We start from the raw sequence: 57,671 nt of genomic DNA, 5'->3' as shown, positions 1-57,671 counted from the left end.
AGTCCAAGTTAATCCAATTATATCATCTTTGCCCCTGGGCTTGACAACAGATCGTTCGCGATCTGCGCTGTTGCTGCACACCGAGCTAAGCGACTGATACCTGATAGCTGTTGCAATTTCTTTTTTATATTTGATAATTTAAAATTTTAGCCAGACTTTTGCGTAATTGAGCTCGGCGTGACCGTAGAGTACGCGGACTTAACTGATGTTCGCGGGCGATCTGAGTCAATGGCTGTTCGCCAATAAAGTGATGCCAGATGATCAAGCGATCCATTTTACTGGCGGTTTTGACAAATTCACGCACGGTCAAAGCGGTCACGTTATCTGCTTCGGCGTCGATCCGGTAATTAGCGACAAATTGTTCTGCTAGATCATCACACTGGTGGCGCGCCCGATAGCGTAAGAGATCTGTCATTCGCCAAATGATCGCCTGATAGGCAAATTTTAAAAAAGTCGGATCCGTTTCCGGATCACCTGGAAATTCTTGATAAGCATTGGCAAACGCGAAATAAGCCTCTTGAACGAAATCATCGTGATCTTGATGGGCATAAGGAATACCTGCGTGTTTGACCGCTCCTTGGATCAAACTGGGATGTGCCAAAGCCAGCGTCAACCCGCGATTAAGTCGCCGCAAGTTCGGAGCATGGTCAACGTCGCCGTCAGCGCCCGCGGGCTCAGTTGCGGTCAAAGCTGACCAAGCGTGTACGATAGCAGCCTGACTACGAGCTTGCGCTAGCGCTGGATCTAGCACTGGATCAGTTGGCACCGTACATTTCGGACACTTTTTTACTCGCTGGTGCTCCCATTCATTTTTTTGATCTTGGGTCGATTCATTGTTTTTCATGTGGAAAACCTCGCTTTATTTTTCCACAAGCGCCTGTGGTACCTTTAAAATACCGCAAACATAAGGCGGCGACAGCTCGGAGCAAGAAATCAAGCAGACTGCGATCCTTCAGTGTTATTTCGCTTTCCTTGAACCGATCCGCCGCCAGCTATTGGGCTTCTTTGTCTTGCTCCGACCAAAAAGAATTTAAAAAAACAAGGCGCGTCAACGCCCAGAAACGGACCCAGCCAGTTTCGCCACTGCTTAATTGAAGGTGTGTTTTCTTAGTAATTGACGCCGAAAATAACGTTTGAAATCAATAAACATCATGCTAAGGAAACCTAATTCGGGATGGTGTACCACGGCGTCCAGCGAGGTCTCTTGAAAAGATAACAGAAAGCGACCAATGCTTTCACAACTAACCGTGGCACAACTAGCACGAAAACACGGATCGGCCTCGCGAAGGATATTTTCTTCTAAAAGGTTCAGATCCAGGGGGACGCCAACTTCCGCGGCCAAATAGCGGAAAGCTTCCAATTCCAGAGCGCTCATCCATTGGACATTGCGCAAACGACCATCAAAGTTGCGCTGAACGGGTAACTGAACTTGAAATCGTTTCTCAAAAGTAAATACCCGCGTCGCCATGCCACTACTGACCGTGATCGCAGTCGTGTGATGCAAGGCGACCCAGTCCGCCTTCTTTGAACTGGAGACACCAGAAAGATGCATCGCCACCCAATTGACAAAACACAAGGAAGGTTCACAGTTTGCCGGCAGATCCAAATGCGTTCGCAAAGCCCGCGTCGCCGAAATATCTAGAATACTATGGGCCATGTGATAACTTAATAATTCTTTGGTCGATTTGCAGGTAAAGTAAACACCGCTAGGAGCAATAACTAAAGTTTTGATCTGCTGCCGATTGGTGACCGAATAATTCAACAGCACATAAAAATCTTTGATCAGTCCAGGGTCGGGGATCACCGGTAAGATCCGCCGGAGATCAGGCTGCAATAAACGCTCTTTCGTCAGCACTCCCTGTTCATTCGCAACCAATTTGATAAACACCGCTAAGCTGAACTGATCCGTATTTCTCATCCAAAAACTTCCTTTCAATTCAAGTGAATTCAGTTTATCAAGATTGAGAAAAAAGTTCAATACCTTTTGCAAAAACTATGTATATTTTTTGATTACGTTAATTTAATACTCTAGGAATCAAAAGAGTTACAAAACCATTTATAGCAATCTAAACAAATAAAGATACGTGAACTTGTATATTATTAGAGCGGGCACGACGCCACAATGCCTGATTTTGTTAACTGTCCGTCAACGCATAGCGCCACTGATCTGAGCGACCACAGTGGCAGAGAACGGATCGCGCTCTACGCTAAGTCCACAGAGCCAGCAAAAATAGCGGTAGCCTCACCCACCGCCAAGGATCAAGAAATGTTAACGCGTCATACTTTCAACCCATATAATCAGACCAAAAAAAGCCAGCTGGCAACAGCTGACTTTAAACGATTCTTAAAATGAAGGAAGACTTGACTAGTAAACACCAGGAACGCTCATCGCGAAGCTCGGCGCAAACCACTGAGTCGATCCGATCGTCACGGTTTGACCTGGTTGTGGCGCATGGATATACTGGCCGTTACCTAAGGAGATCGCGACGTGATAAGTGCTACCCCGGCTACCGAAGAAGAGCAGATCACCTGCTTGAGCGGCACTGGCCGCCTTGATCGGACCGTTGTATTCTTGTGCGTAAGTGACCCGAGATAACTTGATTCCAAAATGAGCGTAAACATACTGAACTAGGCCAGAGCAATCAAAACCTGCTGGCGAAGTACCGCCCCAAACATAAGGGACCCCTAAAAAGTTCTTAGCATAACTCACGATTTGAGCGCGACTAGCGCGAGCAGTCGTCGAACTCGTATTACCGCTGTTATTATTGGTGTTGGTTGTTGACGAAGAATTATTGGTATTGTTCGTGTTAGTCGTTGCGCCACCAGTACTAACGTAAGCGCTCAGGACCCAACCACCATTGGCCAATTGATACCAAGTTCCGCCATTGGCAGTCTTGGCGCTAAGATACTTGACTTGTTGGCCCTTGGTCAAGTAACCCTTGACCCCGCCAAAACCAGCATTTTGCCAAACAGTCGTCGCGCCACCTGAATAAGTGACGGTCAATGTGCCCGCTGGTGTTGCCGCGTTATTCGAATTATTAGTTGTATTTGAAGTGTTGGGTGCACTCGGCGTACTTGGTGCCGTAGTGCTCGCACCGCCAGCAGAAACATAAGCGCCATAGACCCAACCGCCATTAGCTAATTGATACCAAGTCCCGCCATTAGCGGTCCTGCTCGCAACATAGCTGACAGTCTGCCCTTTAACAAGGTAAGTCTTCACTTGGCTAAAACTAGCGCTTTGCCAAATTGTGGTCGCGCCACCAGCGTAAGTCACTGTCAATGAACCGGCAGCGGTTGCGGTATTGGCGCCCGGATTACTGGTACTAGTTGAATTCGAGGTGCTGGCCGAACCAGCGATCTCACCGGAAAGATAGGTCTCAGGGACCCAGCCACCGTCAGTCGTTTCCAACCATTTCGTCCCACCGACTTGTTTTGCTGAAACGAATTCAACAGTTTGGTTCGGTGTTAGATAACGTTTAACGGTTTGACCAGTTGTTGGACTAGTCCAAACTGTGGTCGCCCCTTCTGTATAGGTTACTTTACGTGTTGCGGCTTGTGTTTCATCAGTCTTCTGAGCTGCTAAAGCGGCTGTGGTCAAAACCCCAACGCCCAGCAGTAGAGATGCCATTTTCTTATTTTGCGTCATTAATCCTTTACCCCTTTTCGAAAAAGCAGACATGAAGCACTCGACTAGATATAGATTATCATAACGCTTTAATGTTACATTCGTGTAACATTGGCAAAACACTTCCATGACACGACTGTCACCTTGTGCAGTGATTCTCCGAACGGTCTATCATTAGGTAGTTCCGTTTGTGAAATAAGCCGATAAAATCTTTAAAAAGTTTTAAGGATTATGCTTCTTTTTCTGGAACAGGGGCCTTAAAGATCGGAGTGACGATCCGTTCCACATATTGCGCGCTGATCGGGTGTTGATAGAGCACTTCGTCACCATTGGCAAACAAGTTCGCGGCCGCGATCGCCCGCATTTGTGGCTCGATCTGAGCCGCAGTCAATTCTAAGTCGATGTCACTAAGTGTTAAATGATGCTTCTTTTCCAAGTTACTTTGAAAATCCAACTGTAATTGTTTCATTATTCACTACCTCCGCTTATGCCAGATTCAATTCTTGTTTTGTCGTGATCTCGGCGTCGAGAACTTCCTCGTTGACGCCCAAAGCTGCGATGGCTTTGCCAAACGCTTGGAGCTGTTCAATAGTTGGTTGTTCGACCACCTTTGAATAACGACGGATCTTACCTTCTTCGGGCAGTTGCTCGCCACTGAAGCCTAATGCGATACTGGTTGATTTCCAGACTTTTTCCATGATGATACCTCCAAATAGTTTGTGGTGAAGTCAATTTACTTGCCGGCGTTAAATTGCCTTACACTATTACTAACGTTTGAGCGAAGCAAAAACGGCAAGAAAAATCACCAAAATTTTAAAAAGTTTTCTGAGAACTATTAAATTATTCCTTATAATGTCATTACTGTTACGATTTTAGACGAGCCTTCTACCCCTTTTCAGCGCTGATCTGGCGCTGATGATCGTGGAAATGGCCGGCATTTTCGCTCGAGTTGAAAAATCCGGTCAAATAAGAGAGTGTGGCGCGCAACGGTTTGACTTTGAGCATTAACCTAGTCAGGATTTTGGAAGCGGGTTTCGCTTCCGGAAGCCTGACGTAGTTAAGCAGAAAAGTCAGTTGCACGCAACACGTTTCAAATCAGAGTGCGAGCCACCCCGGGTAGCTCCCGAGCATTAGCCTAGCAATTGCTTTGGAAGCTGAACTTTGCTTCCGAAGCAATTGTGTAGCTAAGCACAGGGAGCTGGGACGGTGAGCACGTTTCAAAAAAACTGCCGCTCCCAAAAAAGAGCAGCAGTCGCTGAGATTTGATCAATGGTTTAGCTGATCAGTCGTTGGCCTTCAACGCGGCGATCATGTCGATCTCCGTGAGATGGCGATGGGTCACCAGCATCACGATCAAGGTGAAGATCAAGGTCATCGCGATCGCGACCAAGTAACCCCAAACGCTGATCGTCAGGGGGAAGACCACTTGGCTAGTCTCCGCTTGATGCAAAATGAATAGGGTCAAGAGGTTGCCGAAACCCAATCCCAACAAGATCCCCAGCCCGGTCAGGATCAAGTTTTCCCGCACGATGTACATCGTCACTTCGCGATCAAAGAAGCCTAAGACTTTGATCGTCGATAATTCGCGGATCCGTTCCGACACATTGATATTGGTCAAATTGTAAAGAACGATAAAAGTCAGCAATCCAGATAATAAGATAAAAATAACCACGATCAACTGTAACATCGCCGTTTGCTTATCGACTGCCGCCTTCTGGGTCGAAAGATAAGTCACATTGACGACTTGCTTACTGGCCAGTAGCCGCTGGGCAAATTTATCCTCTTGTTGATGTGTCATCGCTTTGGTCCGCACCAACCAAGTATTGGCCTGATAACTTTCCGAGCTAACTTGATCAAAATACGCCTTGGTCAGATAAATAAAATGCCCAGCATAATTCGTCGTGACCCCCTTGACCTTGACCGCCATTTTCTGACCATTACTGGTGCGGATCGTTAGCGTCTGTCCACTTTTCACCTTCAATAAGCGCGCTGTTTTCTCACTGAGGATCACGCCGTCATTTGTCGGCAGTGGACCGCTGAGCCGAATATAGCGCTGTAATCGTTGCGGCGCACTCGTGGCATAAAGCGTGACCGTGTCGACTTTAGCCGCATTCGTCAGCAGATCGACCTGCTCCGCGTGGACCGCGAGCTTGCTTAGGATCTGTTGATCCGCGTCTAAAACACGCTCAACCTTTTTGACGGTCGGGCTTTTAGTGTCGGTCAACGTGGCTGCGGCCTGATAGCGCAATACTTGGCTGAATTGATGGTTGCCTGAAGCGGCGATCGAATCGCGAATACCAAAGCCAGCCAAGATCAGCCCAGTGCCACCGGCGATGCCTAAGATTCCCATCCACATCCGTGATTTAAAGCGGAATAAATTCCGATAACTGACCTTCTGATTAAAGCTGAGCCGACGCCATAAAGGTTTGAACCGCTCTAACAAGATCGTTTTCCCAGCTTTAGGTGCCCGTGGCAACAAGAGTTCAGCCGGTCGTTCGCGCAATTCGCGCAAAACGGCGATCCCCACTGCTCCTAACGTCGCGAACCCTGCTAAGAGCACCGCGATCAGGATCGTCAGAGGAATATAGCGGACGCCATGATCTGGCAAACTGAATTGATTCTGCATCATTTTAAAAATGATCCGCGGTAATGTTTCCGTTCCGATCACGATCCCGGCGAAACTGCCACACAACGCCGCTAATAGCGCATAAGTCAAGTAGCCTTGACCGATCTCGCCACGAGTATAACCCAGGGCTTTCATTGTACCGATCTGGATTCGATCCTCTTCGATCATCCGCGTCATTGTGGTAAAGGTGACCAAAATCGCGATCAAAAAGAAGATCAGCGGAAAAACATTGGCGATCGCTTGGATCCGTTCGGCCAATTCGCCGTAACTACTATAACCAGGCAGATCTTGACGATCATTGAAGTAATAATGACTGGCCACCGCCGCAGTCGCTTGTGTTTTCGCCTTGGTCAACTTCTTCTGAGCGGCGATCAACGCCGCGTTTTGCGCTGTCAAAGTCGCTTGTTGACGACTCGCTTCAGCCTGCTGTGCCTGGCTCAAAGACGCGCCGGCATCCGCTGCTTGCTGGGTCAATCGACTCTGAGCCGCACTAAGTTGACGTTTTTGGTTGGTCAGTTCTGTTTGTTGCGCCGCGATCTGCGCCAAAGTCGGCGCTAGGATCTCCGCGTTACGCTGACTAGCGCGACCTTTGAAATAGCCTTTGAGCTGCTTGATTGCTTGGTCGACCTGGCGCTGATACTGGGCTTGAAAGGGATTAGCGTCCGTTGTCTTTTTTAAGCGGAGATAGATCGTGCTGGCCACATTATCGGTAAAAACCGGCGCCGGTAAATACGCGAAATAATCGACCGTGCCATCACCGATCGTCGTGGTCCCGCGGGCCGTTTGATCGATCATCAAAGGCGACCGAGCAAAACCTACGACCTGAAAAGTCCGCCGGCTCAGACCGCGAGTCTTTTGTACGCGATAAGTGCTCCCGACCCGATAACCGTCGTCACGGGCCAATTCATCTAAAATGATCTCATTCTTCGCTTGAGGGAGTCGCCCCTGCAAGACTTGCAGTCGATTGAGTTTTTTGGGTAGTGATAATAACTGAACGGTTTGATTGTCCTGCGCAGTCAACGCGTAGACAGTCTTGGCTGACTCAACGGTCGCGCCGGTCAATTGCCGCGCCCGCCGCAGGTCCTCCTTGGTCAAGCCAGTGGTACTGACGATTTGGATATCACTGGCCTTTTGGCTTTTGAAATAAGTTTGCGCATTATTATAAAGCACGGGGCCACTGGATTTGATGCCAACATAGAGCAATACTCCCAGCATAATGATCAAAATGATCGCGATAAAGCGACCTAAATTAGTTTGGATCCGCCGGCGTAAAAGCTGCCGCTGCAACCGTTTTTTAGACGCGCGCTGTTTATTCTGACGTTTCTGGACATCAGAGGGTCTCACTTTTTCCATCATACTCACCACTCGATCGCGCTGATCGGCGTTGGTCGTGGATTGGTCGTGATCTGCCGGACTTGGGCGTCATTGATTTGGATCACCCGATCGGCCATGGGCGCCAAGGCCGCGTTATGAGTGATGATCACCACCGTTTGCTCGTTTTGATGGCTGACATCTTGCAAGAGCTGCAGCACTTGTTTGCCCGTTTGGTAATCCAAGGCGCCGGTCGGCTCGTCCGCCAATAAAAGTTTGGGATTCTTAGCTAAGGCCCGGGCGATCGCGACGCGTTGCTGCTCGCCGCCGGATAATTGCGCCGGAAAGTTGTCTAAGCGCTGACCCAGTCCAACATTGGCCAAAACCTCAGCAGGCGCCAACGCGTCCGGCGCCACAGCTGTTGCCAATTCAACGTTTTCTAATGCGGTCAGATTGGGGATCAAGTTATAAAATTGAAAGACAAAACCAACATCCGTCCGCCGATAAGCCGTTAATTGCCGATCACTAAAAGCGGCGATGTCCACCCCATCGATCAGAACTTGACCAGAACTAGGTTTGTCCATCCCGCCTAAAATGTTCAAGACCGTTGATTTGCCAGCGCCACTGGGGCCTAAGATCACCGCCAGTTCCCCACGCTGGATCGAAAAGTTTAGCCGGTCGTTCGCGATGATCGTGGTTTCACCCATTTGATATTTTTTCGTTTCATCGACCACTTGAATGTATGCTGTCATGTTGCTTCCCTCATCTCTGGATTTGCGGATCACGATCCACTCACTTCAATTATAGTCTAGTTCCACTAAAATTGTGAGCGCTTGCCTAACAACGGCTAGAATTTTTCACCACGCTTGTCAGCGCCTCACGCCCACATCCCCAAACATCGCTCAGGTCCAACACAAACAAAAAACGAGCGAACCTTTACCGAGAAAGCGGAAAGTTCGCTCGTTTGAGATTTGTTCGGCGCGGCAATTAAAACCGAGCCGCCAAAAACCAGTTTGTTCTATTCGGTCAACGAGCCAAGCGACGACGATACCAAACGATTCCTGCGCCAATTGCTACCAGCGCCAATAACGCGCTGCCGATCACCGTTAACAATGACGTGGATCGTTCATTGGCCTGCGGTAATTTTTGTCGAGCTGTTGCCGCCGCGCTTAGATAACGCGGGGTCGGTCTGCTGTCGTTGGGAGTGACAGTCTGATTATTTGACTCAGTCAAACTCACCCCTGGCTGTCCTGTATCAGAATCAGTTTGATCACCCCCACCGGTTTCAGGGAGGATCGGTTGTGCTAATTTGGCGATCGTCACCGTTTGATCATCATCGAAACGTTCACGATGTGCGGCGATCAATTGGTCTTCACGATACAATTCCTCATAGATCACGATCTGGCGTTCCGGGATCTGGCTGGCATCAAAATCGAAATGCAAACTGACCGTCCCCGCCGCTGTTTCTGGTACAAAATCCTTGACCGCTTGCACTGGCCGTCCGGCGATCAAGATCGGTTGGCCCGTTTTCCGGTCGATCAAGCTACCCTTGATCGTATAAGTCACACCTACTTCCAGATCTTGATAACTGATCCGGTCAATGATCGTTGCGGCAATCGTTGGCTGGACCACTTCCCCGCCAGCGAGGTTCGTCGCCAAAGTCTGGATCCGCGGACGTAATTTAGTCGGCCACGTCAGGTTATTGGTGGTACTGAGATGCTGGCCCGTGACTGCCTCACCCAGCACTAGCGACGGTTGCTGACCAGTAACGGGTGGTGCATAACGGGTGAAATCGTGACTATCAAAACCACCCTGCGCTTTGATCGTGAGCGTCCCCGCCGGCAAATGATCAGGTATGCTAATCGTGAAACTCGCGCCCAGCGGCAGATCAACTCCTTGCGCTGCGCTGACTGGGTAACTTTGTCCGGAATATTCGATCCGCGCGTCTGGGATATCCTCGCTCAAAGTGATCGTCGCTGTGCCCGCTAAATGATAGTCGTGAGCTTCAGCCAAATGATAAGTGCGCTGATAACGTGTTCCAACTGCAGTGACCGCCCCATCCGCAACCAAACTCAATTGGATCCCCCTTTGCAACATTGCTCGGAAGTCGGCCACGGCCTTGGCGATCCGATCACTATGAAAAACAAAATCCTTTTTGTCTTCTGGCTGAACGATGTCCTGCACCAACCATTGTGTGACCACGTAAGCGTCAAGGTTGCCTAGGCTGGCTACTGCTGGCCCTTTGATCGGCGTAGTACCGATCTCACGATAGCCCAACAATAAAACGATCTCTAACGCCTGACGCTGGGTATCAGTCAAAACAAGCGGGTCGGGATCAGCCTCGCCCTCAGGGGTTGGCGCAATGTAATTCAAACAGTAAGCCAAATTCCCCATTATCAAAGCCGCTCCCGGATCCGTTGAACGAAACTTCTGCCCGATCGCTTCCTGACCACTTGGCGTACTAGCGATACCAAAAATATAGCCTTGGTTATTATTAATGATGGTCGCATTGTCCTCGCCAAAAGGAATGCCGTCATCCCAAACCTTGTTTTCCCAGTTGACCGCGGTCACCGGACCAAATTTTTTAGTGCCAAAATCGGTCGCGGCACTGGCCGTCCTGCCAGAGAACACGAATAATGTCAACAAAGGTAATAGGCCTATTAACACTAATAAACGCTTCTTCATCTTCTTTTCTCCTCATTTACCTGATCGATTGCTTGATCCATTTACTCGTAACATTTGTTTGTTCAGAATATCCGCCATTGATCGGCCCCTTTCCCACGCTGCCCAAAACTGCCCGACACGCAACCGCTGATCAGCCTATTAACGCTAATCCAATCAGCAAAGATCTAGCTTTTTCCCACAGCAAATAAACTCACGACATTTATTGTTTTTCGTTGAAAAAAGCTGTTCCAATAGGTTTCATAGAAGACACGATCTTCATAACAGTAATCTATCACATAACTAATATTTAATGATATAAATAGGCTTGTGATTATCAAACAAACTTTTTTATTGCTGGATCCGTCTGTCTTTTTGTAACGATCACTCGACCTACTTTCGCCGATCCACTCGCAAATCTGCCAAATCGACCAGCTCTAATCACCAGCCAAGATCCGCGCTTATTATTGGTGAGCTGATTGCTGCCAGATTTTTAACGAAACAGCTATACTAAAACAAAAGGAGGTTTTGCCCATGTCAATCTATGATTTCGAAGTCACACGGGAAGATGGCACCGCTTATTCGCTAGATCGTTATCGTGGTCAGGTTTTGGTCATCGTCAATACTGCGACTAAATGTGGTTACGCGCCCCAATTTGCGGCTCTGGAACAGCTTTACAAACAGTATCACGCGGCTGGACTCACTGTTCTTGGGTTTCCCTCGAATCAGTTTAAACAAGAACTAAAATCTAGCGCTGAAGCAGCCACAGCCTGTCGAACCACCTATGGCGTGACTTTTCCCATGCACCAGATCGCACCTGTCAACGGCAAAGAGGCGCAACCGCTCTTTCATTATTTGACTCAAGAAACAGAACCTGATTTTGCTGGACGGATCCGCTGGAACTTCACAAAATTCTTGATCGATCGTCACGGTCATGTCCGCCAACGTTATGACACTCGGATCAAACCGGAAGCCATGATCCCGGATATCGAAGCGGCCTTAGCCGAAAAAGTCTAGCCCATCCGCTTTCAGTCAAGAACGGATCACACCAAAATAAAACAGCAAGGAAAGTCATGCGGCGCGACTTTCCTTGCTGTTTTTTAGGCTCCTAAATAAAAAAAGGCCACAATCAAGCCGTTGAACACGCTTGATGTAGCCAACGCAACTCAGAACACCGGGGGGCGGTACTTAAGTTGCCTCGGGGGACAGCTGGAATATAAAACGACAAATATTTCTTTGGCATAGCAAAGATCGAGTATCGCAACAAATAAGCGGACCGACGCGTTCAAATAATAGTGACGCTACGATCCGCTCATGTTTGGGTGAGCCATTTGATTTTTCCTAAACTGCCCCACCTACTTGTTTGCTTCGACTCAGCTAACCATTTGCCCTCACTTGACTCTGACAAGAATGTATAAACAACCTTTCTCCAAGTCAACGCTACTCTAACAGTTAGTTCAATCGAAGCAAACGACGAATTGGTTGATATGGCAACATCCTTCCGTCATTTCATCGACTTAGAACAATCGATCTATTGGGCACCGGGCCGCGCTGATTTGCAGCACATCGCATACTTCCCCTGAAGGCAAACCGATCATGACGAGCGCCGACCCCCATCGTCGCCTCAGAATCGCATCCCCCGATTTGATCCTACCGTCACTGCGCGGCACCGTATGTCTCCGAACAGATAGATTTAAATTTTAAAGAATTGACCAACTAACACTGACGAATTTGAAAATGATCGCAATCTTGTGAATTGACGCGAATTATGCAACATTGATTTATTTGACTGAAAACTTGCGCAGAAACACTTGTCCTTCCCCCGTATCTTGAAGTCAGTTTCTGTTGACCAGTGATCAGTCTCAGCATCAAAAGCGTACTCACTGAAGATTCCCCCGAATTATTCAGTCGAGCTTGACGTTCCCCAAAACGTCCACTTCTGATTCCCCGCAGCCGATGTCACGTATTAACGTTACTCCGCGAAAATAATGAGCTTGCTAAAACGCTTTATCTTAACCACAAATTGATTATATCATACTTTTTTCATAATTGGTTGCAATTTCTTCAATATTTTTGCCTCTCGTTGGACAACACAGATTTTATCCATTATCGTAATTATATAGATATAAAATAATCATTATTTGGTGGTTAATATTCAATCTGTATGTTGATGATCGTTCCTCAATAAGACTGATCTAGTAGACGATAATTTGATATAACTACTGCAATCAGTGATTTGTTAGTCCGTTACCAGCAAATCACTATTTGTTTCAAAAGAGAAATGATTTTTGTGTGATTATATCTAGTGTTATGCATGATTTTATTCTTAGTTTTCCGTGAAAACGTAATTTTCTTTTTTGACATGCCCTTTCGACGCTGATAACAGTAAAATTGGTCTATTTTAAAAATGAAGTGTGCTCATAACTTTTTTCAATAAAACTTCACATTATCGGTGAGGCCCTGACGCGACTTTGTTGACGCGTTGACAAAGCTTGCTGCTGATTTAAGTTGATCCAATCAACTTCTTACGGATCGCAGTGCGGTCGGATCGGTCATTACCAGCAAAATTCGCAAGGCCAGCAGTTTTGATTTTGGCCGGTTCCTATTCATTTTTTATATAATAGCGGTCTGCTAGCAACCGTTATTTCGCAAAATCACGCCCACAAAAAAGCCAGCTCGCTCAGCGTTGATCGCAAGAGTTAGCTGGCTGATCCAAAGTTGATTTTAGCGTTCGTCAGCGGCAAATTTTCGAATGATCGGTAATAATTTAAAACTATCCACCACGTAACTACTGTGGGTCTCCTTCGGCAAGATCATCAAACGACTATTGGGGATCTGATCAGCGATATACCGCGTGTGGCTGATCTTGACCGCGTCTTTCTCACCGGCCATTACTAGCGTCGGGATCTGGATCCGTTGTAGATCGGCTTTGGTCATATTTGGCTCCGTGTTCAGTAACCGGACTTCTGGTCGCCGTGACCAAAGATGGACGTTCCAAGCGTAAAAACGATCCAAACTATGCAGTCCATTGGGGTTCAAATTCGCCCCACTGATCATCAGTTTCCCTAACAAGTCGGGATGTTGACTGGCGATCAACAGACCAATGATCCCGCCATCGCTGAACCCATAAAGTAAAGGTTTATCTAGATCCAACTGTTTGATAAAATCGACCACGTCATTGGCCATATCCTGATAATGTAGCTCCTTGGCCTGCGCGCTTTTGCCATGACCACGGTTATCCAGCGCAAACACGCGGAAATAAGCGCTGAGTGTTGGCAAAAGTTTATCAAAGATCTGATGGCTCTCACCATTACCGTGTAATAAAATCAGGGGACGACCCTGACCGCTTTGGACATAATACAAGGTGGTGTGATTTACTTTGATTTCCATATTTAACCCTCTATTTCTGAGCCCGAATAAATGCTTTTCCTATCGCTTTACTGCGATTATCGCTATAATTTAAGTAAAGGAGTGAACGTTATGTCAGAAGATGTTTTCTTTAACCCTGGCGATGCGATCGCCAATGCTCACGATTTCAACTCGGCGATGCAAAGCGCCGAGATCTTCAAGCAAAAAGCGCCCTTGCAATCACCACTGATCATTGTTGAGGCCGCTGATAAAAAAGATGCTTTTGCGGTTTATTTTGAAAAGGATGCCCATGTGGCCAGTAAACATGACGTGCCTGTGATCCAATATCACGTGCGCCACCGCCTGGAGCCGTAGCGGGCTACTCCCGCGTGGCGGCTTACAGCGTCAACGATCAAATAATGAGAGCGAGGCTGTCTTTTTACTAGTTGTGGGACGTCGTTTCGTTTTCTTGTTTTGATGCGCTGGTCGCGACGCGTTTTTTTTGCGTGGGGTCGAGTTTCGTTGCTCAGAGCGATTCAATTCCCGAAAAATACGATAATTCGCGATAAAATTATCTGGCACTTTTTGTAGATCGAAGCCATGGATAATACTGTCTGCTCGCTGCACATAATGGTATAACGGCTTGGTATCGAAGTAAAAGCGTGTACATAGATTGGTGTAGCGAATATTAAAAAGTTGATCTTCCATCAAACCAAGGTCCGTATCGAAAGTCAGCTGGTTTTGGCGAATGATCGCAACCCGATAGGCCTTGTTCCAAGTATAACCACGAACACTGCCGCCAAGCTTCAAGATCCGATTTTGGATTTCCTTACGGGTCAAAATGCCAGATTCCACTTTATTAGCGGCATTACGTCCAGGCGGATCAATGAAGAACCCACAACTGACCAATTCCGCCTCGTAATACTGGAGGTTCTTGACCATGAAAGTTACAAAATCACGTTCAAGCCAATCATCGCCATCAACAAACGTCAGAAACTCACCCCGGACCCGAGCTAACCCCACATTGCGTGCCGTAGAAATACCAAGATTCTCTTGATGGATCGCTTCGATCCGCCGATCGCTGGCCGCCCAATAATCAACGCGTTCACTAGTCCCATCAGTGGAACCATCATCGACTAAAATAATTTGTAAATGTGGATAAGATTGATTCAAAATCGTACGCAGCGCCCGATCAAGATAGGAACAGACATTGTAGAGGGGCATCACGATGCTAAATAAGGGATTAAGCGACATGGACAACCAGCCTTTCGTTTCATGATTACAATTATATACGACATAAAAAGAAACACAAGCAGAGTGCGGAGCGCAACGGTTTGACTTCGAGCATTAGCCTAGTTCTGGATTTGGAAGTGCACTTACTTCCGAAGCCAGAACGTAGCTAAGCACAGAAGTCAGTTGCGCGCAGCACGTTTCAAGCCAGAGTGCGAACTGACCTGCATTGCTCCTGAGCATTAACCTAGCTAGGATTTTGGAGGCAGATCTTTGCCTCCGGAAGCCTAGCGTAGTTAAGCACAAGGAGCTAGGTCAGTGAGCACGTTTCAAAATCAAAGTGCGAGCCGGCCCGGTTAGCTTCTGAGCATTAACCTAGCAATTGTTTTGGGAGCGCATTTTGCTCCCGGAACAATTGCGTAGTTAAGCGCAACAAGCAGGCTCGCGCAGCACGTCTCAAGCAGAGTGCGGAGCGCAACGGTTTGACTTCGAGCATTAGCCTAGTTCTGAATTTGGAAGTGCACTTACTTCCGAAGCCAGAACGTAGCTAAGCACAGAAGTCAGTTGCGCGCAGCACGTTTCAAGCCAGAGTGCGAACCACCCCGGTCAGTGCTTGAGCACTAGCCTAGTAACTGTTTTGGGAGCTGATTTTTGCTCCCGGAACAGTTACGTAGCTAAGCGGAAAGCACTGGGGTGGTGAGCACGACTCAGCCATACATAGCCAACCTTTTTTAAAAGCAAGTGCGCCGATCAATATTGGAGGGATCATTGTGGCAAACATCGAAGAACCAAAACGCGTGATCGACCTACACGGGAGTGTTAATTTTCGTGATCTAGGCGGCTATCACAATCGAAAAGCGCAGCGGATCCAGTGGCGGCGGATCTATCGGGCCGCTTCATTGGGTGGACTCAGTCCGGAAGACCAGACTCAGTTAGCAGCTTTGCGGATCACCCGCGACCTTGATTTGCGCTCACCCTCTGAACAGACAGGTTATCCTGATCGTTCCTGGCCTGAGGTCCAACTGATCCACGATCCCGTTTATCCAACCACAGATTTTGGTCGGATCATGAATCATCGTAAATTAGCTTGGCTCCGGCTTACCCCGCATCGCCAGCCACATCTCGCGGATCCGGTGGCGCAGATCTATCAAAATGTTATTTTGAATAAACATAGTCAACAAGCCTTCGCGCTGGTTTTCCAAAGTCTACTGACCCTGCCGCCTGATGAAGCCTTGGTGTTCCACTGCGCCGCAGGTAAAGATCGGACTGGGATGACCGCGGCACTGATTTTGCTGGCGCTGGAGATCCCCGATGCCACGATCGTCCAAGATTATCTATTGACCAACGATTTATTCGATTTTCCTGATGGCGTTACTATCAGCGATGACGCCGTGCAAAACGCCGTTGCCCAAATGAACACGCAAACTGGCGATGCGCTTTTCATTCAAGGGGTACTCAAAACGATCGCCATTGGTTATGGTGGGATCGCCAATTACTGGCGTCAAGGACTCGGTTTAGCCCCTAGTGACCTACAAGAATTTCGGCAGCAGTTTTTAATCTCATCTAAATGACCGATTTTTTTAAAAAATCCACCGTAAAAAGCGTAACGGGCAAAACAGCTGACCTTGTGACCGTAATACTCTGATAATTCAAGGCAGATCGTCAATTTCATCTCCGATCTTGGCGATCACGAACAAGCAGGCTACTCGCAAAAAAGCACGATTTCGGCTAGGATAAGTGAGTAATCAGTGCTGGCGGATCGCCAGCCATCAACGAGGTGATGACAAAATGAAATGGCAAAAAATTGCCGGGATCGCAGTTCCCAGCGCTACATTTCTTGGTGTGACCGCAGCTAGCGCGGCACTTTATCGCTATGGCTTTGGTCGTATGAGGAAAAAAGAGGCCGCGCAACAATTGGCGACCTTCAATCGTAAGAAGCACACTTGGCGACATTGGTACGACCAGCAACCCCGAGAAGATTGGTGGCTGTATGATGACGACCCTCAAAATCGTTTACACGCGTTGTACCTGCCCCACCCACAGCCAACTAAAAAAGTCGTTTTGATCGCCCACGGTTATCATGGTAGTGCCTTGACCATGGCCAGTTACGCGCAAATGTTCCAAGAATTGGGCTACAACGTTTTGATGCCTGATAATCGCGCCCATGGTGAGAGCGCTGGCGAGTGGGTCAATTTCGGTTGGCTCGATCGACTCGATTATCGTGACTGGTGTCTAGATCTCGTAGACCATTTAGGTCCAGATTGTGAGATCATTTTGTTTGGCGTCAGCATGGGCGGCGCGATCGTCATGATGATGAGTGGCGAGATCTTGCCACCACAAGTCAAAGCGATCATTGAAGATTGTGGTTATAGCTCATTGACCGCCGAATTGGCCTATCAAATGAAAGCACAATTTCATTTACCTGAGTTTCCTTTTGTACCCGTGGCCAATTTCTTCAATCATTTAACACTCGGTTTTGATCTGAAAGATGTCGATTCATTAGCAGCGTTGCGCCACAACCAACGCCCGATCTTCTTCATTCATGGTGAGCGAGATGATTTCGTACCTACAGAAATGGTTTTGAAAAATTACGCCGCTACCAGCGCGCCCAAAGAACTATGGGTCGTCCCGAACGCCGATCACGCTCAAGCTTTTGGTGTGGATCCCAGCGCCTACAAACAGCATGTGCAAACTTTTCTTAATCGCTATGTCAACTGAATTTCTATTTTCTGATCAAGCTGAAAACCCCACTTACTAGCGCACATCATTTTACTCCAACCTTGATTGACAGCAAACAAAGTAAATGCTATCGTTATTTCAGATAGGTTTCACAAGCCAGTCGTTCTTTAGACACATCACGACTGGCTAGCGGTGAAATCAACGGGCGTAGTGAGCAATTTGTGAGTAGAGGGTGGCAAAATGAAATCAGGGCGTTGGATCTTTGCGGCGATCGGGTTGTTAGGCGTTGGCGCAACTGTGATCTTAGTCAATTTAAAAATCGGGCTCTTTGTCGCGCTGCTTTTGGCCGTTGGCGCGGCGATCTACTATACGGCGCTGGTCTCCAGCGGTGACGCACCGGCAGTGACTTCACGCTTAGGCAATGTGCTGAGTCAATGGTGGTTGTATGTCTTGATCCTAGCACCATTGTTACTCTTCATGACCCAGACGCACACCACACCAGCAGACGCCAGCAAAACAACAGTCAGTACCACGGAACAAGATCGCGGTACAAGTTCCAGCTCGAAAAAAGCTAAGAAATCTAGTAAAAAATCATCCAGCAGTAGCTCAAGTAGCTCAAGCGTTTCATCCAGTAGTAGTTCAAACGAAGTAGATGACGCCGATAACACCGCTGTGACGAATTTTGATGACACCGCGACTAACTCAACTGATACCGGTGATACCCAAACGGATTATTATGGCAACAGCAATACCAATACTGGTTATTACGACCAATCAGGCAATTCAGGTAATTCAAATGATTGGACCAACACTAATACTAATACCAATACTAACGATCAATCTTCCAGTAGCACCACGACCACACCGACAGATAACACCACAAGTTCGGAAACAACGGCGCCTAACAATGGTAGTGACACGCCAAGCGATACTGATACCAGTTCTACAACAGAAACCACGCCTGACCCTGGCACTATTGTGGAGCCGCCCGTAACGGTTGAATGACCTTCAACTATCAAGCAGCTAGTAAAAAAAATCCCGATGAACGCAGATAAATATTGGCAATAACTTAGAAAGGCCACATACTCGCATCTAAAATTATTTGCCACTTTATCGTTGAATCAGGCTGGTATAAGTCGCGCGTCAACTTTGCGAATCAAATTTATTTACGCCACGACTATTATTTATTCACCACTTTGCACATTCTGAAAATTATCTTTCTTTAGAAAAACCGCGATACTCGCTGTCTCCAGAGTATCGCGGTTTTTGACTAAACGGTCATCGTTATTGCCTGACGATATTCGGCTGGCTATCTCTGATACAGATAGTAAAAATCAGTGTCCCACTCGTTCATCGGATTAGTAATAGATCTGTATGGGCCTGGCTACCTCGATCGTATCACCGATATTGAAAGCCGATATTGACAATTTGGAAAACAATTACATAATAAAGGTAAACTGTGATGGAGTGAACTTGATGATAAGAATGCAACGTCTAATACTAATGCCTATTATTTTATTAATCTTTTCACTTGGGCTTTTCGTCCCTCTAACTTTTATGAACTTTAATCAGAATGATTCTCCAGAACGATCGGCAAATAATTTTATTCTAAAACTACCCGATCCGTATTTCATTAAATCAGATCAATTGGGTGTCCAATTATTGCACTTGACGAAGCAAGAAGATGATGGCGACAATTCATACCCGCCTCAAAATGTCTTAGTTTCAAAAGTAACTGGTGTCGGCTTTGATAAAGATGAAATAATATTTTCTGCCAATTTTGAACTGACCGATCGATTTACAAATAAGCGCCCGACTGGGAAAAAATATGGCTATATAAATTCGCAAACTAACCAATATCAGATATTTGAGAATCGAAATGAATTGAATAAAAAGCACGAAAACCTTTCAGCAGTTGTAATACATGACCCACTTCATATGTCAAAAGAATGGCGAACATCATTTTATCAATGAAATCAACATATTTATCAGATGGCGTATTAAATGTTGCCTTTTTTGGAGCTTCACTCCTTTTTTACTGGTTAATAGCAATTATCGATAAAATAGCAACAATTAAATTGTAGCGCTTACACCATTAAATTCAACCAATTATTTCAGCTATTTGTTAAATATCTAATCTAATAGATAGTATTCACATTAAGTAAGCTCTATTGCATTTTTAAAATCGTAGTTTCGGAATCATAGGTTTTTGATCTATAGACGAAATCGATCTGGACATCCACCGTCGCTGGGTGTTTCTTTTTTAATTCATTGTATGAATCATATTCAAATTTTAAACCATGTTTTTTTAAATAGATGACACCAAAATATTTTTTGTTTTCTTCACCAATAGACTGGGATCGATACACGATAACCTCTTTATTAAAACCTATTTTTTCGACTCGTGGCATAATCTCGACCATGCCTCCCGACTTATCACTTTTCACAACGTTGACATAGTTACCAAATCCTTGCCCCATATAAGGTCTTGGTAAATAGATATATTTATCTTTCATAACATTGTCCTCGTCTGTTGGCCGAAAATATTGAGCGTTTCTGTATTCCCAAGGATATTGTTGACAAGAAGCCAATAATATAATAAATAGTGTAGAAACAAGCATGAGAAATAATGTTTTTGTTCTTTTCATTAGTTGCCCTTCTATACATGAATCGGTAGTTGAATAGCCGTTATTTAAATATTCGAAATATTTAATTATATTATATGACAAACCATTGAGAAAAGAAATGAAAACGCTATAATTACATTTGCTAGTGAATTTATCGCACTCATAATTCTCGCAACTTAAAATCTGTTTTTTGTGAACGACTTTTCACATTATTATATAACGCTTTATCATCAATCATTTAGTATAGAAGATAAATTAATTATTTCGTACCTAATGGCGTACCTATACTAATATCTTCAATAACTTGAAATTAATAAAATCGGTAGAGACAATTTTTCCACTTCAAATGAGACTCTAATATCAGATGCACGCGAACATATAACTTAACGAGCTGGCCTTGAATATGAAACTGGAATATCAGTAAAATCTGGGGAGAACCAAACATCAACTGCCTGGTTAGGATCAACTGGTTCGTCAATCTCGACAATAATTGTAAATTCACTTTTCTGATCGACAGGTATCTTTGTCTTCTCTGGTGAAAATAATAGCTTTATATCATCGTCCTCTTTTGAGGACTTTTTTTGTGTATACAGATAGACACTCCACCATTCTCGCTTCTGAGGAACTAGTGCTGGCTTTATATTAAGATTATTAATCGAGACATTGATAGCAATTAAATGACTCAAATTCGTAGTTTCAAGAGTAATATTTGAGGCCTGCAAGTCTGATGCCGAAATCTCAGTACCAATTTTGATATCCTCGACCACTAATGAACAGGCCAGTGGATTGCTAGATTTCTTTGAACTAGAGAAATCAACGAATGTTTCCGCACCTATTTGAGCTGTGGGTCGGGCCAGAGGATTGATTGACCTAATATTACTACTAGACTTCACCTCAGAGCTACGCATGCTCGAAGCTGACTGATGATTAACATTCTTTACACGACAAGCGGTCAACAAAAAAATAGCCAAAAAAGAAAGCATAATCCGGAAATATTTCATTTGAATCCCCTTTCATTTTCTGTTTTCTTACATTTGTTAGTGTGGAAGACTTTAATATATTGCGCTTTGAAATTTAATTTTCATCGCAAACAATTCCTACCTCGCTCACTCAGACAGAAAATTTTCGATTGTGACAAGAGCATACAATTGATGGGAGAATAAACCTTTTGCGAAGTAGGAATAGCGATAATACCAAAGAAACACAAGAAAACATTTTCACATTCTTATTGATTTCACGGATTGTGAGGGTTAGTATAAAATAATGATAATGCATCCATGGAGGGGTGTCCAAAAACAAATAGGTTATGCGCTCGCAACAGGTCCTATTCTTTCTGGCGTGCACTTTTTTTGCAAAAGGTAGTTCTTGGAATGCGGTGACCGCTGAGATAGCAAATTCGGCAAGCACCATAACTACTCGTGAAATCTGGCATTGTAAAGTACAGACAGTAAGCAATTAAAAACACGTGGAAAGGTAAGGTATTTTCATGGTTAAATATTTGGCGATCCTTTTCTTGGTTGAACTTGTGATGATGTACATTGGCTTCAAGAAACAAAACAAAGTAATGTTATGGCTATCGATATTCGTCTTGATATTATTGATCCTATTTGCCATCTGGCTAGTATTCGTACTTATTCCATCGATGTAGGCTCAGAGATACTTTTTAACAGATCACAATCCTGTGAGGTAGCAAAAATACCATAAATACTTGTTGCATTATAATAAATCTTAGCTCGAATTTACTCACAAATATAAACAATTACTTGCTTCAATTTTTTTGATATGTGTGCCTTTGGTTCACTTCTTTTACAAAAAAGAGCAAGGTGTTTGCGCCACATAGCTCTTAGTTGTTGATCGGTGACTATCACCAAACGTTAAAATGAATTCGGTTTAAAAATCCCGATGAACGCGGGATTTTTTTATTGGTTGACCACAGTCACCCAGGCAGCGCCGGTCAGGATCAAGACTCCTCCGAAGACGCCGTTAGTCGTTGCCGGCGCTTCGCCTGATAAATAAATAAACGGCGCCAAAGACCGATGACTTGGCCAACTAGTAAAGCGCTGAGAATAGTGCCGTAACCATAATGAGCGCCAAACAAGATGCCTAAGACGATGAAGATCAGATCCATCGCATTACGCGTCCACCGAACTTGCCAATGGAGCCGCTGACTACCAAACATCATCAAACCTTCTAGCGCGCCATAGCCCAGCTCGCCTTCCATATAGACCGCCGAACCGGTCCCCAAGAAAAAAATCCCTAACAAGCTCAGCACTAAAGTCGGCCAGTTCTGCGCGGTGATAAAAGTATTGAAATCGGCCAGCAGATCAACGGTCAGTCCAACACAAGTGGCATTGATCACGCTACCGATCCCCAGCAAATGGCGATCAAGAAAGAAAAGCACGATCAACATCACCACATTGAAGGCGACGATCAAATTTCCTAATGACCAAGGTACTAGCGTCTGCACCCCCGCCAAAAAGGTGCTCAAGGGATCGATCCCCACCCCGGAATCTACTAAAAAGGCGATCCCCAATCCGATCAAAAAAGTACCGGCAAAAGTGATCATTAACCGTCGTAACATTTTCATCATCCAACTGACCCTTCCTGAATCGTTCCAATTAAAAAAGCGGTTACATTGCTCTTATTTTAACACATTCCCGCTCTTGGTTTCTTGCGAAGATCGCTGAGATATGGATTATTTTATTGGACCCGATCACCCGGCTCCATCGCAAGACTGATTTTTGCTTAAGGGATGGTTAAGATAGTGGCAATGATTGGGCGCTCCTAGCCAGTCTTGTTATAATAAGGTCAGTAATCATCAAATGAAAAACGAGGGTCGATCATGAAATCATTCTTGAAGAAAATCACCGCAACACTAGCGATCACATTACTAGTCGGTGGCGCTTACGTGTTTAGTCAAACCACGGGTCAACAGACTGTGCAAGCTGCCGACGACAGTAGCAGCGCCACTTGGACGGAACCGGTTTTGACCTTAGGCACTTCGCTGACGGCGGCGCAAAAACAAGGTACCATTAATACCTTGACCGCCAAGATCAGTGGCAATTACCAAACGATCACTGTTGATGGCGCGACTTTAGTTAAATACCTCAATCCATCCGGATCGACTTTCACGACCAGCTCTGGTGTTTGGTCTAGCGCGTTGATCGAAAAAACGTCATTCGGTTCAGGAATCAATGTCCAGATCCTTAATTACAATGGTCGCAACAATATCACCACGATCACCGCCGATCAATACAAAAACGCGGCGCTGACCGCTGGTGTCACTGACGCCAATATCTACGTCACCTCAGCCACCCCGATCGACGGTTCAGGCGCACTAGCTGGCGTTTACGCCGCCTACGCTTCCACTGGCAATACGCTCAATCAAAGCCAAGTCACCGCCGCACAAGAAGAAATGTCCACTTTAAGCGATATCAATAGCGCCAATAAAGATAAAGACGGCTACTCCGACGCCCAATTAAACAACGCTGTCACCGCCGCCAAAAAGGAAATGGCCGAAAAAGGCAGCAATATTTCCACCGGCGACATCACCACGATCGTCAATAACGAATTGACCAACAATGGCATCATCAACATCATCACCGACAACCAGAAGACCCAGATCATCAACATGCTGGTCAAGATCCGCGATTCCGGCGCGCTGGATTCTGCCGGGTTCAAGGAGCAAGCCAGCAAACTGATCAATAATATCCAAACCAACGCCAAGTCGATTTTCAGTAAGCTGGATACCGAAGAGAATCGCAACTTCCTCCAAAAGATTGGCGATCAACTCGGCAAGTTCTTTCAAAGTCTCTGGCAAACGATCAGCGGTTGGTTTAAATAGGCAACGGGCTGATCCCCAGCTGGAGTTGTCAGAACACGACTTGATTTTAGGGAGCGGCGGCGCGAACTGATTTTCATTCCAAAATGATCTTCAAAAAGCGCCGTCAAAAACACAACGAAATTAAAAATCTATTGCTATCAAAAACGATCGTCTTCGGTATTTTTCAGATGACGATCATTTTTTGTCATATTCATACTAATGATGTGGCGACGCAAATCATGAAGCCAAACGCTGCGACTTGTGGTCGGATCACCAGCAAGCAACCTAAATGCGTGACCAACACGATGACTCTCAGTCATGCTAGTGTGCCTGCTCCCACAGATTTTGCGACTGGCAGTCAGATTTTCGATGTTTATCAAATCTCTAGGAACCAAGTTTACTTCAGGGTGATCACCTGATCGAATTCGGCAATGTTTTCTTCATGCAATTGGTGGCTGACGAAAATCACGCTGAGGTCCTGTTGTTTCAAAATATTATCCTCCACGCGCAAGGCGCTGGCTTGGGACAGATTGCTGGTGGATTCATCGAACAGGAAGAGTTGTTGGCGGCGCAATAAGCCTCGGGCCAAAGCCAAACGTTGCCGCTGCCCACCGGATAAACTTTGCCCGCCCTCACCGACCTCAGTGGCCAAACCGGCGGCCATTTTCGCCACGTCTTGAGCCAAATCGGCGCCAACTAGCGCGGCTTGCAGCTCGTCATCGCTAAACGACTCGCCTAATTCCAAATTATAGCGGATCGTGTCGTTGAACAAATACGGCGTTTGATCGACGTACAAGACTTGTTGATGCAAGCTGGCCAAACAGCTGTCGCGCAATTCCACGCCATTGACTTGGATCGAGCCTTGATACTGCCGCAACTGGCCGGCTAAAATCTTCAGGATCGTACTTTTCCCTGTCCCGGATTCACCGGTCAGCGCTACCTTATCTCCCGGCCGCAATGTTAAACTAAAGGGCTGGAAAACAGCGCGCTGCTGGTGCGGATATTTGAAGGTCAGCTCGTTGACCTTCAAGGTAAGTTTGGGACGTTCTGGAATCGTCATTGCGCCCAACTGAGCTTGGCCGCTTTCATCGTGCAAATGATATTTTTCAAAAACAGGAGTCAGCGCTCGCATCTGCGTCAAAACTGGGGCAAAAACCGCGATCGAATTGAACACGTTGTAAGACAGATTTGCCGAGGAGGCGATGGCACCAATGGGAATGATTTTTTGAATGGCGAGAAACCCGGTCCAGCCTTCGACCAATAATTGACCGATAATGTTGCTCAACCCGGCGACATTATTCGCGACGGCTTCATAGCAAACTTGGTGCAACTTGCGGGCGATCAATTTGTTGGTGGCTGCGGTGATCCGCAAACTTAATTGCTTCTCCACGCCAAAAATCGAAAAGATGGAAAAGCCGTGCAAGGCGTCATTGATCACACTCAACAGATTCTCGTTGCTTTTGGTGGTGAAAAGATTGGCCTTCGCCAGTTGTTTATGGACAAACTGGGGCAACAGCACGGTGAAGAAGGAGAGCGCGAACACCACTGGCAGAAAAGACCAGTGAAAATGCCACAACGCGATCAGCGAAAACAGCGGATCGGTGATGATCTGAACCAAATCGAACAAGTTGTCGAAGCCATTCTGCTCGATCAGCGTGATATCGTTGGTCAGCCAAGACGCGTAAGTCCCCGTGTTCTTGGCGCTGAAATGTTCCACCGGCGTTGCTTCGATCTGAGCCGCGATATCCTGACGCAGATCCAGACTGAATCGTTGCACCGCAGCGGCACGGACGTACTGGGTCATGCCCAATGTCAGCGACAAGACCGCAAAGACGACCACATCGATCAACAGAAATTTGAAAAAGCCAGTCATATTCAAGGCAATCAAATTATTAAAAGTATATGTATTGATCAAAGCATGTAAAACCCGAAGGACCGAACACAACGTGATCAATAAACTGGTCAGGAAGAACCGCTTCTTTTCCCGACCGATGTAAGATAATAGTGGTTTCATGCCAGTAGCTCCTTCAGACTGATGGAACCGATCAGTCTGACTCTTTTTTCTTAGATTAGCACTTCACAATGATAAAATCAACGATTTATTAAACGAAAACTAATTTGATGAGATCATGGCTAATTTTCTGTTTTAACGGTGGCTTCCACCCCACTATCATCGGAATTTTCGCAAAACTTGATCGAGATCAATTATTTACCGATCGAGCTGAAGTAGACTAGAATAGTAATAGAAAGTAGGCAATCAGTATGGCGAAATTAACGATCATTTTGGAACCGCTGGCCTGTCCAGTATGTTTTGAGCACATTCAAGCGCAGCTAGCAGACCAACCTGGCGTTGGCGAAGTCGGCGCTCTTTTTGAAAAAAACGAACTGGAGCTCCAGTTCAACATTCAGGAGACCACTGCGGCCAAATTGGCTCAGGTGGTCAGCGATCTCGGCTATAATATTGCCAAGACCAAGATCGACTGAGCAACAAGTTTGGTAAAATAAGCAACTAATGGTTTCGGTTTTGAATCGGATCTCGTAGTGCTCAGCGCCAGAGATTCAAAATCAAGTTGAACGCAGTGTTTCATTCGACGCTAAATTATCAGTGAGGTGACATCATGACAGAACACGTTTGCGCGGAGATCGTGCCGATTTTTACCCAGCTGGACCATGAGGAATTGGTGCGGGTCTCGGCGTTGGTCAAGCATCATCATCTGACCAAGGGCGAGATCGCGCTGGGGCCGAACACGCCTAAACAGCTGGTGATCTTGGCCCAAGGCGCGGCCAAAGTCTACCAACTGGCCGCTAATGGCAAAGAACAATTATTGCGGGTCCTCGAGGCTGGTGATTTCGAAGGCGAGAAGAACCTGTTTGGGATCACCAATCAGGATCTGTATGTTGAGACGTTGAAAAACGCCAATTTTTGCGTACTACAAGCGCAAGATTTCCAGCCCCTTTTGGAACGCTACCCCAGCATCGCTTGGAAATTATTACAAAGCAACGCCAATAAAATTGACGCGCTGGAGCGGCAAAATCAGTTATTGAACCATGATTTGATCGAGCAACGGCTAGCGACTTATTTATTGGATCTGGCGAAGGTCGCTGAGACAGACCAGGTCACATTGCCGATGAAATTGAAGGAGTTGGCCAGTTTCTTGGGCACGACGCCGGAGACGATCTCTCGGAAGTTCAAGATCTTTGAAGACGAGCATTTGTTGCGGCGGCAGGGCAAAACTGTCAACTTATTGGATGTGGACGGACTGGCCGCTGTGCGCGATGCCTAACACTTTGCACATGGCGTGGTGGCATTAAGGTACTTTCCAAAGTAGGTTGGTCGCAGCTTGCGCTGCGAAATTCGGGGTGAGCCCGCTGTGGGCGTCACTTTGAGCTTTTCGGAAGGACGCCAAAAATCTCAAAGCTGAGCCTTATTCTAAGCGGCAAAGCCGCTAAGAATAACGACACGGCGATCTCACCCCGAATTTCTCCGCTCCAGCCGCTCAACGGTATAACAGTTGTTTGAGCACTCACGCCAACGGGCAAGCTATGGTCAATGGACGGGGCCACGTAACTGACGAACGTGGTTAGTGGTCACGATTTCTTGAATTGGCGACACCGGTACAGTCTGCCTGAGAAATGAAAGTATGGTTATGATGAAATAGCTGAAGCGGCCGACAGGTCCAACCAAAGTTGGCTTGGAATCGGAGCAAAGTTGGCAAAGCTTCTCAAATCGGTTGGCATAATCATCCCCGCCGATTGATGTTGATTTACACCTATAAAGTAGCAAATTATTTGACCAACACACTTGCCAAAGCACTTCATCAGTGACATAACTTCAATGGCAGATCAGCGCAACGCTGTTCACCACCCATCTCTGACGCAATCAAATTAAAAAATTTCAAACAGAAAACTTTCAATAACAATCACATCATCTTGACGCAAAAACAAACGCGGACACCGCCCTCATTTGTCTTTGCGATTTTTGTTTACCCAGATTTTACCTGACCACGCCTGCCAACCGCTCTCATTTTATGCCTTTTTCGCGAAAATCCCTCATAAATATTCACAAAAGATTACCATTTGACCAGTCGAACTGCGTTAAGATAAACAAGGAGGTATCTCACAGTGTTTTGAAACGTGGTGGGCATCGTTTGGGATTGGTTGGAAATGACTGGTTGCTATTCTTGATCTTGCACTTGATTGCAGATGTGCTGGGTTTGGGTAGTGATGCAACCGCCTCAAGACGTTTGTCGTGTCCGCACAACTGACTTCTGTGCTTAGCTACGCAACTATTCCGGAGGCAAAGACCAGCCTCCAAAATAGTTACTAGGCTAATGCTCAGAAGCTACCCAGGCCGGCTCACACTCTGGCGTTGGTGGGCAGTTTATCCGTCAGGCGGAAGGTCGGGCTGGGGGTGAGTCAGCCGCGATATTATTCTTGGCGGCTTTGCCGCCTAGAATAAGGCCGAGTTTTGAGATTTTCGGCGTACTTCCGAAACGCTCAAAATCGTGCCCGCAGCGTTCCACCACCCCCAGCCCGACCTGGAGCCCACCACATCTGCCATCCACCAACGCCACGCGCAGCGCAAGCCGCGGCCAATCTATCAGTGCTTGGTACTTTTTGTAAGCAAAACATAGGCATTCTTAGGAATTTTAGCGTATGATGGGTAGTATCGGTATTTTTTTATTTCAGTATTACATAGGAGGTTGATATCTTGCTGAAAACACTCTCCCGCTCGATCCGCCAGTACAAAGGTTTGACGATTCTGTCGCCGATCCTGGTGGCGGTGGAAGTTGCCGTAGAAACATTCATTCCCTTTTTAATGGGTAATATCATTGATGATGGGATCCAAAAAAGTGACATGAGTTACATTACCAAATATGGTCTGATCTTGTTGGCCATGGCGATTTTCTCGCTGATCTGTGGGGCGGCGGCTAGTTGGGTCGCGCCGCACGCGGCCGCTGGTTACGCGACCAATCTGCGCCACGATCTGTTCTATCATATTCAGGATTTCTCGTTCGCCAATATCGATCATTTCTCCGGATCCAGTTTAGTGACGCGGCTGACCACCGATATTTCCAACGTCCAAATGGGTTATCAGATGATGATCCGGATGACGGTGCGTGCGCCGCTGTTGTTCCTATTCTCCATTATGATGGCTTTCCGCGTCAACAGTCAATTGGCGCTAGTTTTCGTGGTGATGATCCCGATCCTGGCGATTTTCCTAGTGCTGATTTTGCACTCAGCGCGGCCCTTGTTCCGGATCGTCTTCCGGCGTTATGACACCTTGAACCGGGTCGTTCGGGAAAATATTCGCGGCGTGCAGGTGGTCAAGACTTATGTGCGCGCTGACGAAGAAAACGATAAATTCAAACAAGCGTCGAAAGGCATCGCCGATGTTTTCACCAAGGCGCAACGGATCATGTCGTTGAACGGCCCGGCGATGATGCTGATCTTGAACTTGTCTTTACTGCTCTTATCTTGGTTCGGCGCGAAATTGATCGTTGGCGGTTCCTTACAAACCGGCGAACTGGTCAGTATGTACGCTTATTCTAATTCAATTTTGTTCAGCTTAAATATGTTGGCCATGGTCTTCACCCAACTATCCATCGCCCAAGCCAGTGGCGAGCGGATCACGGCGGTGTTGCAAGATCGGCCGACGATCAACGACCCTAAGGATCCAATCAAGACGGTGGCCAATGGGGCGATTGAGTTCCAACATGTTAATTTCACTTTCAACGATTCACCTCGGGAGATCTTGCAGGACATCAATTTGCAGATCAAGTCCGGTGAAGTCATCGGGATCATCGGTGAAACCGGCGCTGGTAAAAGTAGCCTGGTTCAGCTGATCCCCCGGCTTTACGATGTGTCCCACGGGCGTTTGCGGATCGGCGGGCATAACGTGCGCCACTACGACCTGCGCACACTGCGGGATAATGTGGCGATGGTGTTACAAAACAACGTGCTGTTCTCCGGCACGATCGCCGAGAATTTACGCTGGGGCAATGAGGACGCTAGCGATGAGGAATTGATCGCCGCGGCTAAAATCGCTCAAGCGGATGGCTTCATCAATGAATTCCCCGATGGTTACCAGACCCACATCGAACAAGGTGGGAGCAACGTTTCCGGTGGTCAGTTACAACGTTTGACCATTGCCCGGGCGCTGTTGAAGAAGCCGAAGATCTTGATCCTCGATGACTCGACCTCTGCCGTGGACACCACCACCGAGCGGATGATCCGCGAAGGTCTAGCTGCAGATCTACCAGACACCACCAAAATCATTATTTCCCAACGGATCGTCTCGATCAAAGATGCCGATCAGATCATCGTCATGGACCGCGGCCAGATCCAAGCCGTCGGTACCCATGACGAGCTGGTCAAGAGCAACGCCTTGTACCGTGACATCTACCAATATCAAGAAAAGAAAGCAGGTGATGAAGCCAATGGCTAAAGTTAAACAGCAAAAAGAACCGTTTCGTAAAGATACCTTGAAGCGGCTGTTGAAATATATTGTCCAAACTTACCCGGCACCTTTCATCATCGCCATGGTCGCCATTATTGTCTCCGCGGCGGCGACGGTTTACGGCTCGCTTTTCTTACAACGGCTGATCGATGATTATATCGTCCCGTTGACGCAACAAGCCTACCCTAATTTCACCCCGCTGTTCCACGCGATCCTGGTCATGGGCGCGATTTACCTGTTAGGCGTGATCGCCACCTTCATTACCACACAAACCATGGCGGTTCTGGGCCAGCGGTTACAAAAGAAGATCCGCGACGACATGTTCGCTCATATGCAGTCCTTGCCGATCATTTACTTCGACCAAAACGATTACGGCGATATCATGAGCCGCTACACCAACGATGTGGATACCTTGATGCAAATGATTTCCCAGAGTATCCCCCAATTTGTTAACTCAGCCTTCAACTTGATTTTCGTGCTGTTCGGAATGTTGGCACTCAGCCCGTTGTTGACCCTGATCACTTTGGCGATTTTCGGCTTGAGTATTGGCGTGGTCCGCTATTTGACCAGTCGTTCTGGTTATTATTTCAAGCAACAGCAGAAACACTTAGGCATCGTGAACGGCTATGTGGAAGAAGTGCTCAACGGTCTGAAAGTCGTTAAAGTTTTCTCCCACGAACCGCAGATCAAAGAAGAATTTGACGTTTATAACGACCAATATCGCGTCGACGCGGCTCGGGCCAACTCCTTTGCGGTCATGTTGTTCCCGATCATGGGCAACATTGGAAACGCCTTGTACGTCTTGATCGCGATTTTCGGCGGGATGATCGCCATCAATCATTGGGCGCCGTTGACTCTAGGCGCGATTGCGGCCTTTTTGCAGTTAAGCAAGTCCTTCAGCCAACCGATTTCCCAGATCTCCCAACAATTGAATTCCATCGTCCTGGCGTTGGCTGGGGCGGAGCGGATTTTCCAATTGGAAGACAGTCCGGTGGAAGTCGATGATGGCCAAGTCACCTTGAAACAAGACATGACCGACACCGCCGCCGGTTCGCGCCGCTGGTTCTGGGAAGTTCCCAACGCAGATGGCACGATCAAGCAAGTGCCGGTGCTGGGGCGGATCGTTTTTGACCATGTTAATTTCGGTTACCTTCCTGGCAAAACTGTCCTCCACGACATCAATGTGACCGTGGAGCCTGGCGAGAAGGTCGCTTTAGTCGGCGAAACTGGCGCCGGGAAAACCACCTTCAGTAGTATGTTGAACCGCTTCTACGAAATCGATTCCGGCACGATCACCTATGATGGCATCGACATCAAGCAAATCAAGAAAGCCGATCTACGGCACTCGATGGCGATCGTCCTACAGGCCACCAACCTGTTCAGCACTTCGATCCGTGAAAATATCCGCTTCGGGCGATTGAACGCCACTGATAGCGAAGTTGAGGCTGCCGGTGAGTTGGCCCAAGCCGATGAGTTCATCGACGATCTGCCGCGGGGCTACGATACCCCGATCGACGGTGATGGTTCGGATCTGTCGCAAGGGCAACGGCAATTATTGTCGATCGCCCGGGCCAGCGTGGCGGACACGCCGCTGATGATTTTGGATGAAGCGACTTCCAGTATCGATACGCGGACGGAGCGGCAGGTTCAGGCGGGGATGGATAACTTGATGGCCGGGCGGACGACCTTTGTGATCGCCCACCGGTTGTCGACGATCGCCAACTCTGATCTGATCTTGGTGCTTGATCATGGGCGGATCATCGAGCACGGCAATCACGATGAGCTGATGGCCTTGCAGGGTTACTACTACGAACTCTATACTGGTAAAAAAGATTTAGATTAATCGACCAGATCTATTATTCAGTTACATCACAAAAAGCAGTAACACGTGTATTTTGCTCGTGTTGCTGCTTTTTATTATTCCCGGGCCAATAATATACCCAATAAATCGCGTCACCGCTAGTCTCGCAAATCATTCTATCCTGATCAACAAAATACAAAAACCGCTAATTATTTCTTTGCTTTAGATATTGATGCGGAGTGACACGATAATATTTTTTAAATTGTTGGCCAAAGTAATCTGGATTATTACCAAACCCAACTGCATCGGCAACTTCATAAACCTTATACCCTTGTTGTAACAACCGAATCGATTCTTTCATTCGTTTCTCTGTTAATGCAACTGAGAATTTCCTCCCTGTAACAGCCAAATAACGTTTTCCAACGTAATCTTGGTTTAAGAACAGTACATTATTAGCAATCCATTTTAGCGATAGATCACTACTCCCATATTGCTGATCAATCAGTTCGTTTACCTTTTTAACCACTTTGTCTAAGGGTTCTTTTAGTTTTTGGTTTTCTCTTAATATTTCGATGATTTCTTCTAGTCTCGAACGGGTGTCATCCAGATGGCTTGATAATAAATGGTCCTTCTCAAAATGTTGACTGATGTTTGCACTCACACCAGTACTTCTCATAACTTCTTGGACCATCTGCATAAACAAATATTTGAATCGTGCCGGCGCAATCAGCGTTTGGCAACACTTACTCGCGAGTTCATCAAAGTTAGCAAGAACTGAGTCAAGCTCACCCGACATTAAGATACTTTTTAATTGGTTGAGCCATGATGTCAGAATCTTATCTTGCTCCTGGGCAGAAAACGGGATGCGATCAATAAAAATCTGATACCTGTCGCCTAAATAATAATCCATTTCAATAACCTGCTGACTAATCCGTGTTTTCTCTAAAAGGTCCTTCATCATAAAACTCGATTCAATTGCAATAACGATCGGCGGTATATCCACTTTCTTAATTGATTCAATCAACAGCTGAAATTGTGAGGCCGAAAATGTGTAGTAGATCATGCAGCCGGAATTATTAATACGATTATAGAGTGGCTCTTGCTGGTCAAAAAAGGTTTCCATTAACTCACGAAGCTGATCGAAATACTCTTCCCTAAATGTTACAGAAGCCATTTCAAGTTCCTCTACTTGAAAATCTTGATCACCAGCCAAGATATTTTCAATCAATTGCTTATTGTTCAAACGTTTCTCTTGGCGATGATGACGCCAGTCCTTAATTGAATTCTGAATACTGGTATATAATTTATCAGGCAAAACCGGCTTTTCTAAAAAATATTTGATTCCATATTGCATCGCCTCTTGAGCGTATGCCAGACTTCCATAACCAGTAAAAATGATGATCTCGGCATCATTATTTTCCTGTCTGATCTGACTAACCAATTCCAAGCCACTGATCTGTGGCATTTTGATATCGGTTAAGATAATATCGACTTTATTTAAGACTAGGTACGCAAGAGCTTGGCTACTTGAATAGAAAACTGCACAAATCTCGATCGGCATTTTGCCATACTCGATCAGCTTCTTAATGCCATCAGCGTTCAGGCGCTCGTCATCAATGATAATCGCTTTAGGTAAACCCATCTCTATTCCTCCATTTTCTCTAAAGGCAGCCGAATCGTTACTGTAGTGGTGTCTGTTGGGGCCGATTGAATGTTGATCGTACCCTCGTCTCCGTACAAAAGTTTTAATCTTGAAGTGATATTATGGATCCCGACACCAGTCGATTCAGAACGAACACTTTGCGGATCAAACCCATCACCATCATTAAAAATAACGATCTGAAGCTTTCCTTCAGTAATGGTGATCAATACTTCGATCAACACTTGACGATTCGTTCTTTCTACGCCGTATTTCACCGCATTTTCGACGATCGGTTGAATAATCAACTTAGGTAACTTTATCTCATCTAGTGTAACTTCATCTGGAACGACCAATCTGAATCGCAATCGATCACCGAAACGAACACTTTGGATCTTGATATAGGCCTGGACGATACTTAACGCATCAGATAAACTGTCATACTGCTTTTGGGGATTCGTTTTATCACGCAATAATAATGCTAGTGAGGTCACCATTTCAGAAGCCTCAAAATCATTGTGATTCAATGCGATCCAGTTGATCGAATTAAGTGTATTGTAAAGAAAATGTGGATCGATCTGTGCCATCAGATACTTAGTTTCCATGGTCTGAGTTAGCAACTGTGATTGATAATCCTTAATAACAAGACGATCGATCTCATCTAATAATTTCTGAAAACTAGTATACAAAATACCGATTTCATCATGGGCATGTATCCCATCAACTTGGGTCGTTTTATTGTGTAGTAACGTTAAATCTTTCGAATCACTAAATTGACGCATATTGTCGGCCAGGATATTGATTGGTGTAATCAAACGTTTTAAAAAATAGTTTGCTCCATGAACGCATAATAGGATCACAAATAAAATAACGATGAAGAGAATGACCGTGACCGCAATAATTTTTTCCATGATTTGACGATTTAAAATAAAATAACTAGCACGAAAGGTCGTATTATCAATGGTGATCGGATCTGACATTACATAATACTTTTCTGAACCGATCGTCGCGAATTGATAACTTTGTTTTTGATGATCTTCTAAAAACCGCATGGCTGAGGGCAATTTTGATGGTGTCGTTGCATAACTTTGTTGGGCGTGTGTCAAAACAACAAAATCCTGATTTGAAAAAATCCCAGTATCACTCATATAATCACGAATAAACGCCAAATCAACCGTAAAAATAACTGTCCCAAGTTGTCGCATGATCATTTTTCGGGTATCAAAAACATTATGGATATAAACGGCCTTGCTTCCAGTCTTATCAAAAAACCAAACACCTCGCTGCATATCTTTTTTAACACTCTTTAAATAATCAGCGGTCTGATAGCCATCAATATAATGATCCAACTCATTTCGATTACCCAGAATAACTTGTTGGTTTTTGTCAAATAGGATCCACGAGTTAACACGAGAATTTGCAATCAACCAGCCAAGTTCTCGATCAACATTTATGAGGGTTTTATCTCTTTCCATCGAGTCTATTCCCAATTCATTGATTGATTCTATTTGCTGCTGGATATGAGTATTTTGATGAAAGTCAGTGATCAATTGATCAATTTGGGAAAAGCTGTTTTTTAAATCACTTGACAGTATTGATAGTTGGTTACGGTTACTTGTATATGTTTCTTCAGCAACCATCGAGATGAACACACCACACACACCTACTAAAAGAATTGAAATGATAACGATCAAGGAATAAAGCAATACTCGCAATTTATTCTGGAAAGACAGCCCTCTAAGCGTATCCATCATTTTAAAATGTCGTAGCCTCATTTGTTTTGCCCCATCTTTTAAAGTATAAAACGCTCATTTTATTGTTTAAAGTCTGACTTCTTCATAATGGCCGAAATCATATTATAACCATCTAATTCAATCCCCTTGCAGACGAGCAAACTCGTGTCAACTGATCTTGAGTGTATTTTAAAATAATTATAGCTGTTAGTAACAGATTTTTAACTTTGAAACTTTTAATTAAAAAAGCCGTTTAGAATCATATCTTACTGATCCCACGGCTTTTTCAATCAATACAGGTTTGTCAATTTACCACTATGACTGCCTATTTATCTATGCTATTTTCAATATAGGCGTCATGATAAAGACTATTGATTGCTTTGATTTTCTCCACCGGGACTTTTGGAAGTCGGTTATATCGAAGCAAGCCGTTAGTTTCTTGTTCTACATCAAACAACTGAGTATAGCAAAATCCCCAAATAGCCTTCGATTGATAAATAGAGCGGATCAATCGCTCGTACTCCTGCAAATACTGCTGATCATCTGCAACTTCAGTATAGCCCCAATCCTTATCTTTATTTGTTTGATAACTGATTCCTCCAAACTCAGTCAACATGATCGGCACCCCATTCCAGTGAAAATCATCTGCATAAACCTGTTTGCCCGCTGGTGAAGATGCTAGGAGGTGTTCACGATCATGCAATTGTTGCTCATATGCCCTTTGCTGCTCCGGCTCATCGACGCGACCATGCGCATAGTTATGGATCGTGCAGATATCAGTTTCAGTTTGACTCCAACCATCATTTGAGACGACTAGTCGGGTCGTGTCCAGACTATGGATATAATGATAGAGCGCTTGGGAAAAATGTTGCTGTTGTCGATCGAATTGAATATTCGGGACTCCCCAACTTTCATTCAAGGGTACCCAAGCAACAATACAAGGATGATTATAATCTCGATCAATAATATCCCCCCACTCTTTCATGAGCCTTTGGACAGAGAGGTCATGGTAGATAGGTGCGGAAGAACACTCACCCCATACTAAGAAACCGAGACGATCAGCCCAATATAAAAAGCGTGGATCTTCAACTTTTTGATGAAGCCGACACCCATTGAAACCCATCTTCTTAGCAAGTTCAATGTCTTGGATAAAGTCATGATCGCTAGGAGCAGTCAATAATCCCTGCTCCCAATAGCCTTGATCAAGAACCAATTTTTGATAATAAGGTCGATTATTTAAATAGATCATCCCATTTTTTTGCGATATCTTTCTCATGCCAAAATAGCTGGAAACTCGGTCTATTTCTTGATCATCAAAAATTAATTTGACCTCAACATCAAACAGGTTAGGATCCTCTGGTGACCAAGAATACCCTGCTCGATGATAATTGGTACGAAAAATTTGATTATGGATCAAATCCACCGAAAAATCAATTTGACTAGTGGTCGGATAGAACTCTCCTGAAACGATCAGCTCATCCTTAAAACAAATCGTGTAACTCAATTTCAATTGTTTCTGAAAGCGATTAAGCTTAGCATTTACAGCAACTTGGCCAGCATCAAATCTTGGTGTAAAGTTAAGCGACTCAATATAAGTTTGGCCAGTATCCTCTAGCCAGACAGTTTGCCAGATCCCGGTAGTTCCAGTATACCAAATCGCAGTCGGTTCACTTTCCCAACTCTGCTTTCCTCGTAAAATCGTTTCATCTTTCCGTGGATCAACGACTCGAACTACTAGGAGGTTATCTTTATCCTTCAGCACAGATGTGACATTGGCTGAGAAGCAGGTCTCCCCGCCTTCGTGATGTGCGACCAACTGACCATTAAGAAAAACATCGGCCTGATAATCGACAGCGCCAAAATGTAGTTGATAGACACGTTGAGGATTTTTATTGATTGAAAAATGCCGCTGATACCAAACAATATCATGAGGCTCTAGCCTAAAGATCCCACTGAGTTCAGTTTGATAAGCAAAAGGAACATTGATCTTATAACCAAACTTATTTGTGCCGCTCTCCCAATGATCTAATTGACCACGATCATCATCATCAAAATCAAAATCCCATTCGCCATTTAAATTCAGCCATGAGTGCCGTTCAAGCTGTGGGCGTGGATATTCGCTTCTTTTCAATTGTATTTCCACCTTATCCTTCAATAGTTTGCCAAGAATCAGTCTTACTCGATCGATAAATACCCTTAACCAACATTAAGGAGTCGATTGCATTCTCACTGGCTAGGCAATCAACCAATATATCAGGGCGATGTTTGATTTTGGCAACAACAGTTTGAAACAATCGTTGGTGACCATTTCCCCAATAGGCTTTTCCTATCACATCGGTAGAACTATCAACAACTAATTCTTCACCATTTATCTTTAATGTATCACTACCCAGCTCTATCGTTGCCTTTTCATAATCAAGCGTAATGAGCGGTGTGGGATCAGAAGAATAATCATTGCTAGCAAAAATTAGGACTGGCGTTTTATCAGCCAATTGGCATGTCGCCATCGCAGAATCTTCAACTTCAATAACACCATCTAAAATGCTGGTCATTATTTTCCCCTTGACGCTAACAGGTCTACCAACAAGCCAACAGATCGCATCTAGAGTATGGATGGCCTGATTGATCAGCACCCCGCCACCCTCAGTTCGCCAATAGCCTTTCCATGGTGCCCTTTGATAATAATCGAGATCGCGATGCCAGGTAACGATCCCCTTCACTCCTTGTAATTTCCCAAATTTATTGGTCTGCAATATTTCTTTTAATTTGACCATCGTTGGGTTAAAACGATTTTGATAGCAAACCACATAGATCCTATTGACCTGTCGTGAGACTGCTAAGACTTGCTTGGCCTCTTCAACAGACAATGCCATTGGCTTTTCGCAAATAACGTGTTTACCCGCACGCAAGGCAGCAATCGCCATCTGTCCATGCAGATAGTGTGGCGTCGCGATCGTGATCACATCGATGTCAGAGCGTTTGATCAGGCTGTCTGCATCAAGATAAAACTGGCATTCAAACCGTCGAGCAAATTCACGTCCCTTAACTGCATCAATATCACAACAGGCCACTAAATGGGCATCCGGGATATTGTTGATTACCGTTGCATGAACATTTGCTATCGACCCACAACCAATGATTCCAAAATTAACCATACTAACTCTACTCTCCACCCTAATAAGTATGCGCCGTATCTAAAAGCTGATCATCATTTGTTTTTATTTTTGAGTGAGCGATCTGTGCTTCGAGATGGGTCAAGAATAAGTCCTCATCGATTGGTAAATCGACCCAACGATGTTCCCACGCAGATAGATAGATGGCATTTGAGATTGAAAGACCATAGACCCCATCACTTGCTGGACTGACCAGCACTTCATCAAATAAGATATGGTCAACAAAATTCTGAACTACTTTTGCGTGTCCTGTCTCACCATCAAAGTCGACTGGGATATCGATTTTCCATACCTCTGGACTGCCAAAACCACCTGTGAAGTTTTTGTTCCAATCGCGTTCGTCGACTGTATTCTGCCAAAAGCTGAGTTTGCGATCTTCAATAACGATTTTTCCTCTTGATCCTACGATCTCAAACCGGTTAGTTCCTGGTGTTTCGGTTGTGGTCGTTACAAATACACCAGTGGCACCATTAGCATATTCCGCATAAGCGGTCACTTCTGTCTCAACTTCAACCTCACGCCGTTTACCAAAATAAGCAAAGCCCATGATTCGCTGGGGCATTCCGCAGATCCACTGCCAAAGATCTAATTGATGGGGATCCTGATTGAGCAATACACCGCCACCCTCACCGGCCCATGTTGCCCGCCAACTACCCGAATCATAATAACTTTGAGAACGATACCAATCTGTAATGATCCAATTGGTTCTTCGGAGCTCACCGATCATTCCTGTACTGACTAGTTCCTTAGCCTTTTGATAGACCGGATTCATTCTTTGATTATACATCAGTGCATAAACAAGATCTGGATGAGCCTTAGCAGTTTCCAAAGCTTCATTGACTTTTTTGGTATAAACACCGGCTGGTTTTTCACTTAAGACATGCTTATGTGCATTCAAAGCTTGGATCGCGATCGTCGGATGCGCATAGTGTGGGGTCGCAATAATAACCGCATCCACATCTGGATCAGCCAAAACGTCCTCATCGCTGCCATAGAAGTGGTAGTGTTCCCCATATTTTGCTTTTGCTAAAGCTAATTTCTGCGGATTCGTATCGCAAAAAGCAACTAATTCAGCATGCTTAATTTCCCCTGTCGCCAAATAGCCAGCATGTAGATTGCCAATATTACCAACGCCGATAATTGCAATTCGTAATTTTTTCATGTTTCACTCCCACTTTTGACCCAGCTGTTCAACTAGTAGCTCTTTCAAAGCATTGCTAGCAATCGTAAAAGTACGCGCGCCATTTGACTTCTTATGATTAATTGAAACTGCCTTGCTTTCTAGCCGTTCATAGCCTTCAAAGGTTGACAAATGTGGTTCTAACGATAAATAGCCTTGATAATTATCTTTCGCCAATTGTTCCAATACTTGCGCAACCTGTCCATCGCCAAGACCTGCAGGTGTGACCTCACCATTCTTAAAATAGGCATCTTTGATATGGACATATGCGATATAAGGCCGCAAGAGCTCATAGGCATGTGGATATACTTGAACACCACATTGAACAAAATTAGCTGGGTCGAAAGCCGCCCTTAATTGCGGCGAATTTATTCGTTGCAACAATAAAGCGCAACGCTCAGGGGTATCACCAAAAATTTCTTTTTCATTCTCATGAAGTAGCGTGATTCTTGGATAATTCGCAGCGATCGTCATAAATGCTTGCCAACGTCTGAAGACTTCATCTTGATAACGGTCTGCAACGGCATCACTTTCCAAATAGAAACTAAAAACACGAACGAAAGGACTTTGAAAAATCTCAGCAAGCTGCAACACATGTTCAAATAGCTGTTTTTGCTGTTCAAAATCATCAGTTATTTTTATTTTACCAATCGGAGAAGCAATACTTGATACGTTGATTTCGTGTCTAGTCAATTCTGCCTTGTAGGCTTTGGCCTCATCAAGTGTGAATTCACTAACATTTTTGCCATTGATTCCTCTGATTTCAATATTGTGGATATTGTTCTCTTTTAGAACTTGGATCTGCTCTGCTAATTTTGGTGAGATCTCATCAGCGAAGCCAGTGATCGTAAAAGCAGTCATAATCTTTTCTCCCTTGATTTAAATTTTATAATATAGTTTGAGCGCATGTCGAACAGAACGATAACTTAATTTATATAACAACCAAAAAGTAACCACATTTCCAAGTAAGATATTTAGTATTGGTGTCGAATAGCCTGCGCTAAGCCAGAGCGCTAACACACCCGTGATCAGGATCGTCAAAATAACTTTGCGCCAGCTTAAATAACAGGCAAGATATACTTGCTTACGAAAACTCATCGAAGGACCCCTAAAGGAGTCAATAAACAAGTAATTAACGATCATCCCGCCAAAAAAAGTACCAAGAATAATAAAGGGAATGATCATAAACCGTAATTCATTGTGTTGCATGATCAAATAAAATTCGCTTACATAAACCATCAGGCCAAGAACGATCACAGAACTACCAAGCCAGGTTTTTTTAGTCTGGTCACGCCAACAGCCGATGAATAGTTGAAAATATTGTTTTAATTTTTGTTGTTCATCCTGTGCATATAACCCATCAATTCCCAAAATCAGCGCTTGCAGATTAGGAAACAATAAAACGCCAGTGATCGCGTAAATGAATCCAGTCAAGGGTGTATATTTTAAGAACATATTTGTTAATATCCAAGGTAGACTAAAAATAATGAAGATCAGGCAAAGTTGTGCTATTCCATAAAAATGATAGACGATTTTACTGATCGATTGCGTTCCGAAAGGACGTTTCATTTTATCAAACATCTGATTACCCCTTGATCCCGCCGGCGGACATACCGTCAACAAAACTCCTTGAAGCGGAGAAAAAGAGAACGAGTGACGGTATCAACGCAATCAACGACATTGCGATCGTTTGATTCCATGGCACAAATCCTGAGGAAGCATCTGTCGCCATTTTCAGAGCGATCGCGACAGGAAACTTAGAGACACTTGACAAATAGATTAGTGGCTGCAGGAAGTCATTCATAGACCAAATAAACTGAAATAATACCACAGTAATAAGGGCCGGTTTCATCATTGGTAAAAGAATTTTGATCAAAATTTGAAATGAGTTACACCCATCGATAATAGCCGCTTCATCATATTCTCTAGGAATACCACGCATAAACTGGACGAGCATAAAAACAAAAAATGATTCTTGCGCAAAAAGGGTTGGTAAAATCAATGGAACGTAGGTATCCAGCAAGTGGAAATCACGCCACATGAGGTAAAGTGGAATCCGTGTAACTACAGCTGGTAAGAATAAAGTCGCAATCACGATACCAAAGAAAAAGTTCTTTCCAGGAAATTCAAAACGAGTAAATGCATACGCCGTTAGCGAACAACTAACTACAGTAAATATTACTTTAGGAATTACGATTTTGAACGAGTTCAAAAAATAAGTTGCAAATGTATATTCGGTTCCGGTCTTCCACCCCTTAACATAAGAACTCCAATCAAAATGCTTCGGTAAAAAGCCGATTGATCCAAAAATCTCAGCATTTGTTTTAAAAGACGCTCCTAATAGCCAGATAATCGGGTAAATCATAATGATTGCTGTCACGATCAGCAAGATATAACGCCAAGTCGCGTTTATAAGGTGATTACGTCTTACTTTATTATTAATTGTTTCCGCATCCATTAGTTATTACCCCCATCTGAATAATAGACCCAGCGATCGGACGTCTTAAAGATCACTAGTGCCAAGATCGCAATGATCGTAAAGAGGATCCATGACATCGCACTGGCATAGCCCATTCTAAAATTTTTAAACGCATTATCATAAATAATAAGTGATGTGAAATAAGTTGATTTGGTTGGCCCTCCATTTGTAATCAAAAATGGGCCATTGAACTCCTGTAACTTATTTACTAATTGCATCACCAAATTAAAGAAAATGGTCGGCGTAATCAATGGAATCGTGATTTTAAAGAAAATAGTCCATTTCTTGGCGCCATCTACCTGTGCTGCTTCATACAGATCTAAGGGAATCTGTTGTAGCGCCGACAAAAAGATAACCATTGAAGATCCAAATTGCCAAACCCCTAAAATCACTAGAACAAACATTGCGTTTGAAGGTGAAGACAACCAGCCCACTTGCTTACCGCCAAGCGATGTGATCATTTGATTGACCAAACCTTCCTTAGTGAACAGAAACTTCCAGAGAATCGCAACCGCAACATTACCACCCAAAATCGAAGGCACATAGTAGGCGGTTCTAAAGAAGTTGATTCCTTTTAACTTAAAATTCAAAATAAATGCTAAAAACAATGCAAAAGTTAACTGAATAGGTACTGTTAATATTGTATATTCAATCGTAACTTTCAAAGAATTTAGAAAATCAGGATCACTTGTAAACATTTCAACATAATTAGCGATACCAATAAATTTAGGCTTGGAGATCAGATCATAATCCGTAAAACTATAAAAAAGGGAACTGACGAATGGATAGATCGTAAACACTAAAGTCCCAATCAACCATGGTGTGAGGTATAACAATCCTGTATAACGTTTTCGACTCTTCAATATATTCGCCTCCAAAATAAAAGAGAATTCATTTCCCAACACTTAACAAAAGTGAGCGAGCCGAATTCTCTTTTTCAGACTATCAACTTCTGACAAGCTGTGCTCTTTTTCTACAAATCAACCGCACTTCTCACTTATCATTTGGCCTTACTTTTGACTTGTTTTACCGCTGCGTTGACTTTAGTGATGATTTGCTTAGCAGCTTCTTTTGAATTGATTTTACCAACACCAAAACTATCCGTGATATCATTGTATGCTGTAGCAATTTGACTCAATTCCATATAGCGGCTTTCCATCACACCCTTTGTCGCATTGCTGTAGCTAATGGCCTTTTTGGTAATATCATCGATCTGATCATTTTCTTCGAGGATCTTCTGTGCGTTTGTGTTAACGGGCAACCCACGAGAAGTTCCCATTGCTTTTACACCTTCAGGATCATTTAGGATAAAGTTTAAGAACTTGGCCGCTTCCTTAGGGTGCTCTGAATGCTTAGACATGGAGAAAAGCATTGTCGGTTTCTTGATAGCGCCATCGCTCTTTGCGCCTTCTACTTCTGGGAATGGTGGAATGTCTAACGTCATCCCTGTTTGCTTCAAGTTGGTACTGAAGCTATTAAGCACCGCAGTCCAATCAAAGAATCCTGTTAATTTGCCATTCAAAAATTCCTTAGTCGTTGCAATGGAATCATGGCCAACCGTATCCATGACCCATTTTCGGGATGGGGAAACGCCACTGTCTACCATTTGTTGATACCAATCAAACCCATCTTTCAATTCACTCTGGCTATAATTAATATTGCCTTCTTCATCTAAAAACGATTTACCAGTCTTTTGGGTGATATAACAAATAATGTCTAGGAATGTTGAAAATTCTACAGGGTAGTAACCATCAGGCAGTTTCTTGGCAACTTCTTCCCAACCCGTCCAAGTTTTTGGATATTCAGTAATGCCATATTTATTCAAAATATCTTTATTAACTGCAATGACTCGTGTATTCTCACCATGAGGAATCCCATTCAACTTGCCATTGATTTCACCGGCTTTAAGAATATCGTCAGAATATCCGGAAAGATCGATGATTTTTTTATACTTATTTAAATCAGCAAAACCTTCGCCTTTTGGTGAGAAATTCAGATACCAATCATAGTTGATCTGCATAACATCCGCTTCAGTGCCCCCAGATATTTGCGTAGCCATTTTTTGGTCAAAGCCATCCCAACCACTATACTCAGCCTTGACCTTGATTTTTGGATTTGCTTTTTCAAAGGCCTTGATTGCTTTCAGCGTATCCTTGTGCCGATCATCATTACCCCACCAAGAAAAACGAATCGTCACCTTACCGTCTTTAGTGTCAGCACTTTTATTGCCACTACACGCGGTCAGACCCAAGCAAGCTAATACGGTCATTGAGGCAATCAATAACTTTTTTGTCAAACGCTTCATTATATTTACTCCTCCTAAATTTATGATCATGATATTTTAAGCAAGTTGTGATAGTGCCAGGATCGATAATGCTTGCCCATATGGCATATCTGTAATTGCAATATTATTGTAGAAATCCCGATCTTGGCCTACTGGCGTACCCGAAGAAACACTTCTCACATGTCCCACAGAATCGATTTCCTTTAGCACACCGACTGTTGCACCAGCAATCGCTTGATCTACCTTATCTCCATTTATTATCTTCAACTCTTTTGCACGGATCATTCCATAGAGAAATCCTGCTGTTGCGGATGTTTCATCGTAAGAAGTTGGATCATCCAAAACTGTTTTCCACAACCCAGTTTTGGATTGCAATGGTAATAATGCCTCAATTTGATATTTGAGCGTGTTCCGTAAATAATCGATTTCAAAGCGATTTAACTGAGCCGAACAAATTTCTAGAAATTCAGGAATAAAGATCGAGATCCACGCATTACCTCGGCCCCAAAAAACTGGTGAAAATTTACCTTTTGTGTCAAAATTCCAGCCATGATACCAAAGGCCATTTTCGCGTTCCATCAAGAACTTACTGTGAACAACAAACTGGTTCATACTGGCGGCCACATATTCCGAACGATTTAGAACTATTCCGATTTTTGCTAATGGCAGCACCGCCATCACCAAAGTATCATCCCATAACTGATGCCGATTGATCGAGCCAAACGTATCATGCTCAAAGCCGCCAAATGGTGTTTTATTTAAATCCTTTAAAACCCACTCTGCCCACTCCAGCAAATAGTTCTCAGTATCAATATTTTTTAAAACCAATTCATCTTTCAGCGTTGCTAAGGTCAGGATTGGGATGACCCCATTCACATTTAGTTCACGTTCCGGAATCGGATAGTGAAGATTCTTCGTAAACCAAGTCTGAATAATTTCTAACAATTCCGGATCTTGATTCTTTTGATACATTTTCGCTAGCCCATAAAGTGCAACACCTTGGGGCCAGTTCCATGAATCCCAACTCTTATCATCAACCAAACCAACCGAAGTTTTATAAGTGAATTCACCGCTTGTGTCATGTAAATCTATTAAATAATTCAACATTGCTACTGTCTTGTCCTTAATTTCGGCAGACAGTTGTGGATTAGATAGAATTATAACCAGCTCCTCCAAAAATGATATAAGCGCTTACAATAACAGTGTACTCGATTCGCTTACTCACCTGAACCCAAAAAATAGTATAAAATCCTAAGAAAACAGTGCTCATTAGTAAAAAGGTCAAAAAAACCTGAAATTTCCTAAATAACAGGAATTTCAGGTAGATCAGATAGTATTTATGTCGATCGGCTTCATGCTACATGCGATCCATCGCCTCATTCAGCAGCCGATCGACATGATTATTACCGGCATTGTCGGCGTGGCCTTTAGTCCATGCTAAGGTCAAATCAGAGAAGGTTGGCAACAGTTGTTGGATCTGTTGCCACAATTCCAGATTGGCGATAATGCCGCCGGAGGCTTTACGCCAACCTCTCTGGGACCAACCACGTAACCATTTCTTTTTGATCGGGTCCAAAACATAGTGAGAATCGCTAGTCAAAAGGATCGTCTGTGTTTGGAGATTTTTGCTTTGAAGGGCCTGTAATGCGTTGATCAGCGCCAATAATTCCATTCGATTATTGGTGGCGCCCCATTCGCTACCGCTGTCGCTAAAAATAGTGCCATCGGGTAATTGGATCGAATAGGCCCAAGCGGCGCGATCAGCCGCATTGACATGTTGTCCCAATTTATTGCCCGTATTGCGCGAGCCACCGTCAGTGTAGACTTGGATCCCTTTTGGCGCTGTTGAGTCCGCAGCGGTCTTTACCGGGATCGTGGCGTGGGGCTGAAGAGGAGAACGTTGCTGGTCGCCAGTCTGTTGCTCAAGCCACATCTGGGCCTCCTGGTCACTAGCAAATCCGTGATAGCGGGCGTTGGCGAACCCGCTGACTTCGGCTTTGGCCGTTTCCCAATCGGTATAGATCCCGGGGTGCCGCCCGCGAGCAACTGCATAATAACGCTGTGCCATAAAAATTCCTCCATTAAAGTTGTTAATTTTTCTTTTGATTTATATAATGTTACTTGAGAAGTAAGAAGTAGAATGGATGGGTAGTTTTTGAAAACGAGTAAAAACACGACTAAAACTTGGGCAAATTTCGCCTGTGGGGTCGCGCTGGGGTTCGTTGGCGTTGGAGGCGCACTGCGACAACATCAGCGCGCCCGCCAGCGCTATCAAAAGGAACAGTATACTAATGCGCAGCGGGCAGATCACGGTTTGACCGCCGCAGAACGCGCCCGCCCGGATCAGATCCCGACGATTTATGTTCATGGGTTTCGCGGCGGTGATTATACCACGAATAAAATGGTGCTGAGCGCTCAAAACGCGACACGATCCGATACTTTTCTTAAAGTGATCGTCAATTGGCGCGGCGAACTCAGCTACGAGGGGCAATGGTCGACTGGTCCTTATCCTTTGATCCAAATCGTTTTTAAGGATAAATGGATGCCAGTTTTGCAGATCGTCAATTGGCTCAATATCGTTTTACCACAATTGAAAAAGGATTTCGGCTTTACCGAATACAACGCTGTGGGCCATTCCATTGGCGCGACGGCTTTGGTACGCGTGGAAATGCGCAATTACGCCAATGATGCCTTCCCAAAATTAAACAAATTAGTACTGGTCGCCGGGGTCTTCGATGGCGTTGTTGCGCTAGGCGACTGGCCCAATGTCAATCGACTCAATCACGAGGGGCGCCCTGTGATCATGAACCCACACTATTTACAGCTATTATTGGGACGGCACCGTTTCCCCGCCAATGTTAGTGTCTTGAATATCTATGGCAATATCGGCGACGCCAGTAATACCGACAAGTATATCAGTGTGATCTCCGCTAAGTCGATCCGTTACATCCTTGCGCCGATCGCAAAAACTTTCAAAGAGGTCGAAGTGTTGGGCAAGGACGCTGAGCATTCGAAACTCCACGATGACGACAAGGTCTTGAATCTGATCAACCGTTTCCTTTTCAATCATCATCCCAATTGATCAAGCTTTGATCTTAAACGAGTCTGGGCCGGCTCTTGAGTTCGGTCGAGGCTCGTTTTGACTATCTGAGTGGTCGCGTTTAAAAATACCAGAGTGGCGACTTTAGACAGGCCTACTGACTTTATAGTCAAGGAGGCAATCCGTAAACTTCGCGTGAGCAGAACGATAGCGTCGCCCTATTATCTCACACTCACTTACAAACACAATCTTCAAGGAGGTCGCCGATGACAAAATTTGAAAAATATCACCCAATTTTAACCGAGCATTATACCTTAGATTGGTTGACCACCGCGTCACTTAAAGACGCGCAACACTTATTGGTCCAATTGCCACTGACGGCAACAGTCAATCGTGATTACACCCAAACGGCTCATTTCCTACAACAGAATATGTTAGCAATCATGAGGAATCAACGGCTGCTCTGGGGGATCACTGCTCGCGTAGCAGCGCGTTTACAAGGGATCGCTCAAATCGAACCCCAGCAACAACAAGCGCGCTTACTGATCAGTCCCACGCCACAACTCAGCGTGCCTGATCAGGCACGACTTTTTCAAGAGATCCTCTTGCGACTCAGCGCCTTTAGCTTTGTCGAATTGGCCTTGACGTCAGTCGTTTTGAATACAGCTGAATTAACGCAAGTTCAAGCAACGATTTTGGCTGAGCAAGGATTCGTCTTGGCTCCTGATCAACAAACTTGGCGTTTGGATCGCCAAGTCACTCTGTCTGGCAATGTTGGTAAAACTGATTGAAACTTGCACTTGAGCGCAACGATCTCAGGTTGAATGGCTGTTTAAGCCAGCTCCAGTTGCGCCCCGCTCTTGACCGTCGTCGCTCACCAGTGGGCACACTTAATTAAAATGATATTTGCCCGGCATCGCCAGCACTTCAGCAAAAATTTTACAAGCACACTTTAGACTTGTGCCAAGTAAAAGTCTTCCAACCGGTTAGTTTTTTATAGGCGGCGTGGTAGAATGGTGACAAGTAGTCTGCCCCTAATCTCGTGTTCTAGGAAAGGATGTTGACCCATGTTCTTTTTTGACCCAACTTATATTCTGGTGATCCTTGGCTTAGTGATCACAGGGATCGCCGCCGCGCGTGTTAACAGCACTTTTCGTCATTTTGACCAGATCCACAGCAGTCAAAACCTAACTGGCGCCGAAGCGGCCGCGCAGATCCTCGCCTCTGAGGGGATCACTGATGTTACGATCCAGCAAATCAATGGGAATCTGACCGATAATTATAATTCAGGTAATCGCACGTTGAGTCTGTCGCAATCAACTTATAATTCTACTTCGGTCGCAGCGATCGGCGTTGCCGCCCATGAAGTCGGTCACGCTTTGCAGCACCATCAAAATTATCTCCCGCTCAAGATCCGTTCAGGGATTTTCCCCTTGGTCAATATTGGATCAACGATCTCACTACCGTTGATCATCATTGGGGTGTTGTTCAGTTGGAACCAGACCTTGATCAACATTGGGATCTGGGCCTTTGCCTTGGTTTTGATTTTTCAAGTCGTAACTTTGCCAGTGGAGTTCAATGCCTCCGCACGGGCCTTGAAGATCTTAAGCACGGATGGCTTATTAACGTCTGAAGAAGTGCCAATGGTGCGCCAAGTCCTGACTGCGGCAGCACTAACTTATGTCGCCGCCGTTCTTTCCAGTCTGCTACAACTTTTACGACTGGTGCTCCTTTTTGGTGGGCGCAATGATCGCGATTGAGTCAAGCTGGAACAGAACAAAAGGTGAGTACGAGCTACCAGCTGATAAAAGAGTCAACCTGATCAGCGTCTCGGATTTCGGTCCCAGTCTCACGTCCAAGCAGCGGAACAACGGTTGCGTGGGATCGACAAAATCGTTAAACTGATATCATTAGGTTTTTTGTATGGGGATCGATTAGGGGAGTAACATGAATTTACGGATTGTTTTATTGATTATTATCGGTTTACTATTGGTCAACACGCTAGGCGCGATCATTACCGTCTTTCACCGGCCACGAAGCATTCCCGCAACTTTAGCTTGGTTGCTGGTCTTGGTGCTTTTGCCCGGAGTAGGCTTTTTGATTTACGCCTTTTTAGGCCGGGGGATCGCCCGGGAGAATATTTTTGCCTTGAATCACCAGGATCATATTGGGTTGGCTCATCTAAAAGATTTGATCGCCCATGACCTCCCTGCCAATAATGACAATCACGATCAAGCAGACACCACGAAACAAGCGGCTGGTCTGATCGAATATTTTGACCGCGCCGAGGATTCACCGGTCACCCATCATAACGATGTGCAGATCTATACAGATGGTGAAGCTAAGTTCGCCGCGGTCTTTAAAGATATCGAAGCGGCCCAACGTTTTGTCCACGTGGAATATTATTCCTTTTATAATGATCAGATCGGCAATGATTTCTTGGATCTGTTGGTCCGTAAAGCCAAACAAGGCCTAGAAGTTCGCCTGATCTATGATCCATGGGGGTCACCGGGCACTAGTCGCAAATGGTTCAAGCCGCTACGCGCAGCAGGTGGCGAGGTCGTTCCGTTTATCACATCTCGCGACTTGATCCGTAAAACACGACTCAACTACCATTTGCACCGTAAAGTCGTCGTTATTGATGGTCAAGTCGGTTGGACTGGCGGCTTCAATGTCGGCGACCAATATTTAGGCCGCAGTAAAAAATTTGGTTATTGGCGCGATACTCATGTGCGGATCATTGGTACCAGCGTGTTGGCCTTGCAAGAACGCTTCATCATGGATTGGAACGCCTCGATCGAACATTATCGCCAACGGATTTGGTTCCGCGAAGAATACTTCCCGCAAACCGTGGCGATCGCCATGGGGCACACACCGATCCAGATCGTTTCTGATGGCCCTGATACGGAGGAGGACATCCTCAAAGGCGGCATGATGAAAATATTGCTGACGGCGAAGAAATCGGTTTGGATCCAGACACCCTACTTGGTCCCCGATGATTCAATGATCAGCGCGCTTTCCGTCGCCGCGCGTTCTGGGATCGATGTACGCGTGATGGTCCCTTGCATGCCCGACCATCCCTTCATTTATCGAGCCACACAATATTATGCCAACTTACTGACCAGTTTCGGGGTCAAGATCTATATTTACACCAATGGTTTTCTTCACGCGAAAACAACTGTCATTGATGATCAATATTGTTTTATTGGTTCGATGAATCAGGACTATCGTAGCTATTCACTGAATTTCGAGTGTAACGCCTACATTTATGACGCCAATGTCAGCCAACAAGTCAGCGCGATTTTCCGCGAAGATATGAAAAACACCTACTTGTTGACACCGGAGATCATTGCCCGCCAATCCCATTGGCTGCGCTTCAAACAGTATTTCTCGCGATTATTGTCACCGATCTTGTAACTTATTCTGATACACCACAGTGTTCTTCCCAATCCAAAAAAGCAGTAGCGCTAAAAATGCGTTACTGCTTTTTAATGGCTATTCTATTTTATTAGGTCAAGAACTGCCAATAGCTGATATCAAAGTAGCCATTGGCAAAATCGGTCATGCTCAGGTCAAATGATCGACTTCGATTTTGACTGTTTCTGGCAATAACTGGGCCAGCGCTTTTAGTAAAACTTCCATATGCTGATTGAAATTCAATTGGATCTGTTGTTGATCATTCACAACGAAAACCATGATCACACGCGTTTTCCCATTAGGTAAGGTCACCGGCAAAACTTTCAACGCGGTGATCGTTGAATAGTCGATCACACGAGAGAAGAGTCCGCTAGAAACTAAACGCTTGGAACCGATCCCTCCGACCCCATCCATGAAATTCATAGTGAAAAAAGCGGCCAAAAGAATGACGAATGAGAAATTGGTGATCGGCATACTTAAAGCCCACCCACCAATCAAGAGGCTAAAAATCAGCGGTGTATACTTATAGCGAGCCCGGATCACGATCTGAGACTGCCAATAGATACCAAAAGCCATGCTAGCCAGCAAGGCGGCAATTAATAGATAGATCATCATCGGCGCAACACCTCCGTTACTTTTCTATATATCAATTCTACACTTATCCCCGAGAAATAACAGCAATTCTGTTCAATCTCCAGCGATATCAGACTAAAGACGGATTTTACGAGCAGCGACTTCGATCAAGGCTGATAATAATCGAATCTCCAGCAATTACCTGATTTTAATGATATACTGGGCCTGTAGATATAAGTCCCTTTTAAATGAATTTGTAAAAATTTCTAATTGACTCGCATGATTTCTGCGCTTCCGCTTTTTTGGAGATAATTAATAAAAAGATCGTGCAAAATCTAAATCAGTTCCATTAAAATTAAACGTCACCGCCAATAAACATTGATATATCAAGCATTTAACCTTCGTGGTTTCACTTATTTATAACAAGCTCTTTTTTAGACTCATTCTAATTTACATCACAATTCTTCTATGCTATACTGACGATGAACAGGTCAGGATGGCTTTTTTTAGTTGGACTGACTTCGAAGGAGGAAATTTTTATGGCACATCAAAAAAAATTTCTGACGGTTTTGGCAGTCGGATGTGTGGCTTTGATCACACAATTTCTGTTTCATCAGCCAATTGCAGCACAAGTTATCGTCACCGTGATGGGGGCGATTTTAGCCTTGTCCATGTTTGTGGAAATGGTCAAGACTTTGAAATCAGGTAAGTACGGCGTGGATCTGCTGGCGATCATGTCGATCGCGGCCACGTTGAGCGTCGGTGAATATTGGGCCAGCTTGATGATATTGGTCATGTTGACCGGTGGCGATTCATTGGAGGATTACGCCGCCAACAAAGCCGGCTCCGATCTGAAAAATCTTCTCGACAACTCGCCGTCCATCGCCCACGTTCAGGAAAATGGCGGTTTAGTTGATAAATCCATTGACGACGTGCAATTGAACGATGTCGTCGTGGTCAAACCCGGTGAAGCCGTGCCAGTAGATGGGATCGTCACCGCCGGCTCAGGGAGCTTTGACGAGTCATCGATGACTGGTGAATCCGTTTTGATTCCCAAGAAAGTCGGCAGCGACTTGTTATCAGGGACCGTTAACGGCGACACCGCGGTTACCATGCGGGTCACGCATTTGGCCGCCGATTCGCAGTATCAGACGATCGTCAAATTGGTCAAAGAGTCCGCGGACAAACCGGCGCATTTCGTCCGGATGGCCGACCGTTACGCCGTGCCCTTCACGATCATTTCCTTGGTGATCGCCGTTGTGGCCTGGATCATTTCCGGCGATCCCCATCGGCTCGCCGAAGTTCTCGTAGTGGCCTCACCTTGTCCGTTGATTTTAGCGGCGCCGGTGGCTTTGGTTTCTGGGATGAGCCGCTCCAGCCGCAACAGCATCATTATTAAATCAGGCACCAGCATCGAGAAGCTGGCCAAAGCTAAAACAGCCTTCTTTGATAAAACGGGGACGATCACCACAGGCCGTTTGAACGTGATCGCCGTTCACCCGGAAGCTTGGTTATCTGAGGCCGAATTTATCAGCGCTTTAGGTAATTTGGAGATCCAATCGAATCATATTTTCGCTCGGGCCATCGTCCGTTATGCCAACGACCAACCTGATTTCGCCGCGGCGCAAGTCGATGATTTCAGCGAAGTCGCTGGTGAAGGTGTCCAGGGGCGGTTCGCGGAACACGAGATCAAAGCGGGCCGCGCGACCTTCATCGCCGCGGCGCCAGCGGAAGTTCAATTAAATGAAGGCGAATCCGTAATCTTCATGTCGATCAACGACCGCTTCGCCGGCTATGTCACCTTGGCCGATCGCATCCGCACGGAAGCGCCCCAAACCATCAAAACATTGCGGCAACAAGGTTTGTCACGGCTGGCCATGTTGACCGGCGACAAGCAGGAAACGGCGGAGCACATTGCTGCCCAAGTGGCGCTGACCGAAGTCCACGCGGAATGTTTGCCCCAAGAGAAAATCAGCCTGATCACCGAAGCACCCGCCAGCGACCGACCAGTGATCATGGTCGGTGATGGCGTCAACGACGCGCCGGCCTTAGCCGCCGCTGATGTGGGCATCGCCATGGGCGCGAATGGCGCCAGCGCCGCCAGCGAATCCGCCGACGCCGTGATTTTGAAAGATGACATTTCCAAAGTCGCCACCGCCGTCGAACTGGCCCGTGACACCATGAAAGTGGCGCGGCAATCCGTGATGATCGGGATCATTATTTGTACCGTCCTCATGTTGATCGCCGCCACTGGTGTGATCCCAGCCTTGTTTGGCGCCATGCTCCAAGAAGTCGTCGATACCACGTCGATCCTCTGGGCGCTGCGGGCGCGGATGTCCCACGAGAAGTTGAACAAGCAAACGCCACCGGCACAACACAAGACGGAAACGGCTTAACTCAACTGTAACCTCATGAAAATCGGACGATCTTAAAAACTGAAGCGCGCATATTAAAAAGCAATCGCATGAAAAATGCGATTGCTTTTTTGAAACGTGCTGTGCTCAACTGATTTCTGTGCTTAGCTACGTTCTGGCTTTGGTTGATTCATCCAGAACTTGTCTTAGTTTATCAGACAGACTGCGGTGGTGTCACCAATTCAAAAGCTGGTGACCACCAGCCACGGTCGTCAATTGCGTGGCTACTCATCAATTGGCCATAGCCTGCCAAATGGCGTGAGTGCTCAAACGGCTGTTAAAACGTTGAGCGGCTGGAGCGGAGAAATTCGGGGTGAGATCGCCGTGAAATTGGTCTTAGTGGCTTTGCCACTTAGACCAAGACTCAGCTTTGAGATTTTCGGTGGTTTTCCGAAAAGCTCAAAGTGACGCCCACAGCGAGCTCACCCCGAATTTTGCAGCGCAAGCTGCGGCCATCATCAAAACGTGCTCACCACCTCAGTGCTTGAATATTAGCCGGAGTGGTGAGCACTCTTTTCACTTACTTCTATTTCGTCCGTTTATGGCGAATCAGGCTAACGATGCCCCAGATCACTAGTGCTAATAACACCACGCCCGAAACCAACAGATTGGCGGGCATCTGACTTTCGCCAGCTTGCGGTAACTTGCCCGCTTGGTCGGGGCGCTTGTCATCATTGGTCAGTCCTTGATCATCATCTGGGTCTTGACCATCCTGGTCAGTGTTAGTGTCCGTATCTGGATCTTGCTCGTCTAGTGTGTTGGTCAAGGTGATCGTATTCCCCTTGGTCTGCACGCTGGTCTGGTAATCAGGTAGCTTGGTCGCTTCCGTCATCGAATAAATAAAATCTTCGCCTTGGTTATTGAACTTCGGCAGATAAACGTCAGTGCCATCGGTCAGGCTAACTTGACTGATGGTCTTTTGCCATTGGTCTGCCGCCGATAAAGTCAAGGGTGCCGAAGTCGTCCAAGCCGTCTCATCAGTGGTTTTGCCGCGGGTCAAATTGACTTGGACCTGATCAGGGCGCTGACCCAAATGATTATTTTGATCTTGCCACAACTTGATCAGACTTAACTCGACACCGGGCGCTTTGACTGATGGGATCGGGAAGTCGAACGCTTCCTGACCTTCACTAGTTGGATCCAAGGTCGTCCGGCCGTTGGTCAAAAGCCAAGTTTCCGGTTTGAAATTGTTGGCTTCTGTATCGATCCGCACTTGGTAGGTCAGAATCAGCTGTTGATTAGCACCTAGCTCGATCCCGGTCATCTTGATCTGACCATTTTCTGCGCTGACCCGAACACTATTCGTTAACTGCGCATCGGTCTCTGGTTGCCATTCACTTTGTTGATCAGCCCGCTCCTGCCCAACGAGTGTCCAACTAGGATCATTCGCTTGAAAACTGCTTGCCAACAGTAGCCCACTTCCTAACGGATCAATGACGGTCCCGTTTGGAATCGTGTCGTCGATCTGAGCCGCGATACTACCCAACGCCTCACTCAGATCGGCCATTTCTCCATCAATCTCACGATAATAGCTAGGCTTGTCAGCAATATTTCGAGCCAAAAAATCACCATGTTTTTCAGGTGCCACACCAACCGAAAAAGTAATAATATCTGGATTTGAACGTAGATCTAAAATCGTACCCATTGTATTCTTGACAACGGTATCGACGGCAGTTTTGTCATAAGTCAAATCAGCATTCGATGTTTCTTTATCACTAATATAAGTCGCAATGATCGGTGTGCCTGTCACAGTTTGATATGTGTCCAAGCCCGCAGGCGTTTGATAAACTCCACTGGGCACGATTGAACCTTGAGGAGTAGTCTTTTCTACCCCACTCATCGAATAAGCCCGGTTCGCCTCACCATCACCAACATGGACTAAAATTCTTGATTGGGCTGTTGAATCAGCCATCAACATGTTTTGAGCACGCAATAGGCCTTCTTGGACAAAGGTTCCCGAACTCGTATCTAGCTTGACCTCTTTCAAGAACGCTTTAAGCTTAGTAGCGTCTGTTAAAAAACCGCCTGTATCTTTTAAGGTCCGATTATAAGCTACAATCGCGATCCTAACCTCATCCTTATTCAAAGAATCTGATAACTCATCAACAAATTCATTGACACCAGCAATCGCATTGGCTAGCTTTTGCGGATTCTTATCCATCGTACTGGAGTAGTCCATCACGATGGCGATATCCACTGGTGTATTCACAACCTGCGAATTACCCCGAATCGCTAAAGACACGTCAAATAACCCTTGGGTACTGGTTTCCTTAACAGATTTCTTCACTGAAGCTGCCGGTTGGACTGTGACACCATCGCGATTATAAGCGGTGAAATGTTCCGTATCGCCGCCATTATAATTCCAAGTGTCCGCGCCACTACCAGCCAGATCCGCTTCACCGTCATTCAGCGTCGTGCCATTATTTTGGTCATAGCCGAATGTGCCGATCGTCGTCGCTGCCGCTGCCTGTTGAACCTGGGTGCCACTGGCTAGCCCGACCAGCAACAGTCCGACCAACAATAAGTTCCGTACTATTTTCTTCAAAAAAATCCACTCCCTTACAACCTAATTTACCTAAATGCCACACTAACACAAAATTGACCCCTGCCAACAAAAAAAAGCGTTCTCCAGATCGAGAACGCCGCGATTTTCCAAAATCTGTCGATCGCATTTTTCACAGCGAGACCGCTGTTTATCAGCGTTAACGATGGTACTTCTGATCATTGAACTGACTGCGGACTGATCAAAAAAGTTATTGAACCAATCAGTCAATCAATGCAACCCAAGTTTACCAAATCGGCTCGTAAACAACAAGGGGCTTGCTGATTTCCTACATCTCGGTTATTACTTCCACTGCGCGGTTCGGAGGTAAGATGCTATGGGCGGCTGTGCTGTTTCAATCTTGGCCGCGGGCTACGTTGCGTATGGCGGGCAAGCTCGCTGTGCTTTACTCCTGTATCTTGGCCGTAACTTCCACTGCGTGGTTCGGGGTGAGCTCGCTGTGGGCATCTGTCTCCTTTCAATCTTGGCCGCGGTCTGCGTTGCGTATGGCGGGTAAGCTCGCTGTGGGCATCACTTTGAGCTTTTCGGAAGTGCACCGAAAATCTCAAAGCTGAGCCTTGGTCTAAGTGGCAAAGCCACTAAGACCAATTTCACGGTGATCTTACCCACCACACTCCACTCCGCCCGCTCAACCGTTTTAAGCAAATCAAGCTGACACGCCATAGTGCCTGCTCGTGTGAATTGACAAATCTCACCGCATTTGACGACCATGGCTAGTGGTCGCAAGTTCGCACAGATAGTGACATCGTAACAATCGCCTTGATAATCACCGGCAACTCTAGCCAAGCAGTTGAAACTGCCAGAGAGGGCTTTCTCACTAAATGAAGTGGTACTATTTTGTCCGCCACACTAGCAAAAGCACTTCGCAAACTGCTTCGCCAAGATTGCAGATATGCTCGATACTGCCCAGCAACCGCCTCAGGGCGTGTGGCTCAGCAGTGAAATTTGTCTTTGTAGGTGCGCCAGCAGCTACTTAGACAAAGGC

At 45.4% G+C, this 57,671-nt stretch carries 45 protein-coding genes; 17 read left to right on the top strand and 28 right to left on the bottom strand.

The window, feature by feature from the left end; all coding sequences use genetic code 11:
- Nucleotides 1-124: 124 nt before the first annotated feature.
- The 8 genes from OCU21_RS07155 to OCU21_RS07120 all read right to left on the bottom strand — a co-directional run bounded on the left by OCU21_RS07155 (nucleotide 125) and on the right by OCU21_RS07120 (nucleotide 10,247).
- The gene (locus OCU21_RS07155) at nucleotides 125-844 is read right to left on the bottom strand and encodes a sigma-70 family RNA polymerase sigma factor (RefSeq protein WP_261806755.1); all 720 of its coding nucleotides are present in this window, start codon (nucleotides 842-844) and stop codon (nucleotides 125-127) included.
- Between the two features lie 243 nt (nucleotides 845-1,087).
- Nucleotides 1,088-1,918 carry a hypothetical protein gene (locus OCU21_RS07150; RefSeq protein ID WP_261806754.1) on the bottom strand — a complete coding sequence of 277 codons (831 nt, stop codon included), beginning with the start codon at nucleotides 1,916-1,918 and terminating at the stop codon, nucleotides 1,088-1,090.
- 447 nt (nucleotides 1,919-2,365) lie between these two features.
- On the bottom strand, nucleotides 2,366-3,646 hold the full coding sequence (locus tag OCU21_RS07145) for a C40 family peptidase (RefSeq protein ID WP_261806753.1): 1,281 nt from the start codon (nucleotides 3,644-3,646) through the stop codon (nucleotides 2,366-2,368).
- 208 nt (nucleotides 3,647-3,854) lie between these two features.
- On the bottom strand, nucleotides 3,855-4,094 hold the full coding sequence (locus OCU21_RS07140) for a DUF2922 domain-containing protein (protein WP_261806752.1): 240 nt from the start codon (nucleotides 4,092-4,094) through the stop codon (nucleotides 3,855-3,857).
- A gap of 16 nt (nucleotides 4,095-4,110) precedes the next feature.
- Nucleotides 4,111-4,323, bottom strand: coding sequence for a DUF1659 domain-containing protein (locus OCU21_RS07135; protein WP_261806751.1), 213 nt, complete (start codon nucleotides 4,321-4,323; stop codon nucleotides 4,111-4,113).
- Between the two features lie 584 nt (nucleotides 4,324-4,907).
- Nucleotides 4,908-7,607, bottom strand: coding sequence for an ABC transporter permease (locus OCU21_RS07130; RefSeq protein WP_261806750.1), 2,700 nt, complete (start codon nucleotides 7,605-7,607; stop codon nucleotides 4,908-4,910).
- A 2-nt stretch (nucleotides 7,608-7,609) separates the two neighbouring features.
- On the bottom strand, nucleotides 7,610-8,314 hold the full coding sequence (locus OCU21_RS07125; RefSeq protein WP_261806749.1) for an ABC transporter ATP-binding protein: 705 nt from the start codon (nucleotides 8,312-8,314) through the stop codon (nucleotides 7,610-7,612).
- Between the two features lie 274 nt (nucleotides 8,315-8,588).
- Nucleotides 8,589-10,247: a VaFE repeat-containing surface-anchored protein gene (locus tag OCU21_RS07120; RefSeq protein ID WP_261806748.1), complete on the bottom strand. Its 1,659-nt coding sequence runs from the start codon at nucleotides 10,245-10,247 to the stop codon at nucleotides 8,589-8,591.
- 510 nt (nucleotides 10,248-10,757) lie between these two features.
- Here OCU21_RS07120 and OCU21_RS07115 point away from each other — a divergent pair.
- Complete coding sequence (locus tag OCU21_RS07115) at nucleotides 10,758-11,240, top strand: glutathione peroxidase (RefSeq protein ID WP_261806747.1); 483 nt, start codon at nucleotides 10,758-10,760, stop codon at nucleotides 11,238-11,240.
- A gap of 1,707 nt (nucleotides 11,241-12,947) precedes the next feature.
- Here OCU21_RS07115 and OCU21_RS07110 read toward each other — a convergent pair.
- A complete protein-coding gene (locus tag OCU21_RS07110; protein WP_261806746.1) occupies nucleotides 12,948-13,613 on the bottom strand; it encodes an alpha/beta fold hydrolase in 666 nt (221 codons plus the stop codon).
- Between the two features lie 90 nt (nucleotides 13,614-13,703).
- On the opposite strand from OCU21_RS07110, the gene OCU21_RS07105 reads away from it, so the two are divergent.
- Nucleotides 13,704-13,946: a hypothetical protein gene (locus OCU21_RS07105; protein WP_261806745.1), complete on the top strand. Its 243-nt coding sequence runs from the start codon at nucleotides 13,704-13,706 to the stop codon at nucleotides 13,944-13,946.
- Between the two features lie 30 nt (nucleotides 13,947-13,976).
- On the opposite strand, the gene OCU21_RS07100 is transcribed toward OCU21_RS07105, so the two are convergent.
- Complete coding sequence (locus OCU21_RS07100) at nucleotides 13,977-14,825, bottom strand: glycosyltransferase family 2 protein (protein WP_261806744.1); 849 nt, start codon at nucleotides 14,823-14,825, stop codon at nucleotides 13,977-13,979.
- Between the two features lie 746 nt (nucleotides 14,826-15,571).
- Between OCU21_RS07100 and OCU21_RS07095 the strand changes: the two genes are divergently transcribed.
- The 4 genes from OCU21_RS07095 to OCU21_RS07080 all read left to right on the top strand — a co-directional run bounded on the left by OCU21_RS07095 (nucleotide 15,572) and on the right by OCU21_RS07080 (nucleotide 19,454).
- Entirely contained in the window at nucleotides 15,572-16,372 is an 801-nt protein-coding gene (locus OCU21_RS07095) for a tyrosine-protein phosphatase (protein WP_261806743.1), read from the top strand.
- A 217-nt stretch (nucleotides 16,373-16,589) separates the two neighbouring features.
- A complete protein-coding gene (locus OCU21_RS07090; RefSeq protein WP_261806742.1) occupies nucleotides 16,590-17,519 on the top strand; it encodes an alpha/beta hydrolase in 930 nt (309 codons plus the stop codon).
- Between the two features lie 201 nt (nucleotides 17,520-17,720).
- Nucleotides 17,721-18,485, top strand: coding sequence for a hypothetical protein (locus OCU21_RS07085; protein WP_261806741.1), 765 nt, complete (start codon nucleotides 17,721-17,723; stop codon nucleotides 18,483-18,485).
- A 471-nt stretch (nucleotides 18,486-18,956) separates the two neighbouring features.
- Nucleotides 18,957-19,454 (top strand): hypothetical protein, encoded by a 498-nt coding sequence (locus OCU21_RS07080; protein ID WP_261806740.1) that lies wholly within the window; start codon nucleotides 18,957-18,959, stop codon nucleotides 19,452-19,454.
- A 194-nt stretch (nucleotides 19,455-19,648) separates the two neighbouring features.
- Here the strand turns inward: OCU21_RS07080 and OCU21_RS07075 are convergent, their stop codons facing one another.
- The 3 genes from OCU21_RS07075 to OCU21_RS07065 all read right to left on the bottom strand — a co-directional run bounded on the left by OCU21_RS07075 (nucleotide 19,649) and on the right by OCU21_RS07065 (nucleotide 22,688).
- The gene (locus OCU21_RS07075; protein ID WP_261806739.1) at nucleotides 19,649-20,128 is read right to left on the bottom strand and encodes a hypothetical protein; all 480 of its coding nucleotides are present in this window, start codon (nucleotides 20,126-20,128) and stop codon (nucleotides 19,649-19,651) included.
- 362 nt (nucleotides 20,129-20,490) lie between these two features.
- The gene (locus OCU21_RS07070; RefSeq protein WP_261806738.1) at nucleotides 20,491-21,108 is read right to left on the bottom strand and encodes a hypothetical protein; all 618 of its coding nucleotides are present in this window, start codon (nucleotides 21,106-21,108) and stop codon (nucleotides 20,491-20,493) included.
- 959 nt (nucleotides 21,109-22,067) lie between these two features.
- Nucleotides 22,068-22,688 (bottom strand): YczE/YyaS/YitT family protein, encoded by a 621-nt coding sequence (locus OCU21_RS07065; RefSeq protein ID WP_261806737.1) that lies wholly within the window; start codon nucleotides 22,686-22,688, stop codon nucleotides 22,068-22,070.
- Between the two features lie 261 nt (nucleotides 22,689-22,949).
- Between OCU21_RS07065 and OCU21_RS07060 the strand changes: the two genes are divergently transcribed.
- Together OCU21_RS07060 and OCU21_RS07055 are read left to right on the top strand one after the other, a co-directional pair.
- A complete protein-coding gene (locus OCU21_RS07060; protein WP_261806736.1) occupies nucleotides 22,950-23,951 on the top strand; it encodes a DUF1002 domain-containing protein in 1,002 nt (333 codons plus the stop codon).
- A 167-nt stretch (nucleotides 23,952-24,118) separates the two neighbouring features.
- Complete coding sequence (locus OCU21_RS07055; RefSeq protein WP_261806735.1) at nucleotides 24,119-24,349, top strand: hypothetical protein; 231 nt, start codon at nucleotides 24,119-24,121, stop codon at nucleotides 24,347-24,349.
- On the opposite strand, the gene OCU21_RS07050 is transcribed toward OCU21_RS07055, so the two are convergent.
- A complete protein-coding gene (locus OCU21_RS07050; RefSeq protein WP_261806734.1) occupies nucleotides 24,328-25,944 on the bottom strand; it encodes an ABC transporter ATP-binding protein in 1,617 nt (538 codons plus the stop codon). The two genes, OCU21_RS07055 and OCU21_RS07050, sit on opposite strands and share 22 nt — an antisense overlap.
- Nucleotides 25,945-26,192: 248 nt before the next feature.
- Between OCU21_RS07050 and OCU21_RS07045 the strand changes: the two genes are divergently transcribed.
- The 4 genes from OCU21_RS07045 (at nucleotide 26,193) to OCU21_RS07030 (ending at nucleotide 32,233) form a co-directional block, all read left to right on the top strand.
- Nucleotides 26,193-26,414, top strand: a complete 222-nt coding sequence (locus tag OCU21_RS07045) for a heavy-metal-associated domain-containing protein (RefSeq protein WP_261806733.1) — start codon at nucleotides 26,193-26,195, stop codon at nucleotides 26,412-26,414.
- 134 nt (nucleotides 26,415-26,548) lie between these two features.
- Nucleotides 26,549-27,214, top strand: a complete 666-nt coding sequence (locus tag OCU21_RS07040; protein ID WP_261806732.1) for a Crp/Fnr family transcriptional regulator — start codon at nucleotides 26,549-26,551, stop codon at nucleotides 27,212-27,214.
- Nucleotides 27,215-28,641: 1,427 nt separating this feature from the next.
- Nucleotides 28,642-30,378, top strand: coding sequence for an ABC transporter ATP-binding protein (locus OCU21_RS07035; protein WP_261806731.1), 1,737 nt, complete (start codon nucleotides 28,642-28,644; stop codon nucleotides 30,376-30,378).
- Nucleotides 30,371-32,233 (top strand): ABC transporter ATP-binding protein, encoded by a 1,863-nt coding sequence (locus OCU21_RS07030; RefSeq protein ID WP_261806730.1) that lies wholly within the window; start codon nucleotides 30,371-30,373, stop codon nucleotides 32,231-32,233. The genes OCU21_RS07035 and OCU21_RS07030 overlap by 8 nt, the downstream gene beginning before the upstream one ends.
- 163 nt (nucleotides 32,234-32,396) lie before the next feature.
- On the opposite strand, the gene OCU21_RS07025 is transcribed toward OCU21_RS07030, so the two are convergent.
- The 12 genes from OCU21_RS07025 to OCU21_RS06970 form a co-directional block, all read right to left on the bottom strand.
- Nucleotides 32,397-33,833 carry a response regulator transcription factor gene (locus tag OCU21_RS07025; protein WP_261806729.1) on the bottom strand — a complete coding sequence of 479 codons (1,437 nt, stop codon included), beginning with the start codon at nucleotides 33,831-33,833 and terminating at the stop codon, nucleotides 32,397-32,399.
- A gap of 2 nt (nucleotides 33,834-33,835) precedes the next feature.
- Nucleotides 33,836-35,305 carry a sensor histidine kinase gene (locus tag OCU21_RS07020; RefSeq protein WP_261806728.1) on the bottom strand — a complete coding sequence of 490 codons (1,470 nt, stop codon included), beginning with the start codon at nucleotides 35,303-35,305 and terminating at the stop codon, nucleotides 33,836-33,838.
- A 583-nt stretch (nucleotides 35,306-35,888) separates the two neighbouring features.
- Nucleotides 35,889-37,694: a glycoside hydrolase family 2 protein gene (locus OCU21_RS07015; RefSeq protein ID WP_261806727.1), complete on the bottom strand. Its 1,806-nt coding sequence runs from the start codon at nucleotides 37,692-37,694 to the stop codon at nucleotides 35,889-35,891.
- Between the two features lie 13 nt (nucleotides 37,695-37,707).
- On the bottom strand, nucleotides 37,708-38,718 hold the full coding sequence (locus OCU21_RS07010; protein WP_261806726.1) for a Gfo/Idh/MocA family protein: 1,011 nt from the start codon (nucleotides 38,716-38,718) through the stop codon (nucleotides 37,708-37,710).
- Nucleotides 38,719-38,737: 19 nt separating this feature from the next.
- Complete coding sequence (locus tag OCU21_RS07005; protein ID WP_261806725.1) at nucleotides 38,738-39,898, bottom strand: Gfo/Idh/MocA family protein; 1,161 nt, start codon at nucleotides 39,896-39,898, stop codon at nucleotides 38,738-38,740.
- A 3-nt stretch (nucleotides 39,899-39,901) separates the two neighbouring features.
- Entirely contained in the window at nucleotides 39,902-40,777 is an 876-nt protein-coding gene (locus OCU21_RS07000; protein ID WP_261806724.1) for a sugar phosphate isomerase/epimerase family protein, read from the bottom strand.
- Nucleotides 40,778-40,795: 18 nt separating this feature from the next.
- Nucleotides 40,796-41,497: a hypothetical protein gene (locus OCU21_RS06995; RefSeq protein ID WP_261806723.1), complete on the bottom strand. Its 702-nt coding sequence runs from the start codon at nucleotides 41,495-41,497 to the stop codon at nucleotides 40,796-40,798.
- A 4-nt stretch (nucleotides 41,498-41,501) separates the two neighbouring features.
- Nucleotides 41,502-42,374 (bottom strand): carbohydrate ABC transporter permease, encoded by an 873-nt coding sequence (locus tag OCU21_RS06990; RefSeq protein ID WP_261806722.1) that lies wholly within the window; start codon nucleotides 42,372-42,374, stop codon nucleotides 41,502-41,504.
- Nucleotides 42,374-43,258: a carbohydrate ABC transporter permease gene (locus tag OCU21_RS06985; protein ID WP_261806721.1), complete on the bottom strand. Its 885-nt coding sequence runs from the start codon at nucleotides 43,256-43,258 to the stop codon at nucleotides 42,374-42,376. Before OCU21_RS06985 ends, OCU21_RS06990 begins: the two co-directional genes overlap by 1 nt.
- Nucleotides 43,259-43,395: 137 nt before the next feature.
- Nucleotides 43,396-44,730: an ABC transporter substrate-binding protein gene (locus OCU21_RS06980; RefSeq protein WP_261806720.1), complete on the bottom strand. Its 1,335-nt coding sequence runs from the start codon at nucleotides 44,728-44,730 to the stop codon at nucleotides 43,396-43,398.
- 6 nt (nucleotides 44,731-44,736) lie between these two features.
- Nucleotides 44,737-45,786 (bottom strand): glycoside hydrolase family 88/105 protein, encoded by a 1,050-nt coding sequence (locus OCU21_RS06975; protein ID WP_261806719.1) that lies wholly within the window; start codon nucleotides 45,784-45,786, stop codon nucleotides 44,737-44,739.
- Between the two features lie 250 nt (nucleotides 45,787-46,036).
- A complete protein-coding gene (locus OCU21_RS06970; protein WP_261806718.1) occupies nucleotides 46,037-46,747 on the bottom strand; it encodes a ribonuclease H family protein in 711 nt (236 codons plus the stop codon).
- An 87-nt stretch (nucleotides 46,748-46,834) separates the two neighbouring features.
- Between OCU21_RS06970 and OCU21_RS06965 the strand changes: the two genes are divergently transcribed.
- The 4 genes from OCU21_RS06965 to cls all read left to right on the top strand — a co-directional run bounded on the left by OCU21_RS06965 (nucleotide 46,835) and on the right by cls (nucleotide 51,136).
- A complete protein-coding gene (locus OCU21_RS06965) occupies nucleotides 46,835-47,761 on the top strand; it encodes an alpha/beta hydrolase (protein ID WP_261806717.1) in 927 nt (308 codons plus the stop codon).
- 224 nt (nucleotides 47,762-47,985) lie between these two features.
- A complete protein-coding gene (locus OCU21_RS06960; protein ID WP_261806716.1) occupies nucleotides 47,986-48,510 on the top strand; it encodes a hypothetical protein in 525 nt (174 codons plus the stop codon).
- Nucleotides 48,511-48,786: 276 nt separating this feature from the next.
- On the top strand, nucleotides 48,787-49,479 hold the full coding sequence (locus OCU21_RS06955; RefSeq protein ID WP_261806715.1) for a zinc metallopeptidase: 693 nt from the start codon (nucleotides 48,787-48,789) through the stop codon (nucleotides 49,477-49,479).
- A 187-nt stretch (nucleotides 49,480-49,666) separates the two neighbouring features.
- On the top strand, nucleotides 49,667-51,136 hold the full coding sequence (gene cls / locus OCU21_RS06950) for a cardiolipin synthase (RefSeq protein WP_261806714.1): 1,470 nt from the start codon (nucleotides 49,667-49,669) through the stop codon (nucleotides 51,134-51,136).
- Nucleotides 51,137-51,286: 150 nt separating this feature from the next.
- On the opposite strand, the gene OCU21_RS06945 is transcribed toward cls, so the two are convergent.
- Nucleotides 51,287-51,751, bottom strand: coding sequence for a hypothetical protein (locus OCU21_RS06945; RefSeq protein ID WP_261806713.1), 465 nt, complete (start codon nucleotides 51,749-51,751; stop codon nucleotides 51,287-51,289).
- 497 nt (nucleotides 51,752-52,248) lie between these two features.
- Between OCU21_RS06945 and OCU21_RS06940 the strand changes: the two genes are divergently transcribed.
- Nucleotides 52,249-54,105 (top strand): heavy metal translocating P-type ATPase, encoded by a 1,857-nt coding sequence (locus OCU21_RS06940; protein ID WP_261806712.1) that lies wholly within the window; start codon nucleotides 52,249-52,251, stop codon nucleotides 54,103-54,105.
- 544 nt (nucleotides 54,106-54,649) lie between these two features.
- Here the strand turns inward: OCU21_RS06940 and OCU21_RS06935 are convergent.
- Nucleotides 54,650-56,668, bottom strand: a complete 2,019-nt coding sequence (locus OCU21_RS06935) for a Cna B-type domain-containing protein (protein ID WP_261806711.1) — start codon at nucleotides 56,666-56,668, stop codon at nucleotides 54,650-54,652.
- Nucleotides 56,669-57,671 lie beyond the last annotated feature (1,003 nt).

The sequence above is a fragment of the Lapidilactobacillus luobeiensis genome (genome assembly GCF_024345205.1).
GTDB lineage: Bacteria > Bacillota > Bacilli > Lactobacillales > Lactobacillaceae > Lapidilactobacillus > Lapidilactobacillus luobeiensis.
This window is presented reverse-complemented; position numbering and strand designations above follow the sequence as displayed.

What these genes read in the sequence shown, in the direction of transcription:
- OCU21_RS07155 (WP_261806755.1), bottom strand. Translation starts at nt 844, where the DNA reads ATGAAAAACAATGAATCGACCCAAGATCAAAAAAATGAATGGGAGCAC.
- OCU21_RS07150 (WP_261806754.1), bottom strand. Translation starts at nt 1,918, where the DNA reads ATGAGAAATACGGATCAGTTCAGCTTAGCGGTGTTTATCAAATTGGTT.
- OCU21_RS07145 (WP_261806753.1), bottom strand. Translation starts at nt 3,646, where the DNA reads ATGACGCAAAATAAGAAAATGGCATCTCTACTGCTGGGCGTTGGGGTT.
- OCU21_RS07140 (WP_261806752.1), bottom strand. Translation starts at nt 4,094, where the DNA reads ATGAAACAATTACAGTTGGATTTTCAAAGTAACTTGGAAAAGAAGCAT.
- OCU21_RS07135 (WP_261806751.1), bottom strand. Translation starts at nt 4,323, where the DNA reads ATGGAAAAAGTCTGGAAATCAACCAGTATCGCATTAGGCTTCAGTGGC.
- OCU21_RS07130 (WP_261806750.1), bottom strand. Translation starts at nt 7,607, where the DNA reads ATGATGGAAAAAGTGAGACCCTCTGATGTCCAGAAACGTCAGAATAAA.
- OCU21_RS07125 (WP_261806749.1), bottom strand. Translation starts at nt 8,314, where the DNA reads ATGACAGCATACATTCAAGTGGTCGATGAAACGAAAAAATATCAAATG.
- OCU21_RS07120 (WP_261806748.1), bottom strand. Translation starts at nt 10,247, where the DNA reads ATGAAGAAGCGTTTATTAGTGTTAATAGGCCTATTACCTTTGTTGACA.
- OCU21_RS07115 (WP_261806747.1), top strand. Translation starts at nt 10,758, where the DNA reads ATGTCAATCTATGATTTCGAAGTCACACGGGAAGATGGCACCGCTTAT.
- OCU21_RS07110 (WP_261806746.1), bottom strand. Translation starts at nt 13,613, where the DNA reads ATGGAAATCAAAGTAAATCACACCACCTTGTATTATGTCCAAAGCGGT.
- OCU21_RS07105 (WP_261806745.1), top strand. Translation starts at nt 13,704, where the DNA reads ATGTCAGAAGATGTTTTCTTTAACCCTGGCGATGCGATCGCCAATGCT.
- OCU21_RS07100 (WP_261806744.1), bottom strand. Translation starts at nt 14,825, where the DNA reads ATGTCGCTTAATCCCTTATTTAGCATCGTGATGCCCCTCTACAATGTC.
- OCU21_RS07090 (WP_261806742.1), top strand. Translation starts at nt 16,590, where the DNA reads ATGAAATGGCAAAAAATTGCCGGGATCGCAGTTCCCAGCGCTACATTT.
- OCU21_RS07085 (WP_261806741.1), top strand. Translation starts at nt 17,721, where the DNA reads ATGAAATCAGGGCGTTGGATCTTTGCGGCGATCGGGTTGTTAGGCGTT.
- OCU21_RS07080 (WP_261806740.1), top strand. Translation starts at nt 18,957, where the DNA reads ATGATAAGAATGCAACGTCTAATACTAATGCCTATTATTTTATTAATC.
- OCU21_RS07075 (WP_261806739.1), bottom strand. Translation starts at nt 20,128, where the DNA reads ATGAAAAGAACAAAAACATTATTTCTCATGCTTGTTTCTACACTATTT.
- OCU21_RS07070 (WP_261806738.1), bottom strand. Translation starts at nt 21,108, where the DNA reads ATGAAATATTTCCGGATTATGCTTTCTTTTTTGGCTATTTTTTTGTTG.
- OCU21_RS07065 (WP_261806737.1), bottom strand. Translation starts at nt 22,688, where the DNA reads ATGTTACGACGGTTAATGATCACTTTTGCCGGTACTTTTTTGATCGGA.
- OCU21_RS07060 (WP_261806736.1), top strand. Translation starts at nt 22,950, where the DNA reads ATGAAATCATTCTTGAAGAAAATCACCGCAACACTAGCGATCACATTA.
- OCU21_RS07055 (WP_261806735.1), top strand. Translation starts at nt 24,119, where the DNA reads ATGACGATCATTTTTTGTCATATTCATACTAATGATGTGGCGACGCAA.
- OCU21_RS07050 (WP_261806734.1), bottom strand. Translation starts at nt 25,944, where the DNA reads ATGAAACCACTATTATCTTACATCGGTCGGGAAAAGAAGCGGTTCTTC.
- OCU21_RS07045 (WP_261806733.1), top strand. Translation starts at nt 26,193, where the DNA reads ATGGCGAAATTAACGATCATTTTGGAACCGCTGGCCTGTCCAGTATGT.
- OCU21_RS07040 (WP_261806732.1), top strand. Translation starts at nt 26,549, where the DNA reads ATGACAGAACACGTTTGCGCGGAGATCGTGCCGATTTTTACCCAGCTG.
- OCU21_RS07030 (WP_261806730.1), top strand. Translation starts at nt 30,371, where the DNA reads ATGGCTAAAGTTAAACAGCAAAAAGAACCGTTTCGTAAAGATACCTTG.
- OCU21_RS07025 (WP_261806729.1), bottom strand. Translation starts at nt 33,833, where the DNA reads ATGGGTTTACCTAAAGCGATTATCATTGATGACGAGCGCCTGAACGCT.
- OCU21_RS07020 (WP_261806728.1), bottom strand. Translation starts at nt 35,305, where the DNA reads ATGGAAAGAGATAAAACCCTCATAAATGTTGATCGAGAACTTGGCTGG.
- OCU21_RS07010 (WP_261806726.1), bottom strand. Translation starts at nt 38,718, where the DNA reads ATGGTTAATTTTGGAATCATTGGTTGTGGGTCGATAGCAAATGTTCAT.
- OCU21_RS07005 (WP_261806725.1), bottom strand. Translation starts at nt 39,898, where the DNA reads ATGAAAAAATTACGAATTGCAATTATCGGCGTTGGTAATATTGGCAAT.
- OCU21_RS07000 (WP_261806724.1), bottom strand. Translation starts at nt 40,777, where the DNA reads ATGACTGCTTTTACGATCACTGGCTTCGCTGATGAGATCTCACCAAAA.
- OCU21_RS06995 (WP_261806723.1), bottom strand. Translation starts at nt 41,497, where the DNA reads ATGTTTGATAAAATGAAACGTCCTTTCGGAACGCAATCGATCAGTAAA.
- OCU21_RS06990 (WP_261806722.1), bottom strand. Translation starts at nt 42,374, where the DNA reads ATGGATGCGGAAACAATTAATAATAAAGTAAGACGTAATCACCTTATA.
- OCU21_RS06980 (WP_261806720.1), bottom strand. Translation starts at nt 44,730, where the DNA reads ATGATCATAAATTTAGGAGGAGTAAATATAATGAAGCGTTTGACAAAA.
- OCU21_RS06975 (WP_261806719.1), bottom strand. Translation starts at nt 45,786, where the DNA reads ATGTTGAATTATTTAATAGATTTACATGACACAAGCGGTGAATTCACT.
- OCU21_RS06970 (WP_261806718.1), bottom strand. Translation starts at nt 46,747, where the DNA reads ATGGCACAGCGTTATTATGCAGTTGCTCGCGGGCGGCACCCCGGGATC.
- OCU21_RS06960 (WP_261806716.1), top strand. Translation starts at nt 47,986, where the DNA reads ATGACAAAATTTGAAAAATATCACCCAATTTTAACCGAGCATTATACC.
- OCU21_RS06955 (WP_261806715.1), top strand. Translation starts at nt 48,787, where the DNA reads ATGTTCTTTTTTGACCCAACTTATATTCTGGTGATCCTTGGCTTAGTG.
- cls (WP_261806714.1), top strand. Translation starts at nt 49,667, where the DNA reads ATGAATTTACGGATTGTTTTATTGATTATTATCGGTTTACTATTGGTC.
- OCU21_RS06945 (WP_261806713.1), bottom strand. Translation starts at nt 51,751, where the DNA reads ATGATGATCTATCTATTAATTGCCGCCTTGCTGGCTAGCATGGCTTTT.
- OCU21_RS06940 (WP_261806712.1), top strand. Translation starts at nt 52,249, where the DNA reads ATGGCACATCAAAAAAAATTTCTGACGGTTTTGGCAGTCGGATGTGTG.